54 protein-coding genes, 1 pseudogene, 1 riboswitch and 1 other annotated feature are annotated in these 57,671 nt (G+C 34.5%); of the genes and pseudogenes, 12 read left to right on the top strand and 43 right to left on the bottom strand.

All coding sequences use genetic code 11. The annotated features are described in order from the left end of the window. Positions 1-331 precede the first annotated feature (331 nt). The 9 genes from BLP68_RS17620 to BLP68_RS17580 all read right to left on the bottom strand — a co-directional run bounded on the left by BLP68_RS17620 (position 332) and on the right by BLP68_RS17580 (position 7,844). Positions 332-904: a manganese catalase family protein gene (locus tag BLP68_RS17620; protein ID WP_091546449.1), complete on the bottom strand. Its 573-nt coding sequence runs from the start codon at positions 902-904 to the stop codon at positions 332-334. 19 nt (positions 905-923) lie between these two features. Further along, positions 924-1,178 (bottom strand): spore coat protein CotJB, encoded by a 255-nt coding sequence (locus BLP68_RS17615; protein ID WP_091546447.1) that lies wholly within the window; start codon positions 1,176-1,178, stop codon positions 924-926. Beyond that, on the bottom strand, positions 1,178-1,408 hold the full coding sequence (locus tag BLP68_RS17610; protein WP_091546444.1) for a spore coat associated protein CotJA: 231 nt from the start codon (positions 1,406-1,408) through the stop codon (positions 1,178-1,180). The genes BLP68_RS17615 and BLP68_RS17610 overlap by 1 nt, the downstream gene beginning before the upstream one ends. 145 nt (positions 1,409-1,553) lie before the next feature. Further along, positions 1,554-2,768, bottom strand: a complete 1,215-nt coding sequence (pepT, locus tag BLP68_RS17605) for a peptidase T (protein WP_091546442.1) — start codon at positions 2,766-2,768, stop codon at positions 1,554-1,556. A 41-nt stretch (positions 2,769-2,809) separates the two neighbouring features. Beyond that, entirely contained in the window at positions 2,810-3,334 is a 525-nt protein-coding gene (locus BLP68_RS17600) for a peptidylprolyl isomerase (RefSeq protein WP_091546439.1), read from the bottom strand. Positions 3,335-3,433: 99 nt separating this feature from the next. Next, a complete protein-coding gene (gene mnmA, locus BLP68_RS17595) occupies positions 3,434-4,534 on the bottom strand; it encodes a tRNA 2-thiouridine(34) synthase MnmA (protein WP_091546437.1) in 1,101 nt (366 codons plus the stop codon). Positions 4,535-4,574: 40 nt separating this feature from the next. Next, positions 4,575-5,057 (bottom strand): GNAT family N-acetyltransferase, encoded by a 483-nt coding sequence (locus tag BLP68_RS17590; protein ID WP_176759093.1) that lies wholly within the window; start codon positions 5,055-5,057, stop codon positions 4,575-4,577. A 60-nt stretch (positions 5,058-5,117) separates the two neighbouring features. Beyond that, a complete protein-coding gene (locus BLP68_RS17585; RefSeq protein WP_091546432.1) occupies positions 5,118-6,212 on the bottom strand; it encodes a TMEM165/GDT1 family protein in 1,095 nt (364 codons plus the stop codon). Positions 6,213-6,482: 270 nt separating this feature from the next. Continuing rightward, a complete protein-coding gene (locus BLP68_RS17580) occupies positions 6,483-7,844 on the bottom strand; it encodes an MATE family efflux transporter (protein WP_091546431.1) in 1,362 nt (453 codons plus the stop codon). Between the two features lie 173 nt (positions 7,845-8,017). Beyond that, a riboswitch (TPP riboswitch) is annotated at positions 8,018-8,111 on the top strand. A gap of 70 nt (positions 8,112-8,181) precedes the next feature. Between BLP68_RS17580 and thiT the strand changes: the two genes are divergently transcribed. Together thiT and BLP68_RS17570 are read left to right on the top strand one after the other, a co-directional pair. After that, the gene (gene thiT / locus BLP68_RS17575; protein ID WP_091546428.1) at positions 8,182-8,814 is read left to right on the top strand and encodes an energy-coupled thiamine transporter ThiT; all 633 of its coding nucleotides are present in this window, start codon (positions 8,182-8,184) and stop codon (positions 8,812-8,814) included. A 132-nt stretch (positions 8,815-8,946) separates the two neighbouring features. Then, complete coding sequence (locus BLP68_RS17570; RefSeq protein WP_091546424.1) at positions 8,947-9,306, top strand: MmcQ/YjbR family DNA-binding protein; 360 nt, start codon at positions 8,947-8,949, stop codon at positions 9,304-9,306. Positions 9,307-9,389: 83 nt separating this feature from the next. On the opposite strand, the gene BLP68_RS17565 is transcribed toward BLP68_RS17570, so the two are convergent. Further along, positions 9,390-9,761 carry a DUF4870 domain-containing protein gene (locus BLP68_RS17565; protein ID WP_091546422.1) on the bottom strand — a complete coding sequence of 124 codons (372 nt, stop codon included), beginning with the start codon at positions 9,759-9,761 and terminating at the stop codon, positions 9,390-9,392. A gap of 329 nt (positions 9,762-10,090) precedes the next feature. On the opposite strand from BLP68_RS17565, the gene BLP68_RS17560 reads away from it, so the two are divergent. Continuing rightward, the gene (locus BLP68_RS17560) at positions 10,091-12,766 is read left to right on the top strand and encodes a BTAD domain-containing putative transcriptional regulator (protein WP_091546419.1); all 2,676 of its coding nucleotides are present in this window, start codon (positions 10,091-10,093) and stop codon (positions 12,764-12,766) included. Positions 12,767-12,851: 85 nt separating this feature from the next. On the opposite strand, the gene namA is transcribed toward BLP68_RS17560, so the two are convergent. Continuing rightward, on the bottom strand, positions 12,852-13,874 hold the full coding sequence (namA, locus tag BLP68_RS17555; RefSeq protein ID WP_091546415.1) for an NADPH dehydrogenase NamA: 1,023 nt from the start codon (positions 13,872-13,874) through the stop codon (positions 12,852-12,854). A 351-nt stretch (positions 13,875-14,225) separates the two neighbouring features. Here namA and BLP68_RS17550 point away from each other — a divergent pair, with 351 nt between their 5' ends. Beyond that, entirely contained in the window at positions 14,226-15,347 is a 1,122-nt protein-coding gene (locus tag BLP68_RS17550; RefSeq protein WP_091546414.1) for an amidase domain-containing protein, read from the top strand. Positions 15,348-15,397: 50 nt separating this feature from the next. Here the strand turns inward: BLP68_RS17550 and BLP68_RS17545 are convergent, their stop codons facing one another. The 4 genes from BLP68_RS17545 to BLP68_RS17530 form a co-directional block, all read right to left on the bottom strand. After that, complete coding sequence (locus BLP68_RS17545) at positions 15,398-16,177, bottom strand: nitroreductase family protein (RefSeq protein WP_091546411.1); 780 nt, start codon at positions 16,175-16,177, stop codon at positions 15,398-15,400. Positions 16,178-16,238: 61 nt separating this feature from the next. After that, positions 16,239-17,750, bottom strand: coding sequence for a hypothetical protein (locus BLP68_RS17540; RefSeq protein ID WP_091546409.1), 1,512 nt, complete (start codon positions 17,748-17,750; stop codon positions 16,239-16,241). Then, a complete protein-coding gene (locus BLP68_RS17535; RefSeq protein WP_091546406.1) occupies positions 17,751-19,139 on the bottom strand; it encodes a sensor histidine kinase in 1,389 nt (462 codons plus the stop codon). It lies immediately after the preceding gene. After that, positions 19,126-19,842: a response regulator transcription factor gene (locus BLP68_RS17530; RefSeq protein WP_091546403.1), complete on the bottom strand. Its 717-nt coding sequence runs from the start codon at positions 19,840-19,842 to the stop codon at positions 19,126-19,128. The genes BLP68_RS17535 and BLP68_RS17530 overlap by 14 nt, the downstream gene beginning before the upstream one ends. Before the next feature lie 188 nt (positions 19,843-20,030). Between BLP68_RS17530 and BLP68_RS17525 the strand changes: the two genes are divergently transcribed. Continuing rightward, positions 20,031-20,870, top strand: coding sequence for a polysaccharide deacetylase family protein (locus BLP68_RS17525; RefSeq protein WP_091546400.1), 840 nt, complete (start codon positions 20,031-20,033; stop codon positions 20,868-20,870). Positions 20,871-20,983: 113 nt separating this feature from the next. Here the strand turns inward: BLP68_RS17525 and nagB are convergent, their stop codons facing one another. The 25 genes and pseudogenes from nagB to BLP68_RS17400 all read right to left on the bottom strand — a co-directional run bounded on the left by nagB (position 20,984) and on the right by BLP68_RS17400 (position 48,201). Beyond that, positions 20,984-21,718, bottom strand: coding sequence for a glucosamine-6-phosphate deaminase (gene nagB, locus BLP68_RS17520; protein WP_091546397.1), 735 nt, complete (start codon positions 21,716-21,718; stop codon positions 20,984-20,986). 30 nt (positions 21,719-21,748) lie between these two features. Continuing rightward, positions 21,749-22,015 (bottom strand): HPr family phosphocarrier protein, encoded by a 267-nt coding sequence (locus BLP68_RS17515; RefSeq protein WP_091546393.1) that lies wholly within the window; start codon positions 22,013-22,015, stop codon positions 21,749-21,751. Between the two features lie 21 nt (positions 22,016-22,036). Then, positions 22,037-23,200, bottom strand: a complete 1,164-nt coding sequence (anmK, locus tag BLP68_RS17510) for an anhydro-N-acetylmuramic acid kinase AnmK (RefSeq protein WP_091546390.1) — start codon at positions 23,198-23,200, stop codon at positions 22,037-22,039. After that, entirely contained in the window at positions 23,197-23,958 is a 762-nt protein-coding gene (gene chbG / locus BLP68_RS17505) for a chitin disaccharide deacetylase (protein ID WP_091546388.1), read from the bottom strand. The genes anmK and chbG overlap by 4 nt, the downstream gene beginning before the upstream one ends. 41 nt (positions 23,959-23,999) lie before the next feature. Further along, positions 24,000-24,848 (bottom strand): Cof-type HAD-IIB family hydrolase, encoded by an 849-nt coding sequence (locus tag BLP68_RS17500; RefSeq protein ID WP_091546387.1) that lies wholly within the window; start codon positions 24,846-24,848, stop codon positions 24,000-24,002. A 111-nt stretch (positions 24,849-24,959) separates the two neighbouring features. Then, entirely contained in the window at positions 24,960-26,306 is a 1,347-nt protein-coding gene (locus tag BLP68_RS17495) for a 6-phospho-beta-glucosidase (RefSeq protein WP_091546383.1), read from the bottom strand. An 11-nt stretch (positions 26,307-26,317) separates the two neighbouring features. Next, positions 26,318-26,638: a PTS lactose/cellobiose transporter subunit IIA gene (locus BLP68_RS17490; RefSeq protein WP_091546381.1), complete on the bottom strand. Its 321-nt coding sequence runs from the start codon at positions 26,636-26,638 to the stop codon at positions 26,318-26,320. 286 nt (positions 26,639-26,924) lie between these two features. Continuing rightward, positions 26,925-28,196, bottom strand: a complete 1,272-nt coding sequence (locus BLP68_RS17485) for a PTS sugar transporter subunit IIC (RefSeq protein ID WP_176759092.1) — start codon at positions 28,194-28,196, stop codon at positions 26,925-26,927. A 14-nt stretch (positions 28,197-28,210) separates the two neighbouring features. Continuing rightward, positions 28,211-28,522 (bottom strand): PTS sugar transporter subunit IIB, encoded by a 312-nt coding sequence (locus BLP68_RS17480; RefSeq protein WP_091546379.1) that lies wholly within the window; start codon positions 28,520-28,522, stop codon positions 28,211-28,213. Then, entirely contained in the window at positions 28,516-29,439 is a 924-nt protein-coding gene (murQ, locus tag BLP68_RS17475; RefSeq protein ID WP_091546376.1) for an N-acetylmuramic acid 6-phosphate etherase, read from the bottom strand. The genes BLP68_RS17480 and murQ overlap by 7 nt, the downstream gene beginning before the upstream one ends. A 15-nt stretch (positions 29,440-29,454) precedes the next feature. Next, positions 29,455-30,336, bottom strand: coding sequence for a MurR/RpiR family transcriptional regulator (locus tag BLP68_RS17470; RefSeq protein ID WP_242877027.1), 882 nt, complete (start codon positions 30,334-30,336; stop codon positions 29,455-29,457). After that, a complete protein-coding gene (locus tag BLP68_RS17465) occupies positions 30,306-31,271 on the bottom strand; it encodes a BadF/BadG/BcrA/BcrD ATPase family protein (protein ID WP_091546375.1) in 966 nt (321 codons plus the stop codon). Before BLP68_RS17465 ends, BLP68_RS17470 begins: the two co-directional genes overlap by 31 nt. Before the next feature lie 229 nt (positions 31,272-31,500). Continuing rightward, positions 31,501-33,861 carry a heavy metal translocating P-type ATPase gene (locus tag BLP68_RS17460; protein ID WP_091546372.1) on the bottom strand — a complete coding sequence of 787 codons (2,361 nt, stop codon included), beginning with the start codon at positions 33,859-33,861 and terminating at the stop codon, positions 31,501-31,503. 43 nt (positions 33,862-33,904) lie between these two features. Continuing rightward, positions 33,905-34,264: an ArsR/SmtB family transcription factor gene (locus tag BLP68_RS17455; protein ID WP_091546370.1), complete on the bottom strand. Its 360-nt coding sequence runs from the start codon at positions 34,262-34,264 to the stop codon at positions 33,905-33,907. Between the two features lie 135 nt (positions 34,265-34,399). Further along, entirely contained in the window at positions 34,400-35,416 is a 1,017-nt protein-coding gene (locus BLP68_RS17450; RefSeq protein ID WP_176759091.1) for an ABC transporter substrate-binding protein, read from the bottom strand. Between the two features lie 73 nt (positions 35,417-35,489). Beyond that, a complete protein-coding gene (locus BLP68_RS17445; protein ID WP_091546368.1) occupies positions 35,490-36,224 on the bottom strand; it encodes an MgtC/SapB family protein in 735 nt (244 codons plus the stop codon). An 80-nt stretch (positions 36,225-36,304) separates the two neighbouring features. Beyond that, complete coding sequence (locus tag BLP68_RS17440; protein WP_091546365.1) at positions 36,305-37,372, bottom strand: ABC transporter ATP-binding protein; 1,068 nt, start codon at positions 37,370-37,372, stop codon at positions 36,305-36,307. Positions 37,373-37,382: 10 nt separating this feature from the next. After that, the gene (locus BLP68_RS17435) at positions 37,383-39,083 is read right to left on the bottom strand and encodes an ABC transporter permease (protein ID WP_207647939.1); all 1,701 of its coding nucleotides are present in this window, start codon (positions 39,081-39,083) and stop codon (positions 37,383-37,385) included. A gap of 89 nt (positions 39,084-39,172) precedes the next feature. Beyond that, a complete protein-coding gene (locus BLP68_RS17430) occupies positions 39,173-40,231 on the bottom strand; it encodes an ABC transporter substrate-binding protein (protein ID WP_207647938.1) in 1,059 nt (352 codons plus the stop codon). A 211-nt stretch (positions 40,232-40,442) separates the two neighbouring features. After that, positions 40,443-41,729, bottom strand: coding sequence for a PTS ascorbate transporter subunit IIC (locus BLP68_RS17425; protein ID WP_091546362.1), 1,287 nt, complete (start codon positions 41,727-41,729; stop codon positions 40,443-40,445). Beyond that, entirely contained in the window at positions 41,726-42,034 is a 309-nt protein-coding gene (locus tag BLP68_RS17420; protein ID WP_091546359.1) for a PTS sugar transporter subunit IIB, read from the bottom strand. Before BLP68_RS17420 ends, BLP68_RS17425 begins: the two co-directional genes overlap by 4 nt. Beyond that, positions 42,031-44,133: a BglG family transcription antiterminator gene (locus tag BLP68_RS17415; RefSeq protein ID WP_091546354.1), complete on the bottom strand. Its 2,103-nt coding sequence runs from the start codon at positions 44,131-44,133 to the stop codon at positions 42,031-42,033. Before BLP68_RS17415 ends, BLP68_RS17420 begins: the two co-directional genes overlap by 4 nt. A gap of 184 nt (positions 44,134-44,317) precedes the next feature. Beyond that, the gene (locus tag BLP68_RS17410; RefSeq protein WP_176759090.1) at positions 44,318-46,189 is read right to left on the bottom strand and encodes a stalk domain-containing protein; all 1,872 of its coding nucleotides are present in this window, start codon (positions 46,187-46,189) and stop codon (positions 44,318-44,320) included. Positions 46,190-46,571: 382 nt separating this feature from the next. Next, positions 46,572-46,862: pseudogene (locus tag BLP68_RS17405) on the bottom strand (glutaredoxin family protein); the annotation flags it as partial. A gap of 214 nt (positions 46,863-47,076) precedes the next feature. Continuing rightward, a complete protein-coding gene (locus tag BLP68_RS17400; protein WP_176759089.1) occupies positions 47,077-48,201 on the bottom strand; it encodes a GerAB/ArcD/ProY family transporter in 1,125 nt (374 codons plus the stop codon). A gap of 83 nt (positions 48,202-48,284) precedes the next feature. Between BLP68_RS17400 and BLP68_RS17395 the strand changes: the two genes are divergently transcribed. The 6 genes from BLP68_RS17395 to BLP68_RS17370 all read left to right on the top strand — a co-directional run bounded on the left by BLP68_RS17395 (position 48,285) and on the right by BLP68_RS17370 (position 53,471). Further along, positions 48,285-49,895 (top strand): spore germination protein, encoded by a 1,611-nt coding sequence (locus tag BLP68_RS17395; protein WP_176759088.1) that lies wholly within the window; start codon positions 48,285-48,287, stop codon positions 49,893-49,895. A 13-nt stretch (positions 49,896-49,908) separates the two neighbouring features. Then, the gene (locus tag BLP68_RS17390; protein WP_091546342.1) at positions 49,909-51,060 is read left to right on the top strand and encodes a Ger(x)C family spore germination protein; all 1,152 of its coding nucleotides are present in this window, start codon (positions 49,909-49,911) and stop codon (positions 51,058-51,060) included. After that, positions 51,060-51,284: a hypothetical protein gene (locus BLP68_RS17385; RefSeq protein WP_091546339.1), complete on the top strand. Its 225-nt coding sequence runs from the start codon at positions 51,060-51,062 to the stop codon at positions 51,282-51,284. Before BLP68_RS17390 ends, BLP68_RS17385 begins: the two co-directional genes overlap by 1 nt. A 96-nt stretch (positions 51,285-51,380) precedes the next feature. Further along, positions 51,381-51,830 carry a hypothetical protein gene (locus BLP68_RS17380; RefSeq protein WP_091546336.1) on the top strand — a complete coding sequence of 150 codons (450 nt, stop codon included), beginning with the start codon at positions 51,381-51,383 and terminating at the stop codon, positions 51,828-51,830. Further along, positions 51,830-53,086 (top strand): N-acetylmuramoyl-L-alanine amidase, encoded by a 1,257-nt coding sequence (locus BLP68_RS22005; protein WP_207647937.1) that lies wholly within the window; start codon positions 51,830-51,832, stop codon positions 53,084-53,086. Before BLP68_RS17380 ends, BLP68_RS22005 begins: the two co-directional genes overlap by 1 nt. Next, the gene (locus BLP68_RS17370) at positions 53,079-53,471 is read left to right on the top strand and encodes a hypothetical protein (protein WP_091546333.1); all 393 of its coding nucleotides are present in this window, start codon (positions 53,079-53,081) and stop codon (positions 53,469-53,471) included. The genes BLP68_RS22005 and BLP68_RS17370 overlap by 8 nt, the downstream gene beginning before the upstream one ends. Positions 53,472-53,525: 54 nt before the next feature. On the opposite strand, the gene BLP68_RS17365 is transcribed toward BLP68_RS17370, so the two are convergent. Together BLP68_RS17365 and BLP68_RS17360 are read right to left on the bottom strand one after the other, a co-directional pair. After that, positions 53,526-54,290 carry a MerR family transcriptional regulator gene (locus BLP68_RS17365; RefSeq protein WP_091546329.1) on the bottom strand — a complete coding sequence of 255 codons (765 nt, stop codon included), beginning with the start codon at positions 54,288-54,290 and terminating at the stop codon, positions 53,526-53,528. A 193-nt stretch (positions 54,291-54,483) separates the two neighbouring features. Then, positions 54,484-55,254, bottom strand: a complete 771-nt coding sequence (locus tag BLP68_RS17360; RefSeq protein WP_091546327.1) for a MerR family transcriptional regulator — start codon at positions 55,252-55,254, stop codon at positions 54,484-54,486. Positions 55,255-55,420: 166 nt separating this feature from the next. Between BLP68_RS17360 and BLP68_RS17355 the strand changes: the two genes are divergently transcribed. Then, complete coding sequence (locus BLP68_RS17355; RefSeq protein ID WP_330389218.1) at positions 55,421-55,933, top strand: flavin reductase; 513 nt, start codon at positions 55,421-55,423, stop codon at positions 55,931-55,933. A gap of 186 nt (positions 55,934-56,119) precedes the next feature. Here the strand turns inward: BLP68_RS17355 and asnA are convergent, their stop codons facing one another. Next, positions 56,120-57,142 carry an aspartate--ammonia ligase gene (asnA, locus tag BLP68_RS17350; RefSeq protein ID WP_091546324.1) on the bottom strand — a complete coding sequence of 341 codons (1,023 nt, stop codon included), beginning with the start codon at positions 57,140-57,142 and terminating at the stop codon, positions 56,120-56,122. 107 nt (positions 57,143-57,249) lie between these two features. Continuing rightward, positions 57,250-57,501, bottom strand: a binding site (T-box leader). Positions 57,502-57,671 lie beyond the last annotated feature (170 nt).

Raw genomic sequence — 57,671 nt, 5'->3', positions numbered from 1 at the left:
GAATTATTGTATTTACGACTGTCTTATATATGTACACAAAGGTGTTATATATGACGCAGTGTCGTATATATGACTTATATTTGATAAAATAATCTTTACATATTATTTAACGATTTTCTGTAAGTATTAATAATATCCTGCAACTATCGTTCGTGCATTTTCGACAATGCTGCAATTTTAAACTACTTCTAATTAAGCATTAATAGCATTAATTTCCATAACTCCAGTTCCCTCGATAGATATTTAGATTTAACTAACTCAACAAAAAAAGCCTGCAGTTGATCCACAGGCAATTCTCATCCTTTATTAATCTATATCACTTCTACATGGGCTAATAGATCTTCTTCTGCTGCTGATATTCCTGTACAATCCTTAATGCCTCTCCGAATCTTTGGAAATGAACAACCTCCCTCTCCCTTAGAAAACTTAATGCATCCTTCATACCAGGGTCATCTGTTAAATTTAATAAGTGCTCATAAACTGCTCTAGCCTTCTGCTCTGCAGCCATATCTTCATGTAGGTCCGTAATTGGGTCAGCATGGGCTTGAATATATGCTGCCGTCCATGGTACTCCATTTGCATCTGCTGGGAATAAGGCGCCGTCTCTAATAGCGTAGAATGAACCCATATTTGCTGCCTCCAGCTGCTCTACTGTGGCGTCTTTAGTTAATTGGTATATCATTGTTGCAATCATTTCTACATGGGCTAGTTCTTCTGTACCAATATCAGTTAATAATGCCTTTGCTTCATTGGTAGGAATCGTATATCGTTGATTTAAGTATCTAATGGCTGCTGACAATTCTCCGTCTGGGCCTCCATATTGAGTGAATAAATATCTTGCCATCCGCAGATCACATTTATCAATTCTAACGGGATATTGTAGCTTTTTTTCATAAATCCACATTCTATTTCCTCCTTATAGATTAATACTGTTCTTCCCAAGGCCATGGACTCTCAAGCCATCGCCATGGATACTGGCTGGGGGAAAAGCCGAAGCTTAGTAAGGGCCCATATTTCATTTCAAATTCCTGCTTTAAAGTTGATAGCACCTTAGAATAGTGATTAAATTCCATTAGTGCTTTTTGGTCATACATGTGGGTATCAAGATAAAGTTGTAGCTCTAGGGCAGCAAATTCTGCTTGCTGAATCTGATGTAACAATGCAGCTCTTTCATGCATTATTCTTCCCCTCCCATCTTTTTAGCCTTTGGTACATAGGGTTGATACAACTCTGGAAAATATGTTCCTTTTTCCAAGGCTTCTGCTGTTGTTGGGTATGCAATAGGGTATTGCTGATAAGGCACATATGCATGGGCCATTTTTACACAGACTGGCATAAAGGGTATGGGATAAATGCCATGGTAAACAGCCATCATATGCTGATGATAATAGGGATCCATATGATACATATTTTTTTCCTCCTTCATCTTACTTAAGTGTGTAGCAAGGGTAATAATATATTATTCTTTTTCTATTAAATGGTTACTGACTATAACAGCAATAAAATAACAAAAAAAAGCCAGGATAAAAATCCTGACCTTGTTTATTATCTAATTATTCTGTTGCAATTTTTACTATAACCTCAACTGCCTTTTTCATAGAGTTAACAGGTATGTATTCATACTTTCCGTGAAAGTTATGACCACCGGTGAAAATATTAGGACAAGGCAAACCCATATAGGATAAGCGAGCCCCATCTGTACCACCCCTTACTGGTGTAATAAGAGGTGTAACTCCTACCGCCTCCATTGCTAATCCAGCTTTATCTACAATTTCCATAAAGGGTACAATTTTTTCCTTCATATTATAGTATTGATCCTTTAGTTGTAATACTATAGTTCCTTCCCCATATTTCAGATTTAGAAAAGCTACTGCTTCCTCAATAATTTTCTTTTTCTTTTCAAAAAGCTCTCTGCTGTGGTCCCTAATAATATATTCCAGGGAAGTTTCTTCAACATCACCATTAATGCTTACTAAATGGAAAAAACCCTCATAGTTTTCTGTGTATTCTGGCCTTTCATTGGCTGGAAGGCTAGCGTTTAACTCCATCGCTATCAGCATTGAGTTTATCATTTTATTTTTAGCTGATCCTGGATGTACATTTCTTCCTTGAACTTTAATTTTGCAGCCTGCAGCATTAAAGGTTTCATACTCAAGCTCACCAATAGGGCCTCCATCGACTGTATAACCATACTGAGCTCCAAATTTTTTAACATCGAAAAAATCTGCCCCTCTTCCAATTTCTTCATCGGGGGTAAAAGCAATTTTTATAGTACCGTGTTTTAGCTCTGGGTTTTGTATTAGGAATTCAATAGCAGTTATGATTTCTGCAATTCCAGCTTTATTATCTGCTCCTAATAAGGTGGTACCATCTGTAGTAATAATAGTTTCTCCTATATAGTTGGACAAATCGGGAAAATCTGAAGGAGATAATGTAATATTTTGATCCTTATTTAATAGTATATCTCCACCGTTATAATTCTCTATTAGCTGTGGCTTAACATTTTCACCAGACATATCTGGACTGGTGTCCATATGGGCAATAAATCCAATAATTGGTTTATGCTCTTCAGTGTTAGCTGGTAGTGTTGCCATGACATAACCATTCTCGTCTATTGCTGCATCAATTAATCCTATATCCTTTAACTCCTCCACGAGACCCTCTCCAAATGTGTATTGGTTATTGGTACTTGGACATGTTTCTGACTGGGGGTTTGCTTTTGTATCAAGCTTAACATACTTTAAAAAGCGTTCTACAACCTTTTCCATAAAAATTCTCCCCTTTTTTTAACTGTGTTTAAAATCAGCCTTTACATTTTTTCTGGCTCTGGGTATTCTATACCAAAGGTTTCAACTGACATTTCTTGTATTTTTTGATCTTCAACTGGTTTGTCTCTAAAATCTCTTTCAACCGCTACAATACGGTCGGCTTCTTCAATTCCTTCAATTATCTTTCCAAATCCAGCGTAATCGCCATCAAGATGAGGTGAGTTTGCCACCATAATAAAGAATTGGGATCCAGCTGAATTAGGATTTTGCGCTCTAGCCATAGAAAGAACTCCCTTTGTATGCTTTAAATTGTTATCAAAGCCATTTCCATCAAATTCACCCTTTATACCATATCCTGGTCCACCTACTCCCATACCTTGTGGATCTCCACCTTGAATCATAAAACCAGGTATAACCCTATGAAAAATCAATCCATTATAAAATCCCTTTTTAATTAATGATATAAAATTATTCACAGTGTTCGGTGCAACTTCTGGGTATAACTCAGCTTTCATTTGATTTCCATTCTCCATTGTTATTGTCACAATTGGATTTTGATTAGACATCTGATCAATCCTCTCTTTTTTATATTATATTTTAATACTTATTAAATCACTTATTAAGCTTACTATAGGTTTAACCGTGTTCTTGTATTTTATAATGCTTTATGCTTTTTTTAGCACTTCATCTATAGTTCCACCACCAAGACAAATATCTCCATCATAAAAAACAACTGCTTGCCCTGGTGTAACAGAGCTTTGTGGGTTATCAAAAACTACTTTTACATTTGAATCTGAGGTTGTAAAAACAGTAACTTCTTTGTCCTTTTGACGATATCGGAATTTTGCAGTACATTTTATAGGTTGTTCAGGTGCTTTTCCACTAATCCAGTTTACATCTGCTGCAAGCAGTCCTTCTGAATAAAGGGCAGGGTGATCTTCTCCCTGGACTACATAAAGTATATTATTTTTTAGATCTTTACCAGCAACAAACCACGGCTCTCCTGTCCCTGCTCCACCAATTCCCAGTCCTTTCCTCTGCCCAATTGTATAATACATTAATCCATCATGCTTTCCTTTAGCTTCGCCAGCTAAGCTTCGCATCTCTCCAGGCTGGGCAGGTAAATAATTACTTAAGAATTCCTTAAAGTTTCTTTCTCCAATAAAGCATATGCCTGTACTATCTTTCTTTTTAGCTGTAGCTAAGTCATTTTCCAGTGCAATTTCTCTTACTCTAGATTTAGGCAGGTTGCCTATTGGAAACATAGCTTTTGAAAGCTGATATTGATTTAATGCATTTAGAAAATATGTTTGATCTTTGTTATCATCTATTCCCCTAAGCAGCTTATATTCTCCATCTATAAAATCCACTCTTGCATAGTGACCTGTAGCCAAATAGTCTGCACCTAATTTAAGGGCGTGTTCAAGAAATGCTTTAAATTTAATCTCCTTATTACACATTACATCCGGATTAGGTGTCCGTCCTCGTTTATATTCTTCAAGAAAATATGTAAATACTTTATTCCAGTACTCTTTTTCAAAGTTAACTGAATAATATGGTATTCCAATTTGCTGACATACCCGTCGAACATCTTCATAGTCTTCAGCAGATGTACAATATCCAAATTCATCGGTCTCATCCCAGTTTTTCATAAAAATCCCTATTACATCATAGCCCTCTTGTTTTAATAGCAGAGCCGCCACTGAGGAGTCTACTCCTCCCGACATACCAATAACTACCCGAGTTTCTTCTTTTGTTTTATTCATAAAGTAAATCTCTCCCTCTTGTTACTTAAGGATACCTAATTTAATAATACATAGCCATACAGATACGCTTAGACATGTCTAGGCCCCTGTCAGCCTCTTCCTGCCATATTCTAATCAGTTCTTGAGGAATTTGCTGGAGTGGCATAAACCCAAGCTTCAAATAAAGTCCATAGGCCCAAGGAGCATTCTTATAGCAAATCAAAGTTGTTTTTTTACATTCATTTCTAAATGGATTGTTTTTAATTAGAGATGAGCCTATACCACGTTTTTGATATCTTGGATCTACAGAAATTTCTTCTAGATGGCAATGCTCTTCATGTTTTTTCCATGCGGCATAGCCCAATATTATATTATTCTCTTCATATACTATTACTGTTGCTTCTCCCAGAAGCTCCAACAGATTTTCTTTTGTTCTTGGAAGGGCCTCTTCCTTAGAAAAGCCTGCAGAGTAGTAAATGTCTGTTGCAAGTATTTCAATTTGGCATAGAAATTTTAAGTCTTTTTCATTAGCTTCTCTTAACAAAATCATTTCCCCCATTTCATCTTTTATTCTACCATAATTTAACGTAATTATTAAAAGTAATTAATGAGTTTTAAAAAAATTAGGGTCTAGCTTTTTGATATCATTTATATATACTTGTCTATCACCTTTGTAATCGATGGATTTTCCAAAGTACAAGGTCTCTAGTGTTTTTCTAGTTTGATTACCTACACAATTATCACTATGTGAAGGACATTCAATACATGTATCTATCGTTATTAAAAGACTTTCTTTAAGACTGTTATAATTAATAGCTTTTTTATTGCAAAGAGGTATATTCCATTCTTCATCAATAATAAATTCTTCCTTTTCTTGAGCTTCCTTTAATAGCTCATTCAGCCTCCCAATAGTACATGAATTATCTATACATGATATATTTCCCTTATCACATAGGCAAATACCTACTAGTGAGCTTTGAATTTTATGTGTATTTAAATATAATTTATCAGCTGCTCTTTTTATTGATGTATTTTGTAGGTTGCTTGAGTTAATTATCTTAGATAGCATAAATAATATGATGACAGCAAGAGTTACTAAAAAAGCTGCTATTATATTATTTTGCATCAAATAATGAGGTGTAAACTCCTTTAAGCCCATTAAACCAAAAACAATAAATACACATGAAGATATTACCTTAACTGTCGCTTCTGGAATTCTTTTTCCCAGCTTGCTTCCAACCCAAACCCCCATAGCACTTGTTACTATCATTCCCATAACTGTTCCTATTAGTACAACTAGTGGATAGCTGGCTCTTGTAGCTAATGTAATTGCTGTTAACTGGGTTTTGTCCCCCAACTCCCCAATAAAAAAAGCTGTAGCAACTGTCATTACTGGTCCATATTTGGATCTACTCTTATCTAAATCATCTTCTTCATTGTCTAACTTTAGTGACCATATCCCAAAAACAGTAAAAGCCATTGCAGAAATAAATCGAATAGTTTCAAAGGGAATTAAATGGGTTAAATAAGTCCCAAGGACAATTGCCAGTCCATGATTTAATAGAGAACCTAAAAAAACCCCTAGCAATACCTTACGATAGGAATATTTTGATGCAAAGGCCATCGCCAAGATTTGAGTCTTATCTCCCATTTCTGCCAAAAATATAAAACCAAATGCATTAATAAGTTCGAGTATCATGTTAATTGCTCCTTCTAATAAAATAGAGCCAAACTTCTAGGTTTAATAAGCTAAATATGGTAGCCTATTAAACGTAAAAGTCTCGCTCCTTTAGCATCTTCTAAAGTGAATAGAACCAGATCTTAAAAGATCAGTGTGTTGATTCTATACGCAGATAAACTGCAGCTACTCCCTTTTCCGTAACTTTTCTGAAATAATGGTATCATATTAGCAATAGTCTGTCAACAAGGCTATGTACATGGGTGAACTTTGATTATTAACCTTGTTATATTAATTATATTCAATTACTCTTTTTACCCATTTTTTTGATGCCACTCTTCCAAACCCAACTACTGACTTTATAATTTCCTCACAGGATACTAATGCCACAACCTGATATATAGGTAGTTTCCATAGGTGGGCTCCAATGAATACCATTGGTACTCCATAAAGCCATACACTTGATAACTCTAAAAACAATGAAAACCGAGTATCTCCACCGCCTCTTAAAATACCAATAACTAAAATAATATTATAAAACTTAAAGGCCATAAATAAAGCAAAGACTCTTAAAATATTAATGGCATTATGGCTTACTGCATCTGATACATTAAAGAAATTTAAAACAAGTGGAGCTGCCACCATCATAATTAACCCAATTATTGCTCCTGTTGCGGTTCCAAGTATTGAAAACCTTTTAGCATAATTAATTGCCCGTTCCTCTTCATTAGCTCCTATAACATTTCCGATCATTACAGCGCTGGCATTACCTAAACCCATACCAATGACTATAAATATCCCTTGTATTGTTAGGGCTATTTGAACTGAAGCAACAGCCTCAGTACTAATTCTTGCATAAGAAATTGAATACATGCTCATTCCTAAAGCCCAGAAAGCTTCATTTAGTATAACAGGGGTTGTAGTATTCATCACCTGCTTAAAAAAGCTAGAGGATATTTTAAATATACGTAAGCTTCTTACTGCCAAAACATCATAGTATGAGTAAACATACGAAACAATTAAAAGGGTTTCCAAAGTCCTTGATATTAGTGTAGCAATAGCAGCACCTTTTATACCCATTGCTGGTATAGCTCCGGCCCCAAAAATCAGAATATAATTTAGTAAAGTATTAGCCAATAAAGAAATTGCACTAACTACCATTGTAAGCTTTGCGTTTCCAGTACTTCTCATTGCAAATGAATAAGAAAAGCTTATGGCTGTAAAAATATAGCTTACTGATACAATTCTCAAATAACTGCTACCCAAGTGGATAACCGTTTGATCTTCGGTAAATATCTTTAATATCCATTGAGGAAATAAAAATGCAGCAAGAAAAAAGGTTAAGCTAAAGCCTATACCTAGCATAAGGGCTAACCCTAACACCCTTTGAATGTTATCAATATCCTTCTTACCCCAATACTGTGCAGTAAAAATAGAAACGCCACTATTTATACCAAATAATATTAGTACAAAAACAAAGAAAAACTGATTGGCGAGGCCAACCGCTGCAATTTCTACTGCTCCCAATTTTCCAATCATTACAGTATCAACAGCATTTAAAGAGGAGGATATTAAATTTTGTAAGGCTATAGGTAAAGCTATTGATGCCATTATCTTATAAAAAATTTTATCATCTATCTTTTTTTGTATCATATTAGTGTCTCCAATTCTTTGTATTACTTCTATTATACATAATAAACTTTTCCAAGAAAAAAGTATAGCTAAATATAAAAAACCGAATAAATATATTTATATATTATATAAGATGTATTTCTCATCTACAATATGATATGATATAATACAATTGCACAGATAAGAAAACTAAAAATGATCGCTAGGGGCGCCTTGTGCTGAGAGGAATCATCCAACCCTTTGAACCTGTAGGTTAACACCTGCGAAGGAAAGCGAATTCTTGACTTCAAACATGAAAAAGAATTCCTTTTCATGTTTTTTTATTTGTAGTAAATAAAAAACAAAAAGGAGTGTTTAAATGTTTAATAAGTTATTTGATTTAAAACCTGTTACTCTTTCTATTTTAGCATTACTTATTATTATCGCTGGTGTTTTTTTCATTTTAAGCAAAAACAAAAAGAATCTAAAGTTTGATACTCGTATAATTGTATATGGAAGCTTATGTATAGCACTGTCATTTATTCTTTCATATATTAGACTTTATCGTTTCCCTCAAGGTGGAAGCATTACTCCTGCCAGTATGCTACCAATGTTCATATTCGCAGTTATGTTTGGTCCATTAGCTGGAATTATTGCAGGCTTTGCCTTTGGTTTACTAAAATTGATACAGGACCCATACATTATCCATTGGGCTCAATTTTTTCTTGATTACCCATTGGCTTATGGAGCATTAGGCTTAGCGGGATTATATAGAAAAAATATAAGTATATCTTGTTTTATAGGAGGCTTTGGTCGATTTTTTATGAGCTTTCTTTCAGGCGTGATATTTTTTGGCTCCTATGCGCCGGATGGCATGAATGTATTGTTTTATTCCCTAAGCGTAAATGGACTCATTATTGGAACAGATACTTTAATTTGTATCATCATTAGCTTGTTGCCACAAATAAAATCAGCTATAACTAGGATTCAATCTGGTAACCTGACTCATTAATAATACTCAGTAGAAGAATTAAAACCCGGGATGGCCTCAAGGCCATCTTTTTTTTGTGCTTTTATTTATGTCTAAAATCCTTTAATATCAGTAAAGGTTTATGTTATACTCATTTTTAGGAGGATTGATTAAATGGATATAAATATGCTTAAAAATTACTGTCTTTCAATGAAGGATACATATGAGGATTATCCCTTTGGGGAAGATGTACTGGTTGTCAAGGTGAAATCAAAAATGTTTGCACTCATAACAGAGAAAGGAAATTGCCTTAATATCTCATTAAAATGTGATCCCGTATTATCCCATTCATTAAGGGAAGCACATGCTTCCATCACTGCAGGATATCATTTAAACAAAACTCATTGGAATACAATTATAATAGATGGTTCTTTACCAGAGGATGAAATTCAATGGATGATTAAGCATTCCTATGAAATAGTAGTTAAAAAATTACCTAAGCCACAAAGAGATGAACTACTTTCACAAAAGTAATCCAATTAAAAAGCATCTAGTTTTATATAGATGCTTTTTTTATCAATGTTTACTTATTAACCCCCAAATACTATTGAAATAAACTACATATCCTTAAGCTGTTTTTCAGCAATATCGCCAATTATTGGCAATTTAAACCATGCTCCTTTATATGCCTTTACTAGTAAAATAATCCATAATACTAGTGTTAAAGGTGATATAAGCAGCGAAATTATCCAGCCAATTATTGGAATGAATCCTAACACAAATGATAATACCATTAAAGCTACAGAAACGAGAATAGATTGCATTGCATGGAATTTAACATAGCGACTATCCTTTTCTAATACATAAAAAATAATGCCAGTAATAAATCCAAGTAAGTAGCTTAGAAGTGCTGCAACATTTTCATCCATTCCTAATGAAGATTTTTTAATTTCAACTACTTCTTTAATATCCTTCTTTTCATTTTCCATTTTTTTTACCCCCTTTTTTGATATCTTATTAAATATATTTTTTAAACTTATTTTTTAGACCCTTATTATTACTCAATATTAAGGGTTAATAAATGTAACATTGTCACTATCAACATCTATTTTCAGTATTAGCTTATAGCCTCGTGTCATAATAATAAATATCTTTCTTGTTGCCATTTATAATTACTATTTCTTCAGTTTTTGGGAATATATTGTTTGAAAATTCAAACTACACTATAATTTTGTGATATAATAATTCTATTATAATAATGTAAAATTTTTGTAAAATTACTATATTTTATACTTATTTTTATTGGGGAGTGTTTAAATTGTCACTGATTCCACTAATTTCAACACAGCTGGTTCCTCCAGTAATAAAAAATTCAATTGATCGACCTGGCTTAAATAAGCTTAGCTTATCTATACTTTCTCATCCTATTACCACTATTACAGCTCCAGCAGGCTACGGTAAAAGTATCTGGGTATCCTCCATAATAGATAAAAATAATTGGCCAGTAACTGCATGGCTGAGCTTAGATATTCATGATTCAGAACCATCATTCTTACTTTTTCATTTAATACATTCGATTAAGAGAATTCGGTCAGATTTTGGTGGTAAGAGTCTACTAACCCTTAGAAGTATTGAAGATATTAATAAGGATTGGCATATTATTATATCCATGATTATTGAAGAAATAGCAACTGATGAAGAAATGGTTATAGTTTTGGATGACTTTCATTTAATAGATACCAATACTACTGTTTGTAGTATAATAGATTATTTTATTCGTTGGGTACCAAAACAAATACATCTTGTAATAATTAGTAGAACTGCTCCAAATCTAAACCTATATCGACGTAAAATATCTGGTGATGTTCTAGAAATTAATGCAGCTCAGCTTTTGTTTTCTATTGAAGAATCATGGGAATTTTTAAGAAGCTTAGGATTGCTTATAAATAAAAAAGATCTATTGTTAATAGATTTTTATACTGAAGGCTGGGCTATTAGCCTTCGACTTATGGGATTACTTCTTCTAAAATCAGACTATAGTATTGTAAAAACTATAGATGCTCTAAAAAATGTGAGCTCTGACCTTAATACATATCTAAGTAAAGAATTGTTAGAATACTTGCCAAATGAAATAAGAAACTTCATCCATGATTCTACTTTATTACCGTATTTAGAGCCAGAATTATGTAGTATAGCATTACAATGTAAAAATAGTGACGTGATGATTAATACTCTTCATTCCTTAGGGTTATTAATAAAAATAGAAGGTGAAGCAACTACATGGCGACTTCATCACTTAATGTCAGAGTGTCTTAATCCAAAGGTTCATCAACTTAGAACTGAAGATGAAATCCAAAGCATAAGAAAACGTGCTGCATCTTATCTGATTTCAAAGGGAGATATTGAAAGAGGAAATGCTCAGTTGGTTGCATCTTCTGATTGGCCTCAGCTCATAAAAATAATAAAGCAATATGGTGATAAGTATTATCTTCAGCATGGACGTTTAGACTCCCTCAATTCATGGATATCTTATCTACCTGAGACTTATTTCAATGATGACCATTGGCTTCTATATTTCAAAGGAGCATGTACCTTGCATTCTAACCCTCAAAAAGCTCTCGATTCGTTATCTTCTGCAGTAGGCTATGCTGTTAAAAATGGGGATATGGAGTGTATGATACGTTCAAAATTAGATCATATTCTTTTAAGGATAAAATTAGGTGAGGAAGCAGCGCTTCTACTACAAGAAGCATTAAATGCACTTGCATTAGTCAAAGATCTACCAGATAGCTTGAAAAGCTATTCTATATCAATCACTGCTATTATTGCTATGGAATCGGAACATCTGGAATTAGCCATTCAATTGGTAGATGAGTTAATTAAAAGTAGTGGTAGAGATAACTCTTGCAATACTAAAACCGGGGTTTACTTTCTCTTAGCAAGAATTTATCTATTAAAGGGTAATTCTTACCTGGCTGATTCGTATTTATCTAAAGCACTAGATCTATATGACGAAGGTAATTGGCAATACTTTTGGTATTGGCATCCCGAAACTATCTATGTACTCTGTCGCAGAGCACTAGTTAAAAATATGCATCCTAATTGGGTTATTCATATGCTCAAATGCTGGTTTCCACAGGATATATGTAAAGAGGCAGTTGCTATGCTTTTGACTAACGATGTAGATTTTAAAAATTCCATTAAAAGCTTAATTCAGAACATCGCAATGAAAAATGATACAACTATTATTCACATATGCTGTTTAGGTACCTTTAATGTATTTGTCAATGGAGTGGAAATTCCTCCAAACCAGTGGAAAACCAAGAAATCACAGAATTTATTTAAATACTTAACTATTTTTAGAAAATCACATATTAAGGATCAGGTTATTGAGGCTTTGTGGCCTGAATCAGATTTAAAATCTGGAGACTCCAATATCCGTATGGCTTTATGCCATATTCGCAAAGCACTACGCTATGCTGGATGCACTAAAAATATTATAAATCTTAGGCGTGGCATGATCAGTATTAGCAATGAGATTACTATATACACCGACTATCAATTATTCACTGATATTGCACTTGATATATTACCTGAGGATTCTTGTAATAGTGTAAGGGCTATAGAATTGTTTGAGTATGCATCTAGCCTCTATAGAGATGACCTATTGATAGAAAATATATATGATGATTGGTTTTTTAATCTGCGAATGAGACTTCGTCAGCTATATCTTAAAATCAATACTAAGATGATTAACTATCATTTAAGACATTCAAATTCTTTTGCTGCCTTAGAGATCTGTCATAAATATTTGACAATAGATCCAATAAACGAGGATATCTGTAGAATAACAATGGAGCTTTTATGGAAAAGTGGAGAAAAACAACATGCTATATCCATTTATAAGCAGCTTACTAATATTTTAATGAATCAGTATGAGTCATCACCCTCCATTGAAACTGAAACTCTATATAAACAAGTAAAAGGTAAATAAAAATAAAATAAAAACCCACCTCTGTTATGTGATAAGTACGGATTCAACTCTATCAACAACGAAAAGATGGGTTTTTACGATATTTCTATACTTTACTTCTTTCATATTGTACTGGCCATTCTACTTCATGCTTTAATTCTCCAGCTGCTTGTAGAGGCCAATAGGGATTTCGTAGAAGCTCTCTTCCTAAGTAAAGAAGATCCACCCTCTTATTTTGAACCAGCTCTTCAGCCATTTCCGAGCTAGTAATTAATCCACCGCCAATCACTGGCAACGAGGTTTCAGTCTTAATTATTTCTGCATGCTTAATTTGATAACCTGGATACACTTTTATTTTTGCAGGTACCACTGCACCTGAGCTTACATTTATTAAATCGACTCCTAAGTCTTTAACCATATTCAAAATCTTTGCTATATCCTTTGGATGATTACCTTCAGGATGATAGTCTTCGGCAGAAACCCTAATAATTAAGGGCTTTTCAATTGGCCATACGGATCTAACCTCATGAACTATTTCTTTTAGAAAGCGAGTTCTATTAACTAAGCTTCCACCATATTTATCACTTCTCTTGTTTGTTAATGGAGACAGAAATTCATTTATAAGATAGCCGTGGGCTGCATGAATTTCTATGATATCGTATCCAACTTCCCTCGCTCTGATTGCTCCACTCTTAAAAGCATTTTTCACGCTTTCAATGTCATTCACATTCATTTCCATAGGCACTCTTGAATTATCGTCAAAGGGTAATGGGCTAGGAGCAATTATAGTTTCTGTTGCAACAGTACATTTTCTTCCTGCATGGGCCAATTGAATACCGACCTTTGCCCCTTCAGCTTGACAGCCTTGTACAATTCTTTTTAATCCTTCAATATGTGAATCATCCCATATTCCTAAATCTGCATCTGAAATCCGTCCCCTACCTTCAACTGCTGTGGCTTCCTGCAGGATTAAACCAGTTCCTCCTATAGCCCGAGTATGATAATGGGCATAATGCCAATCTGTTGAGTAACCATAAGAATCAGCACTATACATACACATAGGTGCCATAACGATTCTATTTTTTAGAGTCATATCCTTTACAGTTAATTCTGAAAATAATTTCGACATAATAATCTCCCTTCCTATAAATATTTTTGCTATGTAATATTTACATAATTTCATCTGCTTTATTCATACCCTATTCTAACATAATATTATCTTTTCTTTTCTAAACCTAATCTAATCATTTTTACCTTGAAAGAAATTGATTTAATGATATAAATACATAGAAGGCTATAATTAAGACTATATATAGATAGCAGCAATTTTTCTTTTGTTATTAGATTAAGTGGACTATTACATATGTATTTACTCCTAAAGATTTTTATAATTAAAATGTTGGTGTTTTTTTAAAAAACAATAGTATAGAGATATATTTTTACTCATATAATCCTATGAGTATATTTGGGAGGGGAATAAATGATCATTTTCATAGATATTAAAAAGTTAATTGCATTTTTAATAATTTTATCCTTAATAATTGCTATTATTTTGGGATTTTTTATATGGAATGAAAGAACTAATACCACTTTTTACGATGATACCCTAAATCTAAAAATCTCATCAAAATTAGAAGAAGTATTCGAATTGAGAAATAGCCATATTATGGAAGGTAATGCGGAATTTCTAAAAGGAATATTTGATACAGAAGTTAAGAGTGGCGTATGGGCATATGAGCATGAGCTGAAAAAAATGAAATATCTTCACAATTGGTCAGATAAACAGGGTATTGAATTTACAAGGATTGATTCAGATATTGTCTTGAGAAATGTTAAGAATAAAGGGGATGGATATGCCTTAAATGTAATGGTATCTACAGAATATAAATATTTTTATATAGATTCTCCTCAAAAAGTTAATTCCTTTAGAATCGGGTCATATCATTCATTAGACTTAATGCCCCATGAAGAAAAATGGTTTATTACTCGAGAATGGTATACCGACCCATTTGCTGACTCTTTACATCTAGATGAACTAAAAAGTAAAGAATTACAGAATATCATTTTAACAGGTGAAGCTAAGGATCTCTCAAACATAAGTGAAAAAAGATTAAAGGCAATAGAATATGCTGATGAATATTGTGGTGCTGCCAGCCTTCCTGAGTATGGCTTTAAATACAATTCAAAATATAGAGATTATAACTATCTGGGTGGTGACTGTGCAAACTTCGTTTCCCAAGTACTATATGAGGGCGGAGGCTTTAAAAAAAATCGAACTTGGAATTACGAAAGAGGAGCTGGAAGCAAAACATGGATTAATGCAAGTGCCTTTAACAGTTATATGCTTGATAGTGGTAGGGCCTCTTCTATCGCTCATGGCACCTATGATAAGGTATTAGAAAGCTCCTACAAACTTTTACCAGGGGATTATATAGCCTATGAAGTGAAAGGAAAGGTCACTCATGTTTCTCTAGTATCAGGAATTGATTCCAAGGGTTATATTTTGGTAAATTCCCATAATTCAGATCGTTACCGAGTACCTTGGGATTTAGGCTGGAGTGATAAGGGAGTTAAGTTTTGGTTAGTCAGAGTAAACTATTAGATAAAGGCCATTTCAAAAGATTTCTCTTTAAAATGGCCTTTACTGCTAAGCTAAATTTTTTTACCATTCCAGATTTTTAGAGCTTCTCCTATTGATCGTGCCATTTCCTTTGAAAAATCTGCATTGGTTTTATAAGAATAATGCATTTGGGCGAAGTTTTTAGCATTGAATTTATTTTCATATGTAAATCTGCCCTCTAAATGTTTAAACATTGACTTAATATCCTCATCATCAAGCCTTTTATATTCTTCATTAAATACAATGTATTCTTTATCAAAGCGTTTCTTTGGAACCTGCTGATATCCCTCTGGATAATAACCTAAGCATAACATTCCGACAGGGAAAGCAAACTCCGGTAGATTTAGCAGCTCTTTATGTTTTTCATAGTGCTCCATAATATCCCCAATGTAGCATGTGCCAATACCTAATGATTCAGCGGCTATAACAGCATTTTGGGCTGCTATTAAGGCATCTTGAGTTGCTAGAAATAAACTGGCCTCTGAAGGTCTATTGAAATCGCTTTTGTTTTCTAAGCAAAATGTCTCAACATTATTTATTCTATAATAATCGACCCATTTTTGATAATCTGCTATAAAAATAAGCACCACTGGAGATTTAGCAATAAATGGTTGTTCATCACAAGTATGGCTTAAGCTTTCCTTTTTTTCTTGATCTCTAATAACAATGATAGAATAGGGCATCATGTTTCCAGCAGTAGGTGCCCTCATTGCTGCCTGAATAATTATATCAAGATGCTCTTGGTTAATAGGCTTTGAAGCATACTTTCTAAGGGACGTTCTACTTAGTAATGTTTCAATCGTTTTATTCATTTCAAACCCCTCCAAATTCTAATGTATTTTTGTCATAACTATCAATGCTTTTTAATATCCACTACCTAGATTTATTGATATAATTATTTAATGTCTTATTCCAATTTTCTACATAATGCCCTATTGCCCATTCTGCCATAATAACAGTCTCATTTTCCCTTAGTGTAATTCTTTGTAAAGGCTCCTGCTGTAGCTTTCCTCCATCAATACCATATACCATCAGTTCCTTTTTCGTTACTACAATAGCAATATCTTTATTGGGTGATGTATAAAGATCAACAGTACTAGGAATTTTATCCTTTGCGTTTGTCCAAGGAACACTTAACTCATCATAAAATATCAGTTTTGATGGAGGTATTAAGTTGATATTATAATCGGCTGAAAAGGATTCTTGATTCTTCATATAGTTTACTTTTCCTTTAAAAAACCAGTGTCCTAGCCTTCTTTCAAGGCCAAAATTGTCTCTTTCAACTTCTGACCCTATGATTTTATCACCGACTCTTTCCTCTAGTAATCGTTGTATGCCAGCATCCATGGCTTCAATTCCAGCAGCTCCCAACAAGTCGAAAATATCTACACCTTTAATATTAGGTAGACTATCTATGGCTAGAATTTTTAGGTGCTTCTCCTTCCATTCCTCCCCCCCTTGATAAATTCCCTTAGCTGTTTCTTCTATTGAAACATAGTCGTTACCAACATAGTTGACCTCTCTATATATTCTCCCCTCCCTTCCTTCCCAAAGCTCAGGGTCTATAATTAAGTCGTGTATGGGATTATCTTCTCTTGCAAGAATGTTATAGGCAATAGGAAATTCCTCGGTTCTGCCATTATCAGTTATACTTTTAACCTCAAGCTTCCAGAAACCGCTTCTTCGTGGGAAAAATAAATCTTCTGTTTCTGCTAAGGGCTGAAGCTGTTTATTTTTAGCGGATATCCAAAGAGTCCTGTAATTATTTACATGTTCTGCTGTACCTGTTTTTTGTGGTGTTGAACGTAGTCCTACCAAAACACCGGTAAGAAGCAATTCATCCTCTTGACTCCCCTTAACGTTATCAATTACAGAACTTCCCTCATTCAACATGTTGACAATATTAGAATCAACTTCTGTTGAAATTTTCTTGATAATAAAGCTGTCGTTATAAATTTTTAACACCAACTCATCATCCTTCTGTTTCAATACTTCACAATAAAACCTATCTTGATCAGTTATTGTTATCACATCAACCTCTTTATCGGAGAATCGAAATGTTTCAGGAAAAGCCTTAAGGTGATAAAATAAATATTCTTCTGCATCTACTCTCTTAATTTGGTATCGAGGATTTGTTAAAAGTTCTTCACCCATCACTGCAAATTCACTGGAAAATTGAAGGGTCCTTCCTATCCATTGCTGAGGACTTTTTTCTTCTGTAGATTGTTGATTTAAAATATTAGTTATTTCCCAAGTTCCTTGAACTGAAATGGTTAAATTATTTGGCGGAATAATTTGCTGATTAGAGTAATTGTCGGTGCTGACGCAGCCAATGCTAAAAAATATAATGAAAATTAACAGAAAACCTATTTTAATTCTGTTCACTTAAACAACCTCCCGTAATGGCAGCGTTATTTTTATTATGGTGCCCTTCTCCACCTGACTTTGAATATCTAGGCTACCGTCCATCATTTTTATAATTTCATCAGATATGGATAACCCAATGCCATTTTGTGACTTGCTTGATTTTCCTTTATAAAATTTTTCTTTTATCTTAGGAAGCTCCTCAATAGGTATTCCGCAACCTGTATCTTGAATTAAAATAATAATGCTTTCATCCTCCTGCTTTGCATCCATTGTGATTGTACCTCCAGATGCAGTAAACTTAAAAGCATTGTCTAATAGATTAATGAACACTTGCTTTAACCGGTTTTCATCTGTATATATCATTGGAAATTTGTCGGTAATAACTTTAAAATCCACCTGCTCCCTTATTGCCCTTGGTGTTAACTGAGTTTTAATATGCTGTAACACTTTGACTAAGTCTACGGGTTTTATTTCTAAAGTCACCTTTCCAGAAACAAACTTAGAAAAGTCTAATAATTCTTCAACCATTAAAGTTAATCTATCACTTTCTTTTTCGATTATTTCCAACCCATCCATCAAAATACTTCTATCTTCAAAGTCCTGTTTTAAAGTGATTGCCCATCCCTTAATAGAAGTTAGTGGGGTTCTCAACTCGTGGGATACTGAGGAGATGAAATCATTCTTAAGTTGTTCTTTTTTAACAATTTCCTTTGCCATAGAATTTAGAATATCGGAGAGCTTGCCAATTTCATCATTGTTTTTTTTCTTGCTTTCCGTATAATAATCTCCAAGGGCCATTTTTTCTGCGATGGTTGTTACTTCCTTTAGTGAACCAGTAATGGTATTTGCTAGAAAAATACTGACTATTCCTGTAATTAGAGTGACTAATGCCCCAAAGGCTATAAAAACGTAGGCAATTCTTACAATATCTTTGTTTACATCTCTAAGTGAAGCAATAAACCTCAGTACCCCCACCTGCATCTCTCCTGAATATAGAGGATAGGAAATTGCCATAACTTTTTCTGTATCATAATCTACATCTCCAATCCATTTACCAGTTTCACCTGCAAGTGCCCTCTTTACATCCTCAAATTGGTTTGCTGTACCAGGTGTCACCCCAATAGAGTCCATCAGTACTCTTCCCTCCATGTCAATAATTTCTACTTGGGCAGTTGCCTGCTTCCAAAAAGTATCCACATTGTTTAGTATATTATCCTGAAGAGTAGCATCGGAAAAATATCTATGATAGAGGTCTGCTGAAATCTGGATTTGATTTTGAAGGGTTCCCTCCAGATTCTTATAATAATATTGCCTAATACTGCTTATTAAAAAAATTTCTAGAATTACCACAGTAATAATGATTATAAAAACAAAATTAACTACTAGCCTTTTTTTAATACTCACCATTTTTCTCAGCTCCCCGTAACCGGTAACCATATCCCCAAACAGTTTCAATCCATTGGGGGATAGATGGATTGCGCTCTATTTTTTCTCTAATGCGTCTAACATGTACATCCACTGTTTTCATATCACCAAAGTATTTTTCACCCCAGACAAGATTCAGTATTTCATCTCTACTAAATGCTTTTTCTGGATTTCCCATTAATACCTTCATTATTGCAAATTCAGTGGGAGTAAGTTCTATCTCTATCCTTCCTTTATAAAACCTTTGTCCCTTTAAATCAAGCTTCAACTCTTTATATTTATAAATGTTGTGGTTGTTTTCCCTTGACTTACCTACTTTTCTTAGGTTTGCATGAATTCGAGCGATGAGCTCTAGGGGATTAAATGGCTTTACCATATAGTCATCCGCTCCAAGCTCAAGCCCCATGATTTTATCCATATCTTGCCCCTTGGCAGTTAACATAATAATTACAGCCTCTGGCATTAGTTTTCTAATTTTTTGGCATACCTCAAACCCATCAATCCCAGGCAGCATTACATCAAGAATCGCTACACTGGGGTAATATTTCTCGATCATCTGTAAAGCTTCTTCCCCACATTCAGATTCCAATACTTCAAATCCACTTCTATTCAGATTTATTGACAAAAATTTTCTAATGGAGGCTTCATCCTCCACCACCAGCACCTTTTTTTTGTCCTCTCCCATTAATATCACCTCATTTTGGTTTTCAAGGCTATTGTACTATAGTTTGATTCCCTCTGCTAGATAAAAATGTGTCCTTCTTTAAACCTTAATATTTTCGTAACCTTTTTTAAATTGTATTGTAAATCATTTAGGTTTGAAAACAGTTAGTATGAAAGAAGAATATATCATAAGAATGGAGGCAGGAAAAAATGAAACATAATATAAAGCTGGGCATTACTATCACACTTTTAACCCTCTTATTTATTGGAGTACTAAGTTTTAAAACAATATTACCATATCAATCGGAGCTCATCGTTGAAGCCAAGGATCTTTTCCCAGAAGTTCCGGAACAAGAACCTTCTTCCATTGACCCTGTGAAAGAGTTTGATATGAAATTAGAGGAAGCACACATCATCGAAGATTTGGAGATACCCATTGTTAACGATGAGAATGCAAAGATAGCTTATCTTACCTTTGATGATGGTCCTTCTATAAAGGTTACCCCTTATATATTAGACATACTAAAGGAACAAAATATTCAAGCCACCTTCTTTGTCATCGGCAGTCTTGCTGAAAAGCATCCAGATATGCTTTTAAGAATGCAGGAGGAGGGTCACTTAATCAGCAATCATACTTATACCCATGACTATAAAGCTATTTATTCAACTCCTCAAAGCTTAATAAATGAGCTGAGAAAGACAGATGAGATGCTTGAAGGAATTTTAGGAGATCAATACAAATCAAAAATCATTCGATTTCCCGGAGGCTCCTTCGGGGAAAAACTTAAGCCCCATCGCCAAGCCGTAAAGGAAGCAGGCTATTTCAGTGTTGATTGGAATGTATTAACTGGAGACGCAGAAGGAAAAAATGTCTCTGTAGAAAGACAACTGGATAGAATTAAAGAAACTCTTGAAAGCAAAAAACGAGCTGTCATTCTAATGCATGATAGTTCAAATAAAGAGACCACAATAGAAGCTTTACCAGAAATCATCCAGCATCTTAATTCTCAAGGATATGTTTTTAAGACACTAACGGATTATGTGTTTTAGGGAGGTATAGTAATGAAAAAAATATAGCACACAAAAATATTTTATGTACTATACCTGTAAACCATCCTTCTATTTTTAAGTAATCAAAATATCATAACATTGATTAAAACCTTTTATACCGATTCGATTAATACACCTGCCTCCTTATCGATAATTAAAGTAACATCTGAATGTGTTTGTAAAATAGAGGCAGGCACTTGAGTGTTGACGTATCCACTGGTCATTTCCATTATTGCTTCAGCTTTATTTCTACCACTGGCCAGAAGCACAATTTTTTTAGCCTTCATTATAGTTGCTATCCCTACTGAGATTGCTTCTCTTGGTACATCTTCCTTTCTATCAAAAAAACGGCTATTATCTTGTATTGTCTTTTCTGTCAATTGTACTAAGTGGGTAGTTACATTAAGTTTCTTAGAGGGCTCGTTAAATCCGATATGTCCATTTGCCCCAATACCCAGTATCTGTAAATCAATTCCTCCAACTGAATTGATTAACTCTTCATAGGCCAGACATTCAGTTACTACATTTTGTGCCTTTCCATTAAGAATGTGTATTTGGTTTTTTTGTACATTAATATACTTAAAAAAAACATCCATCATATATGTGTAATAACTACTTTTGTGCTCCCTCTCCAACCCATAATATTCATCAAGATTGAAGGTTGTGGTTTCTGAGAAATCCACTTCTTTACTTTTGTACATTTCTATAAGCTCTTGATACATACCAGTGGGAGTGCTACCTGTAGCTAATCCCAATACACTTTTGGGATTTAGTATTATTTGACTTGCAACAATTAACGCTGCTTTTTTACTCATACTTACATAATCTTCTTCTATGTAAATTCTCATATATTCACTTCTTTCCTTGGTGATTCTATATTATTTCTCTCCAAATCCAGCTTCTACTAGCTCCACCAGCTTTGCTATGCATGCTTCTTCATCTATTCCCTCAACGTCAATTATTATTTCATCTCCATACTTAGCTTGTAAAGCCAAAATCCCAATGATACTTTTGCCATTTGCCTTTTTAGAACCATTGATGATATTTACATCAGATTGAAATGTATTAGCTTCTTTTACCAGCAAAGAAGCCGGTCTTGCGTGTAAACCGATATTATTATTTATTTTTGTCTTTATACTTTTCATTTTTTCTCCTCTCTTTATAAATCAAATATTAAATTTCCCCATTACAACGGGGTTTCTTGCTCCGGTTACACCGGGAATATTATTGTTATTTCCATGCACTGCCTCATTAGCTAATATAGCAAAGGCTATGGCTTCTTTAGCATCGCTGGATAATCCCATATCCTCCTGTGTAAAAACAGAAATTCCTTTGCATTTTTCCCTTAACATCTTCATTATTGTATTATTGTAGCTTCCACCACCACCAACAATTATTTCATCCACATGATAATAAGGATAAATATAGGTTTCATAGTGATATATAATAGACTCTACTGTAAAGGCGGTAGCTGTAGCAACAATGTCTTCCATAGTCATCCCTCTTGCCAAGCAGTTGGATAATAATGCTTTGCTATAGTCCCTTCCAAATGTTTCTCTACCAGTACTTTTAGGTGGTTTATACTCCATATATGGATGTTTCATTAGCTCCGATAATAGTAGCTTATCAACAGACCCCTTAGCAGCAATTCTCCCATCAGTATCATATTTCATTGCTCCACCAGTCAATTCATATATTAAATAATCAATAATCATATTCCCTGGACCTGTATCGAAGGCTTTAATTTCATCTATTACAGATCCTTTAGGAAGCAATGTGACATTCCCAATGCCACCAATATTTTGTAACATTCTAGTTTTTTCTTCATGTCTATAAAGAATAAATTCTGTATAGGGTACCAATGGTGCACCATGTCCCCCAGCTGCCACATCCCCAACTCTAAAGTCTGAAACTACTGGTATACCTGTCTTTTCAGATATAACAGCAGCTTCTCCAATCTGCAGGGTACTATTTTGGGGAATATGATAAATTGTTTGACCGTGGGATCCAATTAAATCGATGTCCCAAAGTGATATTTTCATATCTTTACATAGCTGTATAACAGCATCTGCAAGGATATTACCCACCTTAAAGTTAAGTTTACATATCTTTTCCACGTTGGAGGTTTCTATAGAACAACATTCCAATATTTCATTTTTTGTATCTAAATCAATGGCATAATTTTTAAATCCTTTTAATGTCACCTTGGAATTTAAACCAACATCCTCTATTAATACCAATGCGCAATCTATTCCATCGATTGAGGTTCCTGACATTAACCCAATAACTAATTTTTTATCTTTATTAACTAAATCCAATAGCTTCTTCATTTCTTATTCCTCAAATCATTAAATGAAATCAATTCTATTCCTTCCTCAACAATTAACTCTTTTATTTCAGTTGAGGTCAATATTTTGTATTCATTTTCTCGCTGCAAATTATATGTGCTATGTTTCATCAGTTCTTGATCAAGAAATGCCGGGTGTACCATAATTTCCATTATTCCATCATCAAAATCATTAATTAATTTCTTGAAATTATTTATGGTTGCCTTCTCCCCATAGAATTCCCAGGTGAAATAATCAGTTGTTTTAATCCCCATTTCTTGATAAATACACTTGCATTCATTATTTGCATGCCGTAGTGGTACATCAAATTCTAAAGCAAGCTTTGCAACTATCTCCCTAATACCATCATACATATGAATATGGTGATGACTATCCAAATGACTAAGCTTTAATCCTGTTTTTATAAAAGCAACAATTTGATTTCTCAGCTCATACTCCACCTCTGACAAATCCATTATTGGTAGCAGACTCTTGCTCCTTTTATAAAAATTTCCGTTATTATCAACTAACGAAGCAACTTCATTTTTGGGGCTTAGGGGCTCACCGCAGGTTAAGGTAAGGTGCAAGCCAATGGTGCTTATATTATTCTCTTGAGCCAGTGTAACTGCTTCAATGGCATTAGGCATATTAATCATCAGGGTAGTACTGCTTACTATGCCAAACTTCATTGCTTCAATTATTCCTAGGTTGCACCCATTTGTTAAGCCAAAATCATCTGCATTTACAATTAGCCTTTTCATCTTATTCCCCCTACGTACTTTAATTCTATCATTTTACTCTTCTATACTCCATCATAATCTCCACTGTCCTCATTATATTTATAAATTTTCTTTAACGCCTTAGCAACTCCTGCTTCATCATTGCTTACAAATTTTGCTATCTCCTTCAATGCTTCTTCTCCATTTTTTAGAGTTACAGGGAAGCCCACAGCTTCTAACATAGATAGATCATTTTCACCATCACCTATAGCGATAATCTCCTCTTTTTTAATTCCTAAACTTTCTGCATAACTCAATAAAGCTTTTCCCTTTGATACATCGTCAGCAAAAATGTCTAATCCTGTTTTAGTTGATCTAAGTGCTTCAATACCAGGGATTTTTCTTAGCTCCTCTTGTATTGGTGCAATAGTCTCATATTCTTCAGTAATATAAACAACTTTTACTATTTTTGTATCCCACTTTAATAAAAAATCAATATCCTTAATCACTTTAAATGACATCATACCAGCTAATCTCTTACTAAAAACTGCAAAAGGATTTACAGCTTCGTTAAACTCATCAGTATTAAATGAATAAACTGAATCTAATGAATAGTATCTTGGATAAATATTTCTCGAATGGAAAAACTCATACAGTTTTATAAGTATATCATTTGGAATTGTTTTCAATGAGTGAATTTTACCTGTTAATACATCTCTTATACTTGCTCCATTACAACCTAGAACCGGAGCATTTATTCCAAGTGTTTCAACATACTCCTTCACAGCAGTATCTGGTCTACCTGTTACTATAACAAAAGAGACTCCTTTTTCCCTTAATTGGCGTATTGTTTCAATATTCTCCTCTGGTATTACATGGTTACTATTAAGTAACGTACCATCTATATCAATAGCAACTAATTTATATGACATAACTTTCCTCCTCAAAATTCAATAGACTTTCGTCTTCACCGAATTGCATATTTCAAGGATTGGCTTGAATCATTTGTGTTTTATTCCTTTACTTTTGGAGTTCATTTAATCTTACTCCCCGAATTTGCTTATTAATTCTTGAATTTTACTTTGAAATTGGGGTAAGTATTCTTTATTTTCTATTAATATATCATCCAATAGCTTTTTAGCCACTGTAACTGATGGCACTAAGGGATGTACTGCCATAGCTTGTAGTGCCATTTGGTAGTCCCCCTTAACCCCTGCTTCAACAGTAAGCTCCTCAAAGGCCTTTACTCCTTGAATCAATCCGTAAATCTTGGGAGAAATTTCCCCCACTTGAATAGGATGGGCTCCTGTTTTATCTACCACAGCAGTAACTTCTATAACAACATCCTTAGGTAGTCCAATGATGGTACCATTGTTTTTCACATTTACCACATGGAGTTGTTTTTTATTATTATGTATAGCACTTATAAGGGAAACTGCTGCATCAGAGTAATAAGCTCCTCCACGTTTCTCCAGTTGCTGAGGCTTTTCTTGAAGTGTATCATCCTTATAAACTTCAAATAATCCCTTCTCTACTTCTAAAACCTGCTCAGCTCTTGTTCCTTTTCCGCCTTCTTCAATTGCCTTTTGTTGATCCTTAACCATATCCTCCATCATATAAAAATATCTATGATAAGGGCAGGGAAGCATTCCTAAAGAGTTTAAAAACTCTGAATCCCACTTTAAATCAGGTATATTTTTCATGGTTAATGCTGCACCATCACTGAGCTTATTCAATACTATTTGAGTTACATCTTCTCCATCGACTAAAACCTTACTTCCCCACACAAGATGATTTAATCCTACAAAGTCGATTTTCACTCTTTTACTTTCTACTTCTAAAATATTTGCCACCATTTTTACCATACCAATTGGAACATTACAAAGTCCAATCACTTTAACATTAGTGTATTTTTGTACTACCTCTGTTATTAATCCCGCAGGATTTGTAAAGTTAATCAACCAGGCATTTGGCGCTAGTTCTTCAATATCATTGCAAATTTCTAAAATAACCGGTATTGTCCTCATTGCTTTTGCAAATCCACCTGGTCCAGTTGTTTCCTGTCCCAACACATCATATTTTAGAGGAATTCTTTCGTCTTTTGCCCTAGCAGCAAGCCCTCCAACCCTAAATTGTGTAGTGACAAAATCTGCTTTTTCTATAGCAGCTCGCCTATTAGTTGTTAAGACTATTTCTATATCCACTCCTGCTCTAGCTACCATTCTCTTTGCCAAAGCCCCAACAATTTCTAGTTTCCACATTCCCTCTGGAATATCAACAAGGTGTATCTCCTTTACAGGCAGCTCATGATGTCTATTAATAAAGCCCTCTATGATTTCTGGTGTATAGCTACTACCACCACCAATTACAGCTATCTTTAACCCAGCCATACTATACCTCCTTATTTGTTTTCTAGAATATTAATTCTTTTATAAAGATTTATCATGTTTTCAATTAAACTCTTCTCAGCGATTGCAGTCATTAAATGATCCTGCGCATGAACAAATAATAGCGACATTTCCACCTTTTCACCATTAATTTCTCTTTGAATCATATTTGTTTGTGATTTATGTGCTATCTTTATTTCGTTGTCTGCATTCTTTATAAACTCAATTGATTTATCAAATTCGTTATTTTGTGCACTTTTTAAAGCTTCATATGCTTCTGCCCTTGCATTCCCTGCATGTAGTATGATTTCAAAAATTATTTGCTCGTTTTCCATTATAAAGACCTCCTATTGTTTTCTTTTTTTAGTAGTTCTACTGCTTCGTTAAAGGGTCAAAGATAGCCTTGACCCTTTATCGAAGCACCAGACTTTCTGGTGCTTACAGATTGATGAAAAACTTCCATATTCTTCGTTACTGCTAAAACCCAGCACCCTTACATATTACCTATATGCTGCATTCGCTATGTTTTCTTGCGCCTCGAATCTGTAGCTTTTGATCAATCTACATTTTGATGACTTTGTCACCAACCTGGAAGCACCAGACAAACTGGTGCTTAATATATTACTCAACTAAGGCTCCTTCTTCATTTGCCATTTCTTCAAGCAGCATCTTCTTTTCATAAGCTTTGAAGAATGGATAGTATATGGCCATCATTATTGCGATATTAATTAATACTAATATTACTGCCCTCCAATCTCCTCCAGTGGCTAAATATGCACCTATTGGAGCAGGCAATGTCCAGGGAGCTAATATATAGGGCCTCCCAACCAGATTTAAAGCCATTGCAAAATAGGTTAAAATACCAGTAATCATTGGTCCAAGAATAAAGGGAATGGTTAATAGTGGGTTAAGCATAATTGGTGCACCGAAGATAATTGGCTCATTTATATTACATATTCCTGGAATCAATGAAGCCCTTCCTACACTCTTTAAATACTTAGATTTGGAAAAAATCATCCAGAACACTAATCCTAAGGTGGCCCCTGAACCCCCAATCCAGATAAACCATTGGAAGAATGGTTCTGGTGCAATATTGGGGATTGCTACTCCATCAGCAACCGCTTGAAGGTTCTCATCCAATAAAACAAGCCAGATAGGTCTAGCTATAGCACCTACAACAGAAACCCCATGGATACCTGCTGCCCAAAGTATAGTAATAATGAAGATTGGAACCAGAATTCCCCATAATGAATTTCCCACACCTCTTACTAGAGGTTTAAATAGATCCATAACAAACCCTTGAATATCGAAGCCCCATAGGTGTCTAACTGTCCATATAACAACAATAATAATAGCTGCGGGTACTAATGCTTCGAAGGATCTTGCCACTGAGTCAGGTACACCCTCTGGCATTTTGAATGTAAAATTTCTTTTATGTAAAAATCGAAGAACTTCTACAGCAAAGATAGACATAATGATTGCTACAAACATTCCTGCTCCTCCAGCATTGGCCATTGGCAGCATCCAGCCGTGTCCTTCAATACTAGCTGGCACTAGAGTTAAAATAAATGCCGCGATAGAAAGTACTCCACCTGATACCCCATCAAGCTTATAGGATTTAGCTAAGCTGTATCCTATGCCATATGATGCATATATGGCCATTAATCCCATAGTTAGACGAAAAGGAATTAATATATTACCTACATGCGGTTGCACCAGTTCAGCCAATCGTGGTATTGGTGGAAAAGCAATAACTAAAAAGAAACTACCAATAATTATTAATGCCATTGTAGATATAATACCATCTCTTATTGCCCTTAAGTGTCTTTGTTCTGATAATTTAGTCATAGGTGGCATTAAATACTTTTCAATAATATCAAATAACTTTTTCACTTTCTTTTACCCCCTTATTTTATTATCTCTTTAATTTGTTGTATTACCCTTACACCTCCCAGTGGACTATAGCCCTGTGGTGAAATTAGTGCAATTGGAATATTTGATTCTTTAGCTGCTTCTTCAAAGCCAGCAAACCTGTGCCTTACCTGAGGTGCTACTAGAGCAATATGCCATCCACCTTCTTTTAGCTCATCTTCAAACTCTCCAGTACTTACAGCTTTAACCTTTACTTCCATGCCTTGCTTATCAGCTTCTTTTTCGATGGACTTAACTACTATAGCACTGGACATTCCACCAGAGCAAACTAATAAGACCTTTAACATATTTCTTCCTCCCCCCTAATATATTCTAAAGCCTTTTTCACAAAGCCATTGGCTTTCTCCAGCTTTGCTGTAGCCTCATTGGGTCTACAGCCACTTTGAATCATAACAATTGCAACTTTAGGTTGATGGTTTGACTCCTTTAGGGCTTTTTCAGCTATTTCTTCAGTTGTTGCCGTTGCCATCATTACTATTCTTTTAGCTCTATCAAGTAATTTTTCATTGGTTGTCTGAACATCTACCATCAAATTTTTATATACCTTACCAATTCCTATCATTGAAGCAGTGGTTAACATGTTCAACACCATCTTTTGTGCAGAGGCTGATTTCAAACGGGTGGAGCCAGCTATTATTTCCGGGCCCACTACTGGTGTTATTGCAATATCCGCAATTTCACTAACTATAGCTTGTTCATTGCAGCAAAGGGATATTGTGTAAACTCCTATCTCCTTGGCATAGCTTAAACCTCCTAGCACATAAGGGGTTCTTCCACTGGCGGCTATCCCAACAACTATATCTCGCTTTGATAAACCAATGCCTTCTAAATCTTTTTGACCTTCCGCTTCACTATCTTCTGCTCCCTCCACTGCTTCGTATAATGCCTTTTCACCACCAGCAATTATTCCTACCACCATTTCACTTGGTGTACCGAAGGTGGGTGGGCATTCTGCTGCATCTAGAATTCCTAGTCTGCCACTGGTTCCGGCTCCAATGTAAACCAACCGTCCTCCATTTTTAAATGCTTCAACTATTTTTTCAACTGCATTTGCTATTCTAGGCATCTCCTTTTCTATAGCTAATGCTACTTTTTTGTCCTCTTCATTCATCATCTTTATAATTTCAAAGGCAGATTTTTCATCTATATCAGAATATATTTTGTTTACCTTTTCTGTGGTTAAGTCTCCCAGTTTATTGATCATAGAGCACTTCCTTTCTTAATACTTCATTCCCTTTACAGCTTTACGGGTCTCTTCTAAATGGTCTATAACTTCATCGTATCGTTTACAGGCAACTCCAATAAATAAGGAATCTATTACTGTTAGCTGAGCGATTCTGGAGGCCATAGCACCACTTCTAAAATTATTTTCTGACGAGGCTGTAAGTAGCTTTATGTCAGCTGCACTAAGAATAGGAGAATCTCCAAATTGTGTAATGCAAATTGTTGTGGCGCCCTTCTCCTTAGCAATTCTTAAAGCATCCACAACTTCTTTAGTACGGCCTGAGTAGGATATTCCTATTGCTACATCTTCCTTTGTTAGATGAACTGCTGAAGTCATTTGGATATGGCTATCAAAATACATATTGGTGGGTATATTAATTCGCATAAACTTATATTGAGCATCCAAAGCAACAATGGAAGAGGCACCTGCACCAAATATACTAATGCTGCGAGCTTTGTCAATAGATTCTATTGCCCTATCAAGTTCATCTGGAGCTAATACATTCATTGTGTCCTGAATTGCTTGTAAATTTCCAGAAGAGACTTTAGAAATTATATCCTTTGTACTATCTTCAATTCCAATTTGTTCAAATAATACTTTTTTCTTGCTGGCTTTATGGGAGCTTTCTAAAGAAACCGCCAGTTTTAGCTCTTGATATCCTTTTAATTCTAAGCTTTTGCAAAAACGCACTATGCTTGCTTCACTAGAACCGCATTTTCCTGCCAGCTCTGTAATTGAAAGATGCTTTAATTCTTCAGTATTATTTAATATGTATTGGGCTATTTTTTTCTCCGAAGGTTTAAAGGTTTCCAAACCTTGTTTAATTTTTACTAAGCATCCACCCATTATTTCACCTGCTTCCATTGATTTTTCCATAGATTTATTTCTTCCATTTTATTTAAATGTTTACACCCCATTATAAGTGCACCTAAAACTGGCGAATATTTTGGAGGAATTATTGTAATGGCAGGATATTTTTTTCTTATTCCAAAATGAAAATGCTTGTATACTGTTGTGATATTTTCCAAAACTCCACCACCTGCACAAATTACCAAGTTTTCGTTATGGGGCATTTGAAATATTATTTCCTCGGTAATATCCACCAACTTATTTCCTGCTTCTATCAATAAATCAATACAAATTTTATCTCCTGCTTGTGCACCTTCTTCAACAATTGGAGCTATTCTAGCTATATCTGCCTTAGTTCCTTTTGCAGAATATACGAAATTTATTAAGTCATCTATAGAGGTAAAGCCTAAATTGTCAAATACTCTTTTTTTCAAATTGCTAGAATCTACTCTCTTATCTATCCCTTGAACTATTTTTTCTAAACCCCTTCTACCAATATCATAACCACTACCTTCATCTCCTAAAATATGTCCCCATCCTCCAATTCGATGTTCGCTTCCTGTTGAATCAATTCCATATGCAATTGACCCTGTTCCACTAAGAAGAAATATTCCTTCTTCCTTTCCATGTGCCCCTACCAATGCAATTTTAATATCCGTATTAAGTAGTACTGGTATTGATAAGTTAATTCTCTCAATAATTTTACGAAAGGTAATTTCATCCCTTTTCCGTCCAATCCCTGCCACACCTATTGAAACCAAATCAACTTCCCTCTCATCACACCCTGCTGCATTTATTAATTTATTAATGAGATTTTCTAATGTATGACCAACAGCCTCTACTTCTCTAGTATGGAGGTTCATAGATCCTTCCTCAGCTGTAGCTATTATCATACCTTTACTATCAACTATAGATCCTATGCTTTTTGTACCTCCACCATCTATTCCTATCATGAATCCCATATTTATTCTCCTTATGTATTATCTTCTTAAAATAAGAATATCATTTTTGAAAATATTTTTCAATATTTATATTTATTTTTGTAATATTTTTTCACAGTAAGGTAAATACTAATTTCCGGAGTTATTATAGAGTCCAATTTAAACAATAGAACCCAGCCACATCAACTCATTAAGAGGTTTGAAGGGCTGGGTTCCTTTACCTTATATTCTTTTTCTATATACGCTATTTTTATTCTATCTTCATAGCCCTCATGGCATTTAAAACAGCAATAATAGTTACGCCAACATCAGCAAATACTGCCTCCCACATTGTGGCATAGCCCAAAGCCCCAAGGACTAAAAATATAAGTTTTACTCCTAAAGAGAATATTATATTTTGCCAAACTATTTTTTTTGTTCTTTTTGCAATTTTAATTCCAGTATAAATTTTAGAAGGTTCATCGGTCATAATTACTACATCTGCTGCTTCAATGGCGGCATCTGATCCTAAGCCCCCCATTGCAATTCCGATGTCAGCCCTTGCTAAAACAGGCGCATCATTAATCCCATCACCAACAAAAACTAACTTTCCTTTAGCTGTTTTTTCATTATCCAAGAGTTCAAGCCTTTCAACTTTTTCATGTGGAAGTAGGTCGGCATATACCTCATCTAAATCCAACTGCTTTGCTACTTTTTCTCCAACTGATTTCCTATCACCTGTTAACATGACAATTTTTTTAATGCCAAGGTTCTTTAATAATTTAATTGCCCTTACAGAATCTTCTTTGACTTCGTCGGATATTACTATATAACCTAAATAGCTCCTGTTTACTGCTATGTGTACAATAGTTCCCACTTCCTCTGATTCATTAAAAGTAATTTGCTCCTTCTGCATTAATTTAGTGTTACCTGCAAGGATTTCCTTACCTTTAACCTCCACCTTTATTCCATGTCCAGATATTTCTTCATAGCTTTCAATTAAATCTCGATTTATTTCCTTTTCATATGCCTTTAATATTGATATTGCAATAGGATGATTTGAGTAGCTTTCTGCAAAAGCAGCATATTCTAAGAGTGTAGACTGATCTACTTCTCCAATAGTTTTTATTTCTGTTACTTTAAATACCCCTTTTGTAAGTGTTCCGGTCTTATCAAACACAACTGTTTCAACATTATTCAGGGCTTCTAAGTAATTACTACCCTTAACCAATACACCGCTTCTTGAAGCTCCGCCAACTCCACCAAAGAACCCAAGTGGTATAGACACTACCAATGCACAGGGACAGGAAATTACCAGGAAAACCAATGCCCTATAGAGCCATTGTGAAAAAGTTGCTCCATTAATAAAAAGCGGAGGTATTACTGCCAGTAAAGCTGCAATTGCTACTACTGCAGGGGTATAATATCTGGCAAATTTAGTTATAAAGTTTTCTGTTGGAGCCTTTCTACTATTGGCATTTTCCACTAAATCCAGTATCTTTGATACTGTCGACTCTCCAAACTCCTTAGTTACTTCAATCACTATTAATCCATTTTTATTAATTGAACCACTTAGTACTTGGTTACCAATTTCAACTTCCCTAGGTATAGATTCTCCAGTTAAGGCTGAAGCATCTACCATAGAACTACCTTCAACCACAGTACCATCTAAAGGAATTTTTTCCCCTGGCTTAACAATAATAATATCTCCAACCTTTACTTCCTCCGGCGATACTTTTTTGATATTGTCGTCAATTTTAACATTAGCATAATCAGGTCTGATATCCATTAGTGCAGCAATAGATTTTCTTGATCGATTTACTGCAAGGTTTTGGAAGAATTCCCCTACCCTATAGAATAGCATAACTGCAACGCCCTCAGGAAATTCCCCAATTGCAAATGCTCCAAAGGTTGCTATCCCCATTAAAAAGTTTTCGTCAAATATTTGTCCTCGCAAAATATTACGACCTGCCTTTAGCAATACTTTTCCCCCAACCAGTAGGTAGCTAATCGTATAAAGAAGCACTTCAACCTTAAATGAAAATTTATAAACAAGGGCTATTGTAAATAGAATTGAACCTATAATAAGCATTGTCAACTCTATGCTATTACCTTGTTCCTTTATCACTTTTTTCTTTTCATGACCTTCAACGGTATTTTCTTTATCAATAATTTTCACGTCTGGCTCAATCCTTTTAATAATTACATTGGCTTCTTCAATGATTCTTACTAATTCATAGCTACTATTAGCCTCTATTACCAACTTTTTAGTAGCAAAGTCTACAACCACCGATTTAACTCCTGATATGTTATTAAGCTCCCTCTCAATTTTTGATGCACAATTCCCACAGCTCAAACCCATTAATAGCAACACTTTTTTTTCTATCTTAGAAATTGACTTATCACTTACATTCACATGGGGTTCTAATTTGTTGATAATAGCTTTAGTTTGTTTTAATATATCATCTAGTTTATCTTTATCTATTATCTCCATCGACAATGTTTTTGTAATGAAATTCATGTATGCTGAGGCTACCCCTTCGATTAAAACTACTTGGCTTTCTATCTTAGTAGCACAATTTGCACAATCTAAGCCCTCTAAAATCAATTCTTTTTTGATGTGATTACCCATTTGTTTTTCCCCCTTACATATGCTGAATAACAATGTGTACAAACTATTTTTCTTGAATATGCACTAAACCTTCATCAAATATGTTTTTAATATGCTCATCATCTAATGAATAGTACACTATTTTACCTTCTTTTCTGTATTTCACTAACCTAGCTTGTTTCAAAACCCTTAGTTGGTGAGAAATTGCCGACTGTGTCATACTAAGTAATGCAGCTATGTCACATACACACATTTCGGATACAAAAAGTGCGTATAATATTCTAATCCTTGTGGTATCTCCAAATACTTTAAATAGCTCAGCTAGGTCATATAAATTTTCCTCCTGAGGCATATTTTCTCTTACTTTATCAACAATATCCTCATGAATTATATTGCAGCTACAGGTATCTATTTTTTCATTCATCTTAACATTATCCTCCTTCATAAATATTTATATGTGAATGTGTACTCATATGTTCATATATAGAATACTCCCTTTTAAATATTTTGTCAATGTAATTCTTCCTTTTTGAGCAAAAAAAAATGGAGTTAACTCCACTTATTTTATTTCCACTTGCCTTTTCCAGTGTTCTAGTATCCTCTGTCTATTTATTCCGGCCCATTCATGGTCGTAATCTACAATATTCAATTCAGAAAGTGGAAACGCCTCCATAGGAGAAATTGCTTCCCGATTGGTCAATAAATGATAATTTCCCACTTGTTTTCCCAGCTCCTGTGCCTGTTTTGTAAGGACCCAGTCAACAAATTTTTGTGCCGCTTCAATCTCTGGTCCATCTTTAATAATTGCCACAGCACCAATTTCATAGCCGGTTCCTTCCATGGGAAAAGAAATAACTATTTGATTATAACCCTCCTTAAAAAATTTAACCGCATCCTGTGCAAACAGAATGGCAACACCCATATCGCCTGTTCCAACTAATCTACCAGAGGTACTGCCTGAAGTCGTATACCAGCCTATTTGCTGATGCAGCTGTTGTAGATATTCAAAGCCTTCATCTTCACCATAAAGCTGTATGATGGTGGCTAGAATTGTATAGCCAGTCCCCGATGTGTTGGGGTTTGGCATCGCAATCATCCATCTGTATTTCGATTGAAGTAATTCTTCCCATGACTTAGGAACTGTAAGACCATTTTGCTGAAGCCACAATCGGTTGCTGACAATAGCAATGGGACCTGCATATATTCCTGTCCAATATCCTTCATCATCTTTAAAAATAGCATCAATATATTGCCTATTGGGAGATATATATGGGGTTAATAAGCCTTCTTGCTTTGCTTGAATGAATGTGTCCACTGGGCCACCAAACCAAATGCTGGCACGTGGATGATCCTTCTCATCCTGGAGACGCTGTAATATTTCTCCTGCAGATAATCGAGTATATTTTACCTTAATTCCCGTTTCCTTTTCAAAGGCTTCAATTGCTTTAATAGCATGATCTTCATATAGTCCAGCATAAATGTGAAGCTGTTTGGCTTCTTCTTCTGATGCACACCCCATTAAAGCAACTAATAAAATTGAAGAAATTAAACAAATTATTATTAGTTGTCTACCCATAAGCTCTCCCCCCATTCTTCTATTTTAACCTGATTTTATAATAATTCAAAGGAGAAGTTTACAAAACTAGTACTTAGATATTACCTACTCTATCATCATCACTCCATAACACATCTTCAACACCACTGATATTATTTATTTCTTCAACTAATGCTCTTTTATTTAAATTCCTGAGAAGCTTTAGCGCAAAATGGATTTCTAATGAACTTTCTGAGCCTACTGAATCCAATGTCTCTAAAAACTCATCCTTCCTATAGTCATAGTCTTCTTCTATATTAATAATATGAATATCTTTTATGGTAATATTATATCTTCCAAAGATCTGACCAATGTCCCCAATCAGCCCCGTTCGCTCCTTGCATTGTACTATTAATATCTTGTATTTTTTTGCAAATACTCTTTTTTCTACTACCCCAAGGCTCATTAAGGAAAAAAGAACAATGGCTGCAGTCATCAGTCCTCCAACATAATATCCTCCTCCAATGGCTAGGCCAATTCCTCCACACACCCATATACTGGCTGCTGTTGTTAGTCCGCTTATACTATTACCAGTCCTTAAAATGGTTCCGGCACCTAAAAAACCGATGCCACTCACAACTTGAGCAGCCAACCGTGCTGGATCTCCGCTACTGCTTAAATTATCAAATCCCTGGGTTGATAAAAGCATAATTAATGAAGAGCCTAATGTAACAAGAATATGGGTTCTAAGCCCAGCTGGCCTATTATTTGCTTCACGCTCCATTCCAATAAGTCCACCAATAACTGCAGAAAGTACTAATCTGATTATTAGTTCGTATGTACTAAGCATTAAAACCCTCCTTACTATTAGCACCATATGCTTATCAATTATTATCAAAGAAAAACTTGCTATGGAGTGAATTTAACATATTATAAAATATGCAGAGCCTGCTGGTCAAATCCGATTCCCATCTGCTGGCCAATCTTATATATAGTTTTTCCTGTTGGATTATTTTCGCTTATTTCTAAATTGGATCCAAAAAAATCAACCCCATATTCATGGTTTTGACCCATGAACACACTTTTATCCACTTTAACAGTAAAATCTTTCTTGCCAACTAGAACACCTTCAGGCCTGATAACAACTCTAACTCTTTGCCCCACATCAAATTTCTTATACACTTTTACTGTGAAACCTACACCATGTATGTTAACAATCACTTCACCTTCATCTATACCTACTATTTCTCCATCCAAAATATTAGCCCGGCCAATAAAATTAGCCACAAATTCATTTACAGGCCGCTGGTAGATTTCCTGTGGTGTCCCTTCCTGTTCAATAATTCCTGCATTCATGATAACCACCCTGTCTGAAAGGGCCATGGCTTCCTCTTGATCATGGGTTACATAGATAGACGTAATTCCCACCTTTTGCTGTATTTTACGGATTTCATCCCTCATGTGTATTCTCAGTTTAGCATCCAGGTTTGACAGTGGCTCATCGAAAAGCAGTACCCCGGGCTCCATAACCAAGGCTCTAGCCAATGAAACTCTTTGCTGCTGTCCACCAGACATTTGTGCTGGAACCCGCTGAGAAAAGTCCTCCATCTTCATCATTTTAAGTATTCTTTCTACACGCTCTTTAATCTCAGCCTTTGGACGTTTTTGAATTTTTAATCCATAGGATATATTATCAAACACATTCATATGTGGAAATAAGGCATAATTTTGAAAAACCATAGCTGTATCCCTTTTATCAGGTGTTTTAGTGGCGACATTTTCTTCACCAATAAACACATTTCCATGGGTTGGCATTTCAAAGCCTGCAATCATCCTTAAGGTGGTTGTTTTGCCACATCCAGAAGGTCCCAGCATGGTTACAAATTCCCCTGGTTCAATTTTTAAATTAATGTTGTTGACAGCAACCACCTGATCATTAGCTGTTGTTACAAATGTCTTATTTAAATTCTCTAGATATACTTTTTTAATTGACTTCATTTTTTCATCCCTACCCTTCCATATCACTGGTATCTATACCAAGTTTAGACAGAATAAACTGCATTGTCCATACAACAACGGCTACTATGATGATTAATATTGTGGAGTAAGCTGAAGCTACCCCTATTTTTCCTACATCAATTTGATTCATGATGGCTGCGGTTAACAAATTGTATCTTGCCGAAACCAGGAAAATTACTGTACTGACCAGAGTCATGCTTCTTACAAAGGTATACACCAGGCCACTGAAAAAAGCTGGTCGTATCATAGGTATTGTGACAGAGGTAAATACCTTACTGCTGGAAGCTCCCAAAACATTGGCAGCCTCTTCAATTGAAGGATCAATCTGCTGTAGTGCAGCAATACCAGATCTGATTCCAATAGGCATACTTCTCATGATAAAAGCAATGATCAATATAGTAGCGGTCCCTGTTAATACTAAAGGTTTAGTATTATAGGATAAAACATAACCCAATCCAATAACTGTTCCTGGAATTGCAAGGGCCAACATCGTAGTTACTTCTAAAAAGCTTTTTCCAATAAACTTTTTCCTAACAATTAAAAAGGCTATTATCATGGCTAATATACCACTTAAAGGAGTGGCTGCTAGGGCTAGTAAAGTAGTATCCTTAATAGGCTTCATCCCCAAATTAAAAACATATTTGAAGTGGTTTAATGAAAAGGAGTAATCTGCGCCCCACAATCTAATGAAGGCTCCTATAGGTACCAAAATGTACATTAATCCAACAAAAACACTCATAGACAGAACAATCCAATAAATCGGTCTAGTAATTTTAGGAGTATCAATTAACTCTCTAGCACGGGAAGCCTTGCCAGTAACTGTGATATAGGATTTTTTACCTATATAGTATTTTTGAACCATAAACACTGTAGTAGAAATAATAAGTAGTACAATTGCCAGTGCTGTACCACCACCCATATCATAATTACCGATCCCTTGTAGATAAATCTGGACAGCAAGGGTTGTATAATTACCTCCTATAACCATGGGATTACTAAAATCTGCTATTGACTGAATAAATACCAATAGAAAAGCATTAGCTAAACCAGGCACCATTAAAGGCAGGGTTATTGACTTAAAAACTTCTCCTCGGGATGCGCCTAGATCCCTTGCTGCTTCTTCTACAGATGGGTCAATGCTCTTTAGTAAGCCAACCAGCAATAGATAAGCCACAGGAAAGAATGTCAAGGTTTGAACCAGAACCAGTCCATTAAGTCCATAAACATTGGCTTCTCGCATCCCCAGAATTCCCCTTGTTATAAATCCATTACGTCCAAACAGCAGGATTGTTGATAAAGCAATAACAAAGGGAGGTGAAACCATAGGTAAAATGGCTATTGCATTGAAAATTCTTTTATTACGTATCTTTAAATATGCAGAAGCATAGGCAAATAAAAAGCCAATTACTGTTGAAATTACACTAACAATTATTCCAAGGTAAATCGTATTCCATAGGATTTCCTTTGTGGAAGACATTTGAAAGATTTTAGTATAATGATATAAGGATAATTCATTCTTATAATAAAGACTTTCCATGAATATTTTAATTAAAGGGTACAGAATAAATAAAAATACAACAATCAGAACCCCTATAATTGTTATCATTAAAACAGGATCCCGCATATTTTTCTTTATATTATCAACTTCTGTCTTTAGCTTTATTTTTTTATATGACACTTTCTCTATCATTGCCATCCCCTTCTTTCAGCTAGCTCTATAATGAAAGAATCCTTGCAGAAAATACAGGGATTCTTTCATGTGAATTAAATAATCTTATACTATTCTGTTGGTGGTGATGTTTTAGTTACGTTATTGAATTTTTCAATCAAGTCTGCTCTATTCTTACCTGCCCAATCAAAATCGTAGTCAATTAATTTTGTATCCTTTAACTCCATCGCTTCTTGAGGTGGTACAGCATCAGGGTTTGTTAAGAATTGGAAGGAATCAACAACGCTTCCCAATTCTTGAGCTTCCTTTGTTAATGCCCAGTCAACAAATAATTTTGCTGCCTCTTGGTCGGGGCCATTTGCTAATATAGCTACACCTCCGATTTCGTAGCCTGTTCCTTCTATTGGAGCAGAAATTACGATATCTTTAAATCCTTCCTTACGATATTTAATGGCATCATGAAGAAAGGTTATTCCAATTGGTATTTCCTTTAATCCAACCATTCTTCCAGGGGCTGTACCGGATTTCGTATATTGACGAATCTGTCCATTTAGCTTTTGTAAGTAATCAAAGCCTTCATCTTCACCCTTCAGCTGGATCGTTGTTGCCAGCATTGTATAGGCTGTACCAGATGAACCTGGATGGGCGGTTACAATTTGTCCTTTAAATTCAGGCTTCAGTAGATCTTCCCAGGATGTTGGTATATCATATTTTTTCTCTTCAAACCATTCCTTATCTAAAACAAAGCCAAGATATCCTGAGTAAATTCCTGTCCAGTATCCTTCTGAGTCTTTGTATTTATCAGGAAATTTTTCTGCATTAGGAGATTTATATGGTACCAATAGGCCTTCTTCTATTGCAGCTATGTAGGCATCCACAGGACCGCCATACCATATACTTGCTGACATGTTATCTTTTTCTGCACGTATTCTTGCTAGTGTTTCACCACTACTCATACGTACAAAGTTTGTTTTAACACCTGTTGCTTTTTCAAATTCCTTGACTGCCATCATGGCATGATCTTCCATTAAGCCTGCATAAATTGTTAATTTTAAATCTTTTGATGCTGGTGCTCCCGCATCTGCTGGAGTTTTATCAGGACTACATGCCACCAATAGCATTGTAATCAATAAAATAACAGAAATCATGATACTCATTTTTTTTGACATCTCTTTTCCTCCTTTTTAAAACCTTTATTTGCTTGAATAGGTTTTCAAGCACTGCTGAATCAGAAGCTTTAAAATATTCAGCTATTTATTCTATTTTACTTGAATCATTTGGAATAGTACCATACCCTCTCTTTGCCACTTAAAATGGCAGAAAAAGAGCACCCCATGAATGTGTAAATCTCCAAATTCATGGGGTGCCATAATGCTCTTTTTATTTACCTAGTATTAATTCCAGTATCCATTTAACAATAAACCCTACAATTGCAAAGTCAGAATCACCAAATGTTGCTCTAACATATCCTAAACCTGATAAGATAGGAATTAAATAGTAGGGTAGAAAAGTAATAACAAATCCATGGATAAAGGATGCTATAATTAAGCCTCTTTTTCTACCAATTGTATAGGCTATAACACCTGCTGCTCCTCCAGAAAAGAAATGAGTCACAATGCCAGGAATAATAATTGTATATTGATTTGATCGTAGAATAAATAAACTCATTGCAACTAATCCCCCCAGTAAGCTGAACAAAAATCCAAATATTGATGCAAGAGGGGCATAAGGGAATAGAATTGGGCAGTCTAAGGCGGGAATCCCTTTGGGTACAATTTTTTCACTTATACCCTGAAAGGCTGGTACAATTTCTGATAATAACATACGTACCCCCATCAATATTACATAAACCCCTGCTGAAAACCAGATAGACTGCATAGCAGATATTACGATTGTTGGACGTTCCAAAAACAATTCTGCCATTTGCTGTCTACTTACAAAAATGCTAGCTGTCAGAAATAGAATAAACATAAATATGGTAGTAGATAAAATATGATCTTGGAAAAACACTTTTAGTTTCTTTATTGCAGGAGGATGTATCTCTTCTTGCTGTTGAGGCAAGGCTTTAAAGCAGGATGCAATTACACCTGCAATCACAAATCCAACACTATTAAAGTGTCCGACTGCAACACAATCATTTTGTGTAACTTTTCTTACAAAGGGTTGTATGATGGCAGGCCCTATAGACATTGCCACAGCCAATAGGCTTGCTCCCAGCATTATTCCCTGCCATTTGTCAAGGGATGAAACTGCCAATACTGCAGCCAGCATTGATGCCATAAATAATATATGATGCCCTGTTAGGAAAATGTACTTTAATGGGCTGAACCTAGCTATCAAGAGATGTATCATCATTCCAAAAAACATAATCCAGGCTATATAATTACCATAATTAATTTGTGCCAATGCAGAAATGACTTCATTGTGGGGAATAATTCCAATGACTTGAAAACCTCTTTGTATCAGCAAAGATAAGTTCCCAAGAGCAACTCCTGCTGCAGAAGCACCTATTTGTATTAAAATGTATCCCAGCATTGTCTTAATGGTTCCCTGGATGATTTTTTCAATTCCTTTTTTCTGAATAATAAGCCCAATACAGGCAATTAGCCCCAGAAGAAAAGCTGGCTCTCCCAACACACCTCTGCTAATTCCATCTAAAAAGTTCATTGCGTCCCCTCTTTTTCATTTAACCATTTTTGAATAATATTGCTATTAAACAGCCTCTCACTTATGTAATGACGATTCACAATATCCTTCAACGCAATTGTTTCTGTCTGATTTTGCTCCGGTAAACAATCAATAACTTGTTTTGCACCAATGATTAAATCTGCCTTTATATAACTGGCAGAGCCAATGTCTGAGTGCTCTACCCAAATATTCAGGTTATTTTCCCTTGCAAATTTTTCAATAAAAAGTCTCATGGCTAAACTTGTACCCAAGCCACTTGTGCAAACTACAAGTATTTTTTTCATAGTAAGTTTCCCTCTCTTTTTTGAAACCAGTCATAAATATCTAAAGAATTATAGGTGTTTTTTAACAAGTTTAAAAAAGATTCATTATTCAAAGCATCAATAAGCATAGCCAGAACATCGACATGTTTCTTATTATCTACTGCTGCCATAGTAATCATCATCTCAATTGATGTTCTCACTTCCTTTAATACAACTGGTTTGTTAAATGTTACCAGACTAAATCCGGTGCCCCACACACCTAGTTTGTTAGATGCATGAGGAAAAATAATTCCTTCTGTAATCACAAAATGATGACTGGGATTCTTAATCATCTCAATAAGCTTTTCTTCATACTCTATACCAATAAGCCCCCTCTTTTTTAAGGGTGCTGTTCCTAATCCAATCATTTCCTCCACTGTTGAGGGAGGATCAGCCATTAGAACAATTGATTCCTCCGGTAACAGCTGTGCAATAGTCCCTTCCGAATAACTTATAGGAAGAAATGAATTATTTCCTTTAAACAATTGTATTAACTCTTTGTATAACTTACTTCTATTTTTAATATCACTACTTTTTTCAACAATTTTAATTACCTCATTGACTGTATTAATATACTGTAGCTCCTTCGCTTCTCTTTGATCAGGTATTCCAAGTAATTCTGTTATTTTTCGTTCATTTTCTCTGGTTAACAGGGGTGAAACCTTGATCCAGGGCATAGAAAGATTATAATAAATATCAATGGTTGAAATGACCAGATCCACTTCTTTAAGTGTTAGATCCTTTAAATCCTTATAGGAGCATTTTTTCACAATGTTAACTTGAGGGTAAATATCCAATAACCTTCTTTGTAGAATATTTACGGTTCCTAATCCTGAACTGCAAACAATCGCAATACGCTTGATAGGTGAAACAGGCCTTTGTTCTATGCCTGCCCCAATATGCATAGCAATATAGCTTGCTTCCTGTTGATCAAATTGGACTCCCTTTGGAGCAAGTACTTCGTTAGTGATTTGTAAAATTGTTTCTAATAATTCTTTGTACTCTTGTTGCAGTTCTGAAAATAACGGATTGCAAATTTTTATATTATACTTTGATCTATATATGGCTGGCTTTAAATGCATTGCCAAGCTTTCAATAATACGACGGCTGGTTAAAAGTGGCTTTTTGAAGCTTCTTTCAGCTTCTATAACGATTTTTTTTGCCAATTCTAAACACTCTTTATCCTCTTGATCCTTTTTATATTCCTTTTGAGCTGTTAGAATATGCTGTGTAATATATCCTATCTCTGTTAAAGGCAGCTTAATCCCAAAATAAGGTTCTATCCGAAGCTTAACTATTTTTTCTGCTGTTTCAAATTCTTCAGTTTGCCGTAGTTCCGTAAGCAATTTTTCATCCATAGCTACAAAATGCTCTTTTTTCAATCTTTCAAGTGACAGGTAAATATGTAAGATCAGTGCTACATACCCATTATCGGAAAAAACAATAGATAGGGTCTCCTCCAGCTCTGATACCACTTCAAACAAATAATGCATGTCCTTTGGTTGAAACCATCTCTTCCATTGAAGTACATTCATTATTTTCGAATCATTGTATAATAGATAGTCTAATATTTTTTCTCCAGAGGCTTCTTCTTTTATTAAATATAAATAGGCTTTTCTTCTATACAGTTCCCTACCACTTATCTTTACTTTGCCTTTTTCTCGTATCAGTTTTAAATTCTGCATGTTAAACCAGGCTTTTAAATCAGCTAGGTCACTTATCAAAGTTTTATCACTTATTTTAAAGGTTTCTATTAAGTCATCAAAGGCTACTTCAGATTTTTCCAGCAGTTCCTTTGCAATCTCCTTAGAACGACTTTCTGGAGATAGATATTCGATTTTTTCATCAATAAAGCTCTGTACTTGTTGCCATTTTTCACTATCTATGTCTAACTTTAAGCCGAATTTTCTATTTCGTGTAATAAAAATATCTTTATCCTTTAGACTGGATTCCAGCATTAAGATGTCATGCCTGATGGTTCTTTGAGATACATTGAACTTCTTGGATAGTTCCTCAACAGTCATATAATCCTGATTATGTACCAACTGCTCCATTATTTTCTTTTGTCTGCTGGAAATCATAAGTAACACCTCTGTGGTAAATTATTTTTTTAATTATAACACATTTTTATTATTATTTTGTAAATTGTTGTGAATAACTCTTCTTATAAAAGAACGCTCCTATACAATAAAAAAGTCGGATACCAATAGACAACCTTGGTACCCGAACTTTTTTAAATGAATTGCTTCCTAATATGAATATATTTTATTCTTCTGTTAAATCCAATAGAATACTTCCCACCTCTGGGCTAATAATACAATAAGATACAAATTCACCATTCAACGCACCAGATACAATCACGTAATCTTTACTTCCAAAGCTGGTTAATTGAAGCTCTCCTTCATCCTCCAATGTTATTTTTATAGAATTACCAGCAAGCATGGTAATATATGCTCCATTATATGTGGCACCTGTATTTAAATGATTTATTATTTCTACTATTTCATCCTGTGAAAACTCCTTAATTTCTTCCTGCATTAAACTGTATAGCTTCATATCCTTAATTGATTCTATTGATATACCTTTTTCCATCTCCAATAAAGATTCACCAACTTCATCTTCAATTGAAATTCCACCATTACCTTGATTAATGTCTGTTATATCCCACTGAAGCTTTTCAATACTATTACCTTCAAATCTAATTAAAGCATGTGGATACGTTATAGCATCTGTAACAGGAACACCTTCTTCTGGTGATACTAATGTGGCATAAATATATGCTGTACCTGGTGTTACCTCCGTTACACTCTCTACATTTAATTCATATCCTCCACTTGGTTTTTCTCCAGCAGATATTAGAACATGTTTCCACTTTCCATCAGTTAAAGAATGAACACCCTCTTCATTAATGTTTTCTAAATACCAATCCATTAATTCATCATTTTCAACGATCATGTAGTCCATTGCTTTCTCAAAGTCTATAGGTCTTTCAACGCTAATTATATCTCCTTTATTTTGTGTTTGAATAATAACTGAGCGATTTTCGTCATTCCAGCCTACTATGGCTCCTAATGCTTCAGCGACAAACCTACCAGGAATGAAGGTGCGGCCTTCTATAATTTTAGCTGGCACGTCTAGATTAATGGTTTCTAAAACTTGCTCTTTATCAATATCTCGTGTTATTACTGCAGTATCCTGTCCAATATGCAGTAAAATACTTACATCATCCATAATAACCTTGACAGCATTTTCTTCTCCATCCCATTCAACATTAGCGCCCATTTTCTCCATTACACCTCTAACTGGGATCAATGTACGGTTATTTTCAATAATAGGCATAGCATCCAACTCTGGCTGTTCACCATCAATATATATTAATATACCAGGTTCTTGCTTAAAATCTTTATTCCCTATTGTATTAGTGTCTCTAATAATTCTATCCTGATCTGTACTTGATACTGGTTGATCTAAATCATTTATTTTAATGTTGTCGTTAATTTCTACTGGCAAAGTAACTGCCTGTATCCCTTCAACAATCTTAACCTCATCTCTACCTATAATATCATAAAGGTAATTTGCATTATCTTCATTATAGGGGATAATTCCTATTTCAATATAATCATCCATAGGACCTGTACTGGTTACACTAAAACCGTAAGCTTGAATTTTTTCTGCATACTTTTCAAAGACAAAGTTATCAATTTTCCAATGCCTTTCAGCTAGCTCATGTCCACTATACATTTCCCTATCGATAATTCTATTTGTAATGTCAATTGGCAAAGTAACTGCCTGATGACCTTCAACAACCTTTACATCATCTCTACCAAATACAGCATACAAATAGTCAGCATTCTCTTCATTGTAGGGGGTAATTCCTATTTCAATGTACTCATCCATTGGCCCGGTGTGGGTTACAACAAAGCCCCATTCAACAATTTTATCGACATTCTCCTTAAAAAGATAATTATCAATTTCCTGATGTCTTTCATATAAGTCATATCTATCTTCTATTGCTATTTCTATTTTACGCATGGTACCAGATTCTACATCGTAGGGATTTGCAAACACAACACTGGAAGATATTACACTGAAGCAGATACCTGCTACTAACGCCTTTGAATATTTTGACCTAATCATAAAAATCATTCCTCCTAATTATAAGTAATTATATAAAGTATAATATAAGCTTTTTTAGATAAATCTTATAAATATTATCTACCTTTATCCGTCATCCTCCTTTCTCATTTCTAGTTATAAGACGCAAGTATTTATATTTTGTTCCATTATGTTTTTGAAAATGTTGCAAATCTTAAATTGTTGATTCTGTCATAAATAAAAGCATAGCTCTAGAGCTATACTTTTTCCATTTTTATTTTCTAAATAATATCCAATTTAATGTAAATAGATTATTATTACATTATTATATGAAATACTGTGTTCCCTCATTAGCTTTTTATATTTTATTGTAAAAGCTATGGAATACACACCCCATAGCTTTTCTTTGTATTTATTAAGTTTTTTATGTAGCCATTATAAATTGGTACTCACAATTTTTACAAGTAATACGTAGCTTTCCTTTGTTTTTTGGTACCCGCATTCTAGAGCTACATTTTTTACAGCTAATTACTGTGTAATCTAATAACGCTTCTATTTTTCCTATATCCAAACCTACTATAACCTGATCATCTATTAAAAATGCTGGTACTCCCTTTATATTTAATTTAGAGAATTCTGATCTTGCAATTGGATCTTCATTGACATCCTTTTCCACAAAGATAATACCTTTATTCGAAAGAGCCTCCTTCGCAGTGTAGCAATGGGGTCATGTTTTACTGGTAAAAACTATTACTTTTTTCATTTATTCCACTCCTTTAAACCATGGTTTTTTCTATTTTTCTTCTTTCTTCTATTATACTATACTCGATGCTCAGTTAATAATTTATCTATAGGTTTATTTACCCTATATCAATTATCCCAGCTAGTGAAGTGGTGGCATTACTGATTGTAATGTGAACTATTTTATACTACTGCGTAGATTTGTATTTTTTTCTACCGTCCTTCATTTTGATAGTTATAAAAAGTAGTAAGGGTATTAGGAAAAATAAAGGTAAGCTTATCAAAAAATATGGAACCGTAATACCTAAGATAATATCAAAACGCGGAATCAAGAAGGGCATTGCAACCCCAATTAAAATGGCAATTGGTACTGAAAAAGTACTTACTTCATCTATATTAAAGAAATCTGAAACAATCTCGCATGTAACATAATAGGTCAATATAAATTTAATAAAGGTTGTACAATAAAAAACTGCTAAAAACATTGCATCAAGCCTTACTAGCACATCCCCCACCTCAATTAGACGAATTGTACTAAAGGGTGGAAAAACAAGAGTCTTCAGTGTAGCCTCTTCAAATGCCAGTATTGCGGCAAAGGATCTGAAAGTTAGTAATATTGTACTCAATACAATGGCAGTAAAGCTACACACTAAATATTTCATCTTATTATCTGAAGTAACTTTTGAATTCTTATAGAAAAAGATCACTGGCAATATCTGAGCAAAAGGAAAATTCATATTTGGAATAGCCCCTTCTAAAACTGGCTTTATACCTTCTGCCATAATGGGTGTTAGCTTCAATAATTCTAATTTAGGTAAAACCAGTATAAACAAAAAGAAGTAAACTAATATAAGTATAGGTAATAAAAATTCTATTAATCTTGCTATTGTTTCCAAACCTAATTTAACTGCATATATAGCTGGTACTATTAAAAAAATAGTAAAAACGTAGCCTGGGGTTTCTGGCATTGTTATTTTTCCAAAGTAATAAATATCAGACGCAATTAGAGCGCTTAAAAGAAAAAAGAATGCTAAATAGTAAAAATTTACAAAACCACCAATTACCCTCCCCCAATATCTATTAACTATTTCAGTAAAAGATTCTCCATCACACAATGACTGAGGGAGATAGTGACTAAATATAACAACAAATGCCATGATTGAAGCAATTAGATTTGATATCCATACGTCTCTTCCAGCCTCAATAACACCTGGTAAATAAAGTATTATCGCTCCTCCAAGCTGTGCTATTGTTACGAAAAATAACTGATAAAAGGATATCACTTCCCAGTTGTTTTTAGATTTTTTTACCAAAACAAGCACTCCCTTCATCATATTATAGTGTTTGATAATTTATCAAAAAAATGTACAAAATATGTTTTAGGGAGGATTTGCAAATGAGAAAGTCAAATATAAAAAAACTTAAAAAACCAGTTAAGCTTATTAATAAGGATCAGATAGATATTAAAGAGGATATTGAGTCAATTGTGGAAATTAATATAAACTCTATTACATCTGACCTTACCACTAATATACATATCATTAATTCTTTACTGGCTAAAAGCTACGATCTAAGATTTAGGTATATTGATATATCCACCATTCCCACCACTAAAAGCGTTGTAATTTACCTTGAAAGCATAACTGATACAAATAAACTGGAGTCTACAGTAATAGCTCCCCTCATGCAGGGAATCGTAGAAAGATGTTTAGATGAGAGGGTTCGTTTTTCAGCTAGCCCCTATGCTATAGTTAAAGAAATCTTAATAAACAGTAGTATAAAAGTAATGGAAGACATTAGCATGATTATTGATGAAGTTCTTGTGGGTAAAGGTATTCTTTTTATTGATGGATATTCCTCAGCAATCATAATTGACATTGCAAGGGAAGCTGACAAAAAAAGTACAGAACCAAAGACAGAAAAAATAATTAACGGTCCTCAAGAGGCCTTTGTTGAAGACATTGAGTCGAATATTTATATTCTAAGAAAAAGAATAAAATCTAAAGACTTTGTAATTAAAGAGCTACAAATCGGAGAAGTAAACAGATCTACGGTAAAGGTACTTTATATAAATAATATAGCTGATGCCAAAATTGTAGATGAGCTCTTTAGTAGGTTAAATACAATTAAGATTGATACTATCTATGGCTCTGCCAGCTTAAAGGAATATATAAATGATTCTCCTTTAAATATATTTCCCACTATCTACAGTACCGAAAGACCTGACAGGGTAGAAGCGATGCTATTGGAAGGCAGAGTAGCTATTATTTGTGATGTTTGTCCTATAGCCTTGGTTGTTCCTTCCGTTGTGAGTGATTTTTTTTCTACACCTGAGGAGTACTATATTAATTTTTATTTTGCAACCTTCAATAGAGTTATTGGTTATATCGGAGCCTTTATTGTCATGTTCTTACCTTCCATTTATATATCCCTTACCACCTTCCATCAAGAAATGATACCTACAAGCCTCGCTCTAACTCTGGCAGGCACCAGGGCTGGTGTTCCTTACCCTGCCTTTGTAGAAGCCTTAATGATGGAATTGGCCTTTGAAGCCCTTAGACAAGCAGGCACTAGATTACCCACCCACGTTGGTCAAGCTGTTAGCATTGTGGGTGCTTTAATAATCGGTCAAGCTGCAGTTGAAGCAGGCTTGGTGTCCCCTGCAGTGGTGATAGTTGTTGCTATTACAGCTATTTTTTCCTTTACTATGCCCTACAATAATTTTTCAATGGCTTTAAGATTAACGAGATTTTTTAATATGGCCCTAGCAGCCATACTGGGTATTTATGGAGTTATGACAGGGGGCTTATTAATTCTTTTAAATCTTTTATCATTAAGATCCTTTAGTGTGCCTTTGATGGCTCCCTTTAGTCCCTTAAATCTTGAAGATATGAGGGATTGGGTTTTTAGATTTCCCCAATGGACAATTACTAAAAGGTCTTCTGATATTATTAAGGATAATCTTAAGAAAAAATCATCCAACCTTAAACCCACTACAAAAAAGTGAAAGGATAATCTCTATGAAAAAAACAATGCTATTGCTTAGTCTCTTAATCGTGATTACCTTTACCTCCTCCTGCTGGAGCCGTAGAGAAATTGAGGACTTAGGCTTTGTTATGGGCTTAGGCATATCTAAAACAGAAGCAGGACTATACACAGTGGTGGCGCAATTAGCCAATGCTAATGCGATTGTTTCTGAAGCTCCTAACTCAACGGAAATCTATACATTGGTTAAGGCAGAAGGCCTTACAGTATTCGATGCTTTGCGAAATCTATCAATGATTGCAAAACGAAGACTTTATATTGCACATTTAACTGCAATAGTAATCCATGAAGAGATTGCAAAGGAAGGCTTGAGTTTAATTATGGGTGTCTTTCTGCAGGATATGGAGCTTAGATTAGGTTCGTATGTTTTTATTAGTCAGGTACCGCCAGAAGAAATTTTTGACACCCCAAATTTCATTGGTTTAGTTCCTGCTATGGGATTAGAACTTATTGCTGAAAACTATGGTGCCAATTCAAAAATATTTATTTCCGACCTACATGCTACAGTTGAAGCTGTCAATAACCCAACTCTAAACTATGTAACTGCATTAGTAGAGAAAATACCTGGCCCTTCAAATAGTGAGATGTCTCAGATGAACCTCAGTAGAATTGTTATATTTGATAATGACAAATTGGCAGGATACTTAGATTATGAAGAAGGTCAAGCCTATAATTTTATAACTAATAATTTTAGAATAGGTCTTATTGTTTTTGAGCATGCAGGGAGTAAGGATAAAATTGTAATCGAAATACTTGAATCCAGCACCAAGATAATTCCAGAATATAGGGATGGAGAAATTTCCTTTAGGATTGTACTAAATATTAAGGGTAATATAGCTGAAAGAATACCAATACTACAAGGCTTCTCGGAGCTAGACATTGTACCTGTTCAAAATCAGCTTAATCAGGTTATAGAGGATAAGCTAAAAACCGCAATTGATTCAGCCCAGCAGGATTTTAAGATAGACTATTTTAATTTAAGTAAAGACTTTTCAAGAAAATATCCAAAGGAATTTAAAGAGATGCAGGAGGAATGGAATGATATCTTTTCAAATGCCAAAATCGATGTAGAGGTAAAGAGTTCAGTTATTCACTCCGCCCTAAATAAGAATAGGGGGAGAATATAATGAATTTAATTTTATTAATTCTTATAGCCAGTACGTTGTTGATAGATTTCAAAAAAATTGAAAAGAATAACAATCAAATTATATATATCTATATATCTATTGTTATTTTAATAATTATGGTTTCATTAGTTGATAACTATGAAATTTTATCTAGGAGTCCTTTAGAGATATTAATTGAAAAAATGCAACCAATAACAGGTTGGATTGAAATGAAACTAACTTAGCTTTGCTTGTACATATCTATGTTATCAATTATGCTTCACTCCTTCCCCTTCATAAACATATACTTTAATAGAGATCAAATGATTGGAGTGATTTTAATGTATAATACTGAAATTCTTAACAATTTACTAAGCTTAGTCATTCGGGGTTTACTTATTCCCGTAGTTCCCACTATTTCAGCATATTTGATATCGCTTATAAAGAATTATACATCGGAAATTATCAGTTGGTTAGAAAACGAAGAATTCATTAAATATAAGGAAGTTGCAGAATTAGCCATTCATACCACCGTTGCTTCGGTTTATCAAACAGGCTTAGAGGATATTTATAAAAGGATCAATGGACCTACTGAAGCTGAAATAGTAGCAGGATTTAATATGATGAAAGAAAAATCAAAAACTATTATTAGCGAAGCAGTAGCCCATGAGCTTGGAAAGAAATATCAAAATCTTGATAAGTGGCTTGAAAATAAAATATCCTACTACCTTAATCAAGAAATGTTAGATCCATTCCATTCAACCAACACTAATGAAATGGAGGTAATATAATGAGGATAATAATTGATTCTGGTCATGGTGGAAAAGATCCTGGAGCCAGTGGATTTGGTATGAAGGAAAAGGATTTGAATCTTATATTTGCAAATCTTCTTGCTACAGAGCTGGAAAAACTCAATATAGATGTTGATAGATCTTTGATCAATGACAACTACTATTCAGCTAAGGAATTGACCGATTTGATTAAAAGCTCTGGTTCATCAATCTGTATTTCTTGTCATAATAACGCATTTGATGGAACTGCAAGAGGCTTTGAAGTAATACACAGTATACACACCAACGGTACACTAGCAAAATTAATAATTGAAGAGGTGAAAAAAACAAGCTTTAAGGTTAGAAGAGCCTTCAGCAGGGAGAGTACACTGCCGTCAAATGCAGGTGAAGACTACTATTACATTATTAGACTAACATACCCAGATGTAGAGACTATAATAGTTGAATTCGGATTCATGGACAATGCTGCAGATTTTAAGCTTCTAACAGACCCTGCTTGGCAGAAAAAGCTTACCACTGCAGTTGCTACAGGAATAAGCAACTATATTACATCTAACAGCATTGGCAAAACAAGTATACTTGGGGACCCAGTGCTTACTCCAGATCAGCTGAAATCTGGATTAAGGGCAGTTAATAAATCCTTCGATACAGGAATAGTAGATTTATATTATAATATTTCTAAAATCTATGGAGTAAAAGCAGACTTGGCATTTATTCAAGCAATACATGAAACCAATTGGTTGAGGTTTACAGGAGTGGTTAAGCCAGAACAAAACAACTTCAGTGGTCTTGGAGCTACTGGTCCTAACAATCCAGGATTATCTTTCCCTACCCCAGAGGCTGGAGTTGAAGCTCACATACAGCATTTATACGCTTATGCCACCACCACTCCATTACCTAAAGGTCGTATCCTATATGATACAAGATTTAGCTTGGTACGAAGGGGTAGTGCTCCCAATTGGGAGGATCTTAATGGGAAGTGGGCAGTTCCTGGTATAGGCTATGGAGAAAAAATTATAGAAATGCATAAGAACATAAATGAAAAATACCCCAATGAAACACCTAGTCAACCCGTTACCCCAGAAAATCCTGTCGAAAACCAACCAACTCACTGGGCTAAAATCTGTCACGATGAGCTAACGGCAGCTGGCCTCCTTTATAGCGACCATACCAGTACACTAGATGAACCTGCAAGTAAGGGCATTGTTTTTTGTTTGGTAAATCGTATAAGGAAGGAGTTAATGAAGGATGAGTAGTTTCATATATATAACCTCAACCATTGTAATTATTGGATCGATTTTGGCACTTCTTTTTTTCATTATTAAGCTTGTGTCAGCATTATGTAAAGAAAGTAATTGTATAAGCTATCATGAAAAGGCTGATGCTACAATGTCCCGTTTGGATAATACTATCATGTTAAGCGTTATGACCATCAACAAATCGATGGTTGAAGAGCGTAAAAAGTCAAACTCATTTCTGCAAAAGGACAAAGAAGAGGCCTTTCAGGAATCCAAGGACAGGATTATGAATATTTTAAGTAATGAAGATCTTCAACACCTCAGTATTTATATAGATAATATGGAGGAATGGATAGATAATAGGATTGAGTATTATGTGAGGGTTTTAAAGAAGAACAAATAGTTTTTTTAGCTAAAAAGCATCAGCCTTTGAATTGGGCTGATGCTTTTTTTTGCTTTATTTTTTCATGCCTGTAAAAATAAAAATGGCATCCCTTAAAAATTCGGCAGTCCCTGCCTGTTTTTCATCGTAGTATGCTTTAAATCTCTCGTCATCAACATACATTTGCGCTAATCCAGCATGTGCCTCTTTACTGTAATCAGTCCAATAATATGTTAGCCATCGCTTGTGTAAAGCAGCAGCTTTCTGTGCTATTTCGCTGGCAGGATCACTAGTTTTAAAGGCTTCTGATAAAGTTTCAATTACTTCCTCTGAAAGTTTTGTTACTTCATCATATTCCTCTTGGGTCATGTTTTTTAGCTTGTTATTGGATTTATCAACAATGTCATTCCCATACTTTTCTCTAACCTCTGCTCCATATTTCTTTTCATTATCATCTACCATTTTCTGCTTAAAGCCTTCGAATCTTTCCATATCTGTCATTTTAAATCTCCCTTCCGATTCAGCAATTGATTTATTAACATTTGAGATTAATATATTCAATTGCTTTCTTTTTTCAAGAAGCTTCTCACGATGGTCTCTAAGTGCTTCTGCTCCATCAAATGAGGGTTCATTTATAATGCTTTTAATTTTGTCTAAGCTTAGACCCAATTCCCTATAAAAAAGTATTTGTTGCAGCATAGCAACCTCATTAGCACCGTATATTCGATATCCCGATGAGTTTATTCTTGCCGGCTTAAGAATATCTATCTCATCATAGTACCGAAGGGTTCTAGTACTGATTCCCGCCATTTGACCTAACTTTTGCACTGTATATTCCATTTGCTCACCTCCTGATAAATTAAATATACACCTTTACGTTGCGTCAATGTCAATATATTTACATACTTTTTTATATATTTTTTTTATATTTTCACATAATACAGTTTTGATAATCTAAATTACTGTTAAGAACAAAAGCATTTTTTACTAGTATTATCCTTCAAAATAACCTAATTAAGTAGCAACACTTTTATTAGGGTTTGTTTGAAGTATCTTTATAATTTATTCTATTCATTTTTTTCAGTTGATTTATAACATCTCTGGCATCCTTTTCTGATTCAATTAATGTCGATATCCATCTATCAGTAGCGCTTATTATATCTTCATGGGGTAGGGGTGTATTAATTAACTCTTTTATATTGTCTTTTTGTCCTTTATCTATAAATCTTAGCATACGATGAATTGACATTATACTATAGTTTGCACTCCTTAATGTACGAATTACCTTTATTCTATTGATTTCATAGGGGCCATACATTCTATAATTGTTTTTATCATTTCTGGGGGTATCAATTAACCCATTTCTTTCCCAATTCCTAAGAACATCTATAGATACATTAAGTAATTTAGCAACATTCATTCTTTTATAATAAATCCCTGTATCCTTATCCATTTCTCCATTGATCCACTTATCTATCAGGTCTAGTACCTCTTCTGCTCTAACTCTTTCGTTTTTTATATGTAATAGATAATTAAATGCTTTTTCTAAAGCCTCCTTTAGATTGCCCTGAGCCGCTGTTCTAACAATAGCTGCTGCCATCTTACGTATGTTCCCTTCCACAAACTGGCATCTTAATGCCATTCTGGCAAGTTTCATTTGCTCAAGATGTTCTTCTGTGAATACTCGATAGCCACTACTATTCCTAGGAATTACCTGTAAAAACCCCCATTCTTCGTAAAGTCGTACTGTATTGGGGTGTACACCTACCATTTTTGCTATTTCAGAGGTTTTATAATATTTCACTATATCTATCTCCTAACAAATAAATTACTACCTAAAACCTATTTCATCCAATACAATGTGGTAGTGGTAAAATACCTGTGAATATTTGCTATATCTTCTATTTATATTATAATGTAGATAACTTTACTATACAAAGTAATAATACTTATAAGGAGGATATTCCATTATGAACTTTTATGAGATTAAACCAGAACAGATTGAAAAAAACACATTTGAGCTTATTGGTAAGGATTGGACCCTAATTACTGCCGAAAAAAATGGAAAAGTAAATACAATGACAGCATCCTGGGGTGGATTCGGAGTAATGTGGAATAAAAATGTGGTTTTTATCGTTATACGTCCACAGCGCTATACAAAGGAATTTGTTGATGCTTCCGATACCTTCTCTCTTACCTTTTTTGAGAAAGAATTTGAAAAGGAATTGTCATATCTTGGTTCTGTTTCAGGAAGAAATGAAGATAAAATTGCAAAGTTAAACTTATCGATTGAATATTCTGGGGATACTCCAATTCTCTCAAATGCTAGTTTAGCCATGATATGTACAAAACTATATGCTCAGGAATATAAACCTGAATGCTTTATTGATACAGCATTAAAAGCAAATATGTACCCCCATAGTGATTATCATACACTCTATATCGCAGAAGTAACAAAGGTTTTAGTAAAAGACAATAGGTAAAATTAATGAGTAATTACTAATGATAAATAGCAAAGAAATTAGATATAAATGAAATGGCAAATTGATAATTGAAATTTAAAAATGAAATCGAAGAGTAAAGTTAATTAAAATAAGTGGGCCGATGAGAGTTTCGGCCCACACTATTCATTTTACTTAACAAACTTACACCGAATTTGACTATTGTATTTATAGCAATAATATACCTGCTCCTTCACATTCATCAATCATATCTTGTGGCCATATAGATGCTTGAACTTCTCCTATATGAGCTTTTTGAAGGAAGAACATACAAATTCTTGATTGCCCGATACCGCCTCCCACAGTGTATGGTAGTTCCTTATTTAGTAGCATTCTGTGAAAAGTAAGTTCTTTTTTGTCCTCTGAGCCTGTCAATTTTAGCTGTCTTTCTAATGCTTCTTCATCTACCCGTATACCCATTGAAGATAACTCTAAAGCTATGCCTAGTACAGGATACCAGAAGATTATATCTCCGTTCAATGTCCAGTCATCATAATCTGGTGCTCTACCATCATGCTTTATTCCAGATGCCAATTCACCACCAATTTGCATAATAAAAACTGCACCTTTTTCTTTTGCAATAGCATCCTCTCTTTCCTTTGGAGAAAGAGCTGGGAATCTATCTTCCAGTTCTTGTGTTGTTACAAAAGAAATCTTATTTGGTAAGAATTTTTGAAAGCTTGGATATAGTTTGCATACTTCATCTTCTGTTTTCTTAAATACTCTATAAATTCTCTCTACAACTTCCTTTAATGTATCAAAGGTTCTTTCTTCTTTTGAAATAATATGCTCCCAATCCCATTGGTCAACATAGATAGAGTGAATATTGTCAAGATCTTCATCCCTTCGTATAGCATTCATATCTGTATAGATACCTTCTCCATGATTAAAACCATATCTATGAAGAGCCATACGCTTCCATTTTGCTAGAGAATGCACAATTTCCACTTCTTTACCACCGACAGCCTTCACATCAAAGGCCACTGGTCTTTCTACACCATTTAAGTTGTCATTTGTTCCTGTTTCTGGTTGAACAAACAAGGGTGCAGATACTCTTGTTAAATTAAGTTCATATGCTAATGCTGCTTCAAAAAAATCCTTCAGTTGTTTAATTGCGATTTCTGTTTCACGAATACCAAGGGTTGACTTATAGTCTTTTGGTATTATCAATGAGTTATTTAACAATGTCATATTAATTCCTCCTAATTAGTATTTAACCTAAATACAGAATATCCCATGGCCATGGTTGATTATCCCTTAAAGGTTTATATAAATAAAAAAACCCCTCATCCCTATAGAAAAGGGACGAAAGGTTTAACTTCCGCGGTACCACCCAAATTAGTACAAAACTCACTTTATCAGTACAGAAGAAATATTCTTCGATACCTACCAATTTATAACGGTTTGGCTCCGGCTAAGTCTACTCTCCTGTTGGGATTTCGGTTAGCAACTCCGAGATGTTCTTCAATAAAGGCCTCGTACTGATCTCCCACTATCACCAGCTCGCTGAAACTACATCCTAAATCTACTCTTCTCTTCTTCGTTTTTTATATGTTATTTATTATTGTAGATTATATAATAATCAATTTAGACTGTCAACACTATTTTTGAATATTTGTGTTTATTTTTTGAATATTTATTAGCGTTTTTGAATGTTTATTAGTATACACAGCTATTATTATCTATGGAAATTAAAAAAACTAGTGTATATTATTACCTC

The organism is Alkaliphilus peptidifermentans DSM 18978 (genome assembly GCF_900101495.1).
Lineage (GTDB): Bacteria > Bacillota > Clostridia > Peptostreptococcales > Natronincolaceae > Alkaliphilus_C > Alkaliphilus_C peptidifermentans.
Note: the sequence above shows the minus strand (reverse complement) of the source record. Positions and strands in the feature narration are given on the sequence as shown.

What these genes read in the sequence shown, in the direction of transcription:
- BLP68_RS17455 (WP_091546370.1), bottom strand. Translation starts at nt 34,264, where the DNA reads ATGAATGAAAAAATAGATACCTGTAGCTGCAATATAATTCATGAGGAT.
- BLP68_RS17355 (WP_330389218.1), top strand. Translation starts at nt 55,421, where the DNA reads ATGAACTTTTATGAGATTAAACCAGAACAGATTGAAAAAAACACATTT.
- BLP68_RS17600 (WP_091546439.1), bottom strand. Translation starts at nt 3,334, where the DNA reads ATGTCTAATCAAAATCCAATTGTGACAATAACAATGGAGAATGGAAAT.
- BLP68_RS17570 (WP_091546424.1), top strand. Translation starts at nt 8,947, where the DNA reads ATGGATATAAATATGCTTAAAAATTACTGTCTTTCAATGAAGGATACA.
- anmK (WP_091546390.1), bottom strand. Translation starts at nt 23,200, where the DNA reads ATGAAGAAGCTATTGGATTTAGTTAATAAAGATAAAAAATTAGTTATT.
- asnA (WP_091546324.1), bottom strand. Translation starts at nt 57,142, where the DNA reads ATGACATTGTTAAATAACTCATTGATAATACCAAAAGACTATAAGTCA.
- BLP68_RS17535 (WP_091546406.1), bottom strand. Translation starts at nt 19,139, where the DNA reads ATGGTGAGTATTAAAAAAAGGCTAGTAGTTAATTTTGTTTTTATAATC.
- BLP68_RS17470 (WP_242877027.1), bottom strand. Translation starts at nt 30,336, where the DNA reads ATGGAAAAATCAATGGAAGCAGGTGAAATAATGGGTGGATGCTTAGTA.
- BLP68_RS17445 (WP_091546368.1), bottom strand. Translation starts at nt 36,224, where the DNA reads ATGCTTAGTACATACGAACTAATAATCAGATTAGTACTTTCTGCAGTT.
- BLP68_RS17440 (WP_091546365.1), bottom strand. Translation starts at nt 37,372, where the DNA reads ATGAAGTCAATTAAAAAAGTATATCTAGAGAATTTAAATAAGACATTT.
- chbG (WP_091546388.1), bottom strand. Translation starts at nt 23,958, where the DNA reads ATGAAAAGGCTAATTGTAAATGCAGATGATTTTGGCTTAACAAATGGG.
- BLP68_RS17545 (WP_091546411.1), bottom strand. Translation starts at nt 16,177, where the DNA reads ATGAATAAAACGATTGAAACATTACTAAGTAGAACGTCCCTTAGAAAG.
- BLP68_RS17425 (WP_091546362.1), bottom strand. Translation starts at nt 41,729, where the DNA reads ATGAACTTTTTAGATGGAATTAGCAGAGGTGTGTTGGGAGAGCCAGCT.
- BLP68_RS17620 (WP_091546449.1), bottom strand. Translation starts at nt 904, where the DNA reads ATGTGGATTTATGAAAAAAAGCTACAATATCCCGTTAGAATTGATAAA.
- nagB (WP_091546397.1), bottom strand. Translation starts at nt 21,718, where the DNA reads ATGAGAATTTACATAGAAGAAGATTATGTAAGTATGAGTAAAAAAGCA.
- BLP68_RS17565 (WP_091546422.1), bottom strand. Translation starts at nt 9,761, where the DNA reads ATGGAAAATGAAAAGAAGGATATTAAAGAAGTAGTTGAAATTAAAAAA.
- BLP68_RS17550 (WP_091546414.1), top strand. Translation starts at nt 14,226, where the DNA reads ATGATCATTTTCATAGATATTAAAAAGTTAATTGCATTTTTAATAATT.
- BLP68_RS17515 (WP_091546393.1), bottom strand. Translation starts at nt 22,015, where the DNA reads ATGAAAAGTATAAAGACAAAAATAAATAATAATATCGGTTTACACGCA.
- BLP68_RS17480 (WP_091546379.1), bottom strand. Translation starts at nt 28,522, where the DNA reads ATGTTAAAGGTCTTATTAGTTTGCTCTGGTGGAATGTCCAGTGCTATA.
- BLP68_RS17450 (WP_176759091.1), bottom strand. Translation starts at nt 35,416, where the DNA reads ATGGGTAGACAACTAATAATAATTTGTTTAATTTCTTCAATTTTATTA.
- BLP68_RS17525 (WP_091546400.1), top strand. Translation starts at nt 20,031, where the DNA reads ATGAAACATAATATAAAGCTGGGCATTACTATCACACTTTTAACCCTC.
- mnmA (WP_091546437.1), bottom strand. Translation starts at nt 4,534, where the DNA reads ATGAATAAAACAAAAGAAGAAACTCGGGTAGTTATTGGTATGTCGGGA.
- BLP68_RS17460 (WP_091546372.1), bottom strand. Translation starts at nt 33,861, where the DNA reads ATGGGTAATCACATCAAAAAAGAATTGATTTTAGAGGGCTTAGATTGT.
- BLP68_RS17465 (WP_091546375.1), bottom strand. Translation starts at nt 31,271, where the DNA reads ATGGGATTCATGATAGGAATAGATGGTGGAGGTACAAAAAGCATAGGA.
- BLP68_RS17390 (WP_091546342.1), top strand. Translation starts at nt 49,909, where the DNA reads ATGAAAAAAACAATGCTATTGCTTAGTCTCTTAATCGTGATTACCTTT.
- BLP68_RS17580 (WP_091546431.1), bottom strand. Translation starts at nt 7,844, where the DNA reads ATGATACAAAAAAAGATAGATGATAAAATTTTTTATAAGATAATGGCA.
- BLP68_RS17530 (WP_091546403.1), bottom strand. Translation starts at nt 19,842, where the DNA reads ATGGGAGAGGACAAAAAAAAGGTGCTGGTGGTGGAGGATGAAGCCTCC.
- BLP68_RS17370 (WP_091546333.1), top strand. Translation starts at nt 53,079, where the DNA reads ATGAGTAGTTTCATATATATAACCTCAACCATTGTAATTATTGGATCG.
- BLP68_RS17490 (WP_091546381.1), bottom strand. Translation starts at nt 26,638, where the DNA reads ATGGAAAACGAGCAAATAATTTTTGAAATCATACTACATGCAGGGAAT.
- BLP68_RS17365 (WP_091546329.1), bottom strand. Translation starts at nt 54,290, where the DNA reads ATGGAATATACAGTGCAAAAGTTAGGTCAAATGGCGGGAATCAGTACT.
- BLP68_RS17500 (WP_091546387.1), bottom strand. Translation starts at nt 24,848, where the DNA reads ATGTCATATAAATTAGTTGCTATTGATATAGATGGTACGTTACTTAAT.
- pepT (WP_091546442.1), bottom strand. Translation starts at nt 2,768, where the DNA reads ATGGAAAAGGTTGTAGAACGCTTTTTAAAGTATGTTAAGCTTGATACA.
- murQ (WP_091546376.1), bottom strand. Translation starts at nt 29,439, where the DNA reads ATGATCAATAAACTGGGAGACTTAACCACAGAAAAGGTAAACAAAATA.
- BLP68_RS17410 (WP_176759090.1), bottom strand. Translation starts at nt 46,189, where the DNA reads ATGATTAGGTCAAAATATTCAAAGGCGTTAGTAGCAGGTATCTGCTTC.
- BLP68_RS22005 (WP_207647937.1), top strand. Translation starts at nt 51,830, where the DNA reads ATGAGGATAATAATTGATTCTGGTCATGGTGGAAAAGATCCTGGAGCC.
- namA (WP_091546415.1), bottom strand. Translation starts at nt 13,874, where the DNA reads ATGTCGAAATTATTTTCAGAATTAACTGTAAAGGATATGACTCTAAAA.
- BLP68_RS17430 (WP_207647938.1), bottom strand. Translation starts at nt 40,231, where the DNA reads ATGTCAAAAAAAATGAGTATCATGATTTCTGTTATTTTATTGATTACA.
- BLP68_RS17380 (WP_091546336.1), top strand. Translation starts at nt 51,381, where the DNA reads ATGTATAATACTGAAATTCTTAACAATTTACTAAGCTTAGTCATTCGG.
- BLP68_RS17610 (WP_091546444.1), bottom strand. Translation starts at nt 1,408, where the DNA reads ATGTATCATATGGATCCCTATTATCATCAGCATATGATGGCTGTTTAC.
- BLP68_RS17415 (WP_091546354.1), bottom strand. Translation starts at nt 44,133, where the DNA reads ATGATTTCCAGCAGACAAAAGAAAATAATGGAGCAGTTGGTACATAAT.
- BLP68_RS17435 (WP_207647939.1), bottom strand. Translation starts at nt 39,083, where the DNA reads ATGATAGAGAAAGTGTCATATAAAAAAATAAAGCTAAAGACAGAAGTT.
- BLP68_RS17585 (WP_091546432.1), bottom strand. Translation starts at nt 6,212, where the DNA reads ATGATACTCGAACTTATTAATGCATTTGGTTTTATATTTTTGGCAGAA.
- BLP68_RS17615 (WP_091546447.1), bottom strand. Translation starts at nt 1,178, where the DNA reads ATGCATGAAAGAGCTGCATTGTTACATCAGATTCAGCAAGCAGAATTT.
- BLP68_RS17495 (WP_091546383.1), bottom strand. Translation starts at nt 26,306, where the DNA reads ATGGCTGGGTTAAAGATAGCTGTAATTGGTGGTGGTAGTAGCTATACA.
- BLP68_RS17395 (WP_176759088.1), top strand. Translation starts at nt 48,285, where the DNA reads ATGAGAAAGTCAAATATAAAAAAACTTAAAAAACCAGTTAAGCTTATT.
- thiT (WP_091546428.1), top strand. Translation starts at nt 8,182, where the DNA reads ATGTTTAATAAGTTATTTGATTTAAAACCTGTTACTCTTTCTATTTTA.
- BLP68_RS17420 (WP_091546359.1), bottom strand. Translation starts at nt 42,034, where the DNA reads ATGAAAAAAATACTTGTAGTTTGCACAAGTGGCTTGGGTACAAGTTTA.
- BLP68_RS17385 (WP_091546339.1), top strand. Translation starts at nt 51,060, where the DNA reads ATGAATTTAATTTTATTAATTCTTATAGCCAGTACGTTGTTGATAGAT.